The organism is Beggiatoa alba B18LD, assembly GCF_000245015.1.
Lineage (GTDB): Bacteria > Pseudomonadota > Gammaproteobacteria > Beggiatoales > Beggiatoaceae > Beggiatoa > Beggiatoa alba.
The window spans coordinates 1165284-1221229 of the sequence record NZ_JH600070.1 but is presented as its reverse complement, the minus strand read 5'-3'; the positions used below and the strand labels follow the sequence as shown (position 1 = coordinate 1221229).

Here is a 55946-nt window from a genome sequence, read left to right as displayed (position 1 = left end):
TAGTGAATCAGGTTAGACTTAACATGCTTTATTCATACAACTTTTATTCAATCAATTGACAAAGTGTGTCTATGTCAAAAAACGATGTTGTTATAGCAAGTTAATTCTTAATGCAGGGGTTGATGTGACAGAATTTACTTTGTGAAGCGTGTTTGCATGATACAAAGCGGTTTCATTTAATTAAATCAAGAGTTTGTATAATGTCCGATAATAATCTAATGATGAATATTGATGAGCGGGGGGTTGCCATTTTAACCATCAATCGCCCTGAGGTGCATAATGCGTTTGATGATGCATTAATTACCTATTTAACAGGGACATTAATGCAGTTAGAAGACAACCCTGATGTTCGTGTTATTGTCTTAAAAGCGAACGGTGAGCATTTTTCTACTGGTATGGATTTACGGTGGTTACAAAAAGTCATGAGTTATTCTAAAGAGGAGAATATACATGACGCGATGGCATTGGCAACTTTGATGAAAACGCTCAATCAGTTATCCATTCCAACTATTGCCATTGTACAAGGCGCAACTTATGGGGCAAGCGTTGGCTTAGTGGCATGTTGTGATATGGTGATTGCAAGCAAACAGGCTTTATTTGGATTATCTGAGGTTAAGCTAGGTTTAATTCCTGCCGTGATTTCACCCTATGTTATTGAGGCGATTGGTAAGCGTGCGGCTCGCCGTTATTTTTTAACAGGCGAAATTTTTGATGCACACGTTGCGCAACAATTAGGCTTAGTCAGTGAAGTTGTTTCTCCAGAAGAATTAGAAAATTATTGTAATACCCTTATTACGCATTTATTGCAAAATGGACCACAAGCCATTTCTGCCGCAAAAGAGCTGGTTCGTGCAGTTTCTCATGGTGTAATTGATGATGCCATGATTGCGCTAACGGCTGAATTAATCGCGATGATTCGCGTGTCAGATGAAGGACGGGAAGGAATTAGTGCCTTTTTAGAAAAACGTTCCCCTTATTGGAAAATAACAGAAAGGAAATCATGATTATGTTGAGATTTTTACCTTTTTATCTTGTTTTGTTTATTATTTGCAATGTGTTGTTATTTTTAAACATTGACCTTAAACAAAGTTTTATGACCATTACCTTAATGTCTAGTGCGGTATGGAGTCCTACGATTAGTGACGCGCTGGTGATGTTAGGGGTGTTTTTCTTATATATCGAGATTTTTAAAGCGACACGTAGCACAGATGCTTCTATCATTGAACACATGCTTTCTATGTTTGTCTTTGTCGCCTTTTTAGTCGAGTTTATCGTTTATAAAGCAGCGGGAAATTCTACTTTTTTGATTTTAACAATGATGTCTATGTTTGATGTGATTGCAGGCTTTACGATTAGCATTTCTACAGCCCGTCGTGATTTTTCCTAGTGAATATAGATTTATCACTTACGGCAGATGCGTATTGGATGCAATACGCATTACGCCTCGCTAGTTATGCGGCACATCAAGGCGAAGTGCCGATTGGTGCTGTGTTGGTTCAAGATAATCAATGTATTGCCCACGGTTGGAATCAACCGATTCAACGGCATGACCCAAGCGCACATGCTGAAATCGTTGCGTTACGCCATGCTGCTAATAAAGTAGAAAATTATCGTTTATTAAATACAACGTTATACGTAACACTAGAACCTTGCGTGATGTGTGCAGGAGCTATTTTACATGCACGGGTAAAACGGGTGGTCTTTGGCGCATATGATCCAAAAACAGGCGCGGCAGGCAGTCGTTTTGATGTATTGCGAGATACGAGACATAATCATCAAGTCGATTGTGTTGGGGGAGTTTTAGCAGAACAATGTGGTGACGTACTCAAAGCGTTTTTTCGTCAACGACGTTAAGAGCTAAACTTAATCTTGCTGAAAAACTCGTGTTTGCAGTTGATTTTCATCCGTATTTCAATCTAATGCTTCTTGGAAATACACAAAATGGAATTATTGATTAAACATGTATTAGATACCCTCGCAGGGCTTGGGCATAGTGAACGGGTTGCCTTATTTTCAGTACAAACCGCTGAAACGGGTATTTTAGCAGGCGGGTTTAATCGAGGAGAGTTCTTACCAACTGGTCAAATTATCCACTTTACCAACACCCCACTGGCTGAAATCTTAGAAACTCGCAAACCTGCAACATTCAACGGTATTTTGCTAGATGACATACTCCCCTTTCCCAGCTACAGCCATCAACAAACTGGCTTTACCTGCCTTTGTTTACCACTTATTAGTGAAGAAAGTGAAGGTGTTATCGGTATCGCAGTACTTGCCCAAGAAATAGGCATTACCCAACCTGATTATCAACTACAAATTTTAGGCATGTTACGCACCCTCATTGCTGCCGCGATGGAAAAAGCACGCTTATTCCAACTTGCGACAATGGATAGCCTAACAGGACTTTATACCCGCCGTTATTTTGATATTCGTTTACATGAAGAAATTGTCCGTTTACAACGGCATGGTGGCGATGTTTCACTGATTTTGCTGGATATAGACCATTTTAAACGCATTAATGATACCTACGGACATTTACACGGCGATTATATTTTACGGGGTGTTGCTGAATTACTGTTAAATACAACCCGTCGTGACATCGATATTGTCAGTCGTTATGGGGGGGAAGAATTCATTATCCTACTGCCTCACACAGGCATAGAAGGTGCTTATGTCGTTGCAGAACGCATTCGCCAAAATTGCCAAGATTATCCTTTTAAAACGCCAACAGAAGAAGCCTGTTTAATCACGCTTAGCGGTGGCATTGCAACGATGAATCAAGTGAACCTGCTAAATAGCGAAGAACTGATTCACCGCGCTGATTTAATGCTCTATGCTGCCAAAAACAGCGGGCGTAACCAAATGATGCAATACGGACTCACATCATCCCTCTAATTAACTCACTGTATCCACAATGCGCAGTATTTTCTTGCTGATTTGCCTCTGCCTAGTTTTTCTATTAACTGCCTGCGACACTCCCCCGCCACAAACGCTAATCCGTTTCGGTCTTGCACAAGCCCCCGTGACCCTAGACCCTCGTTTTGCAACGGATGCAACCAGTAGCCGCATCAACCGACTGCTCTATCATGCACTGATTGATTTCGATAGCCAATTCAAACCCATTCCTGATTTAGCCACATGGGAACAATTCAGCCCTACCCATTACCGATTTCACTTAGGCACACAAGGGCGCGTTTTTCACAACGGACAACGCCTAACTGCTGACGATGTAAAAGCCACTTATAACTATGTCTTGACTGCTGCCAATGCTTCCCCGCATCGTGGCTCGCTTGCATCTATTCAAGACATTCAAACACCAGACCCTGATACGGTTGATTTCATCCTCCACAAAGCAGATCCCCTTTTTACGGGACGGCTCGGTCTAGGCATTGTTCCCGCGTCCCTGATTGCACAACAACATCCCTTTAATAAACAGCCTATTGGTAGTGGAGAATTTCGTTTTTTAACATGGGCACAAAGTAGCGAATTACATTTAGAACGTATTTCTGATAAGCAACAAGTTGCCTTTTTAGAAGTTAAAAATCCCACTGTGCGTGTTTTAAAACTACGACGCGGTGAACTCGATATTCTGCAAGATGACCTCCCCCCCGAACTGATTCGCTGGCTACAACAACAATCAGACATTCAAGTCAATATGGCGCGTGGTACTAGCTTTGCCTATTTAGGTTTTAATCTGACTGACCCCAGCACCCGCCCCTTAGCAGTACGCCAAGCCATTGCCTACGCACTCAATCGAGAAGCGATTATTCACTACCTTTTTAACGATGCCGCCCGCCCTGCCAGCGCAATCCTTGACCCACAACACTGGGCAGGGAATCCGCAATTAGCCAGTTATGCCCATAATCCAACTAAAGCCCGTGAATTACTCACACAAGCAGGCTATAGCTTAGAAAACCCGTTACACCTGACTTATAAAACTTCAAATAATCCCTTTCGTGTGCGCATTGCAACTGTGATTCAACAACAACTTGCCGAAGTGGGGATTTTAGTCTCGATACAAACTTATGATTGGGGAACTTTTTACGGAGATATTAAATCAGGACGTTTTCAAATGTTTAGCCTATCGTGGGTTGGCATTAAAAACCCCGACATTTTCCGCTACGCCTTTCATTCAACCTCAATTCCGCCTAATGGTGCAAATCGTGGACGTTTAAACGATGCACAAATAGACCAACTGATTGAACAAGCTGAACAACAAGACACTTTAGACGCGCAAGCAGACTATTACCGCCAAGTCCAAGCTCGTTTATACGATGAATTGCCTTATGTACCTTTATGGTATGAAAACATTATTTTAGTCACACGCCCAACGATTCAACACTATACGACCCACGATGGCAGTTTTGATGAATTAATTCATGCGCGATTGCAGCACTAAATGCTAATAAAAAAGACCCGCTAGGTTTTAAAAACTTAGCAGACCTGAGTTCGGCGAATTTCTGTTAAAGAAACAACAGCTTGTCTGAATCAGAATTCACAGAATTTTCAGAATTAGCAGAACTAAAAAGCGTGATTCGCCTTAATTTCTTGGTTTAAGGGTTTTAAATTCTGTGAATTCTGAAAATCCTGATTCAGACAAATGCTTGTCTTTTTAAAAAATCTCGCCGAACTCAGGTTATGGTATGTTGTCCTTATGGTTTTATCATCTTGCATCCGCTCTCTCACTGTTGTCTGTGAAAAAACTGTTAAAATAGGCGGATGATTCAGGTGAGGGATAAATTTATATGACAGCAAAATTCAGTCTTAAAGGGGGACGTGTTCTTGACCCCGCAACACAGCTCGACCAAATCACCGATGTACATATTGCTGAGGGGAAAATTGTAGCAATTGGTGACGCACCCGCTTATTTTTCTGCGGATTGGGAGCTAGATGTTAGCCAACATTTAGTTTGCCCTGGTTTGGTAGATTTAAGCGTGCGATTGCGCGAACCCGGTGCGGAGCATAAAGGGACAATTATTAGTGAAACCCGTGCGGCTGCATGTAATGGGATTACAACATTATGTTGTCCACCTGATACAAATCCCGTCATTGATACGCCTGCGGTTGCTGAATTGTTGCAAAAACGTGCGGAGGAAGCTGGCATGGCAAAAGTATTGCCGTTAGCCGCTTTAACGCAGAGTTTAGCAGGGCAACATTTGGCAAGCATGGGGGATTTAAAAGAAGCGGGGTGTATTGGGGTTAGTAATGCATCATTACCCGTCGAAAATACAGAAGTATTACGTCATGCCATGGAATACGCAGCAACGCATGACATGACGATTTTTTTACAAGCTCAAGATGCATGGTTAGGACGTGCAGGATGTATGCACGAAGGTGCGTATAGTGTCCGTTTGGGGTTGGCAGGTATTCCTGAAGAAGCGGAAATTATTGATGTTGCACGCTGTTTATTATTAATTGAATTAACAGGGGTTAAAGCACATTTTTGTCGTTTAACCAGTGCGCGAGCGGTAGCGATGATTGCCGAAGCGCGGGAGCGTGGTTTAAGCGTTACCGCTGATGTGAGCGCACATCATTTATTTTTAACTGATTTGGATATTGGCGAATATAATAGCCAGTGTCATGTACATCCGCCTTTACGTTCTGAGCGCGATAAAATAGGCTTGCGTCAAGGCTTACTGAATGGTGCAATTCAAGCGATTTGTTCTGACCATCAACCCCATGAAGCTGATGCGAAATTATCACCATTTGTGTCAACAGCGGCAGGGATTTCCAGTTTAGACAGTTTATTGCCCCTATGTTTACAACTTGCCCGCGATTTAGAAGTCGATTATTTAACAATGCTGAATTGGGTGACGGTACAGCCTGCACGCATTTTAGGGATTACTGCGGGGACTTTAACAGTCAATCAACCTGCTGATATTTGTGTAATTAATCCTCAATTAGAATGGACTTTAACGCTTGATACGATGCACAGTATTGGGCGCAACTCACCCTTTTTGGGCTGGTCATTTTTAGGCAAAGTCGTACATACTGTGATTGATGGGCGGTTAGTCAGTAGTGTGAACTGATGTTTAACAGCGGTTAAACAGGATTTAAAACGGATAGTTGCAAGCTAATAACTATCCGTTTTTTATGGAAAAAATTACAATTTTTTATTGATGTAACTATTACGAATATATTCGTTAAAGAACTCACCTTTAGAAGACGCTCGCATTAAGTCGTCATAAACTCTTTTAGAAACTTTATAGTATTCGTAAAGGCTACCATCATGCAGTTCAACTTCTAAAATTTCGGTGTTGATATCATATCCAACGGAATGGATAGCAGAAGATTTAACAAGTTGGCGTTCCATTGAATAACCCCCCTTTTTGTGTTGTTGATTGAAGCATTGGAAAAATAATAAAGTACGCTTGATTATGACATTAATGATTTATTTTCTAAATTGTTAAGTCTATTTAAGGCCCTTAAGCGCAAACGATTGTTTGCATCCTAACCTTATTAGCCTTATCGTGTTTTGTCATACTTTTTCCCTACAATATTTAAGGGACTAAATAACATTTATGACTAATTACTTCCTGATATAAATAAGCAAAAACGGTAACATCGCTATTTATCAGCTTCTGAACGCATCACAACTTAACAGAGGATTGTATGAAAAATATCCATTTTATTGGTGGAGAAAAAGGCGGTGTGGGTAAATCCGTCGTTGCCAGACTGTTAGCACAGTATTGTATTGATAATGATTTATCGTTTATTGGGCACGATAGCGACCGCTCACATGGCACATTTAGCCGTTTTTATGCAGATTATGCCTCACCGATGAGCGTTGACGAATATTCTCAATTAGATGAATTGATTGAGGATATGTTAAATCAAGAAGATAGTCGTATTCTGGTTGATTTAGCCGCACAAACGATTCACCCATTATGCCGTTGGATAGAAGACAGTGAATTGTTGGAATTATGCAAAGAGCAGGAAATTAAGCTGACTTTTTGGCATGTGATGGATGGTAGCAAGGATTCTGTGATTTTATTGGAAGAGTTGTTGGACAAATTTGGCGATAGTGTCAATTATGTTGTGGTATTAAATCATGGACGTGGGCAACCCTTTGATATTTTTAATGCGTCTCCCATCAAACAGCGGATGTTAATGCTCGGCGCGACCTTGATGGAATTGCGGGCTTTACAAAGCAGCACCATGCAAAAAATTGACAAAGCCAATGCCAGTTTTTGGAATGCCATTCATTTAAAAGAAAATGGTTTAGGATTTGTCGAACAACGTCGTGTAAAAGTGTGGCTTGCGGATGCTTATCTGTCGTTTAAATCGATAGAGGTTTAGTGTTAAGTTGAGACGCGATAATTTCGCGTTTTAAACTTAATAAGTTCGGCGATTTTCTGTTAAAAAACAATGGCTTGTCTGAATCAGAATTCACAAAATTTTCAGAATTAGCAGAATTAAAAAGCATGATTCATCTTACTTTTTGGTTTAAGGGTTTTAAATTCCGCTAATTCTGTTAATTCTGAAAATCCTGATTCAGACAATGTTTTAATCTTGTCTGGTGAATCTTAATGAAAAACAAGAGAATAATCTCTGCCAGTCCGTCAAACCTTTTCGCGTGTTCCAACAGACCTGCTAGGTTTTGAAAACCTAGCAGGTCTTTTTTTGTCTGAATCAGAATTCACAGAATTTTCAGAATTAAAAAACGTGATTCGCGTTAATTTCTTGGTTTAAGGGGGTTTAAATTCTATTAATTCTGTTAATTCTGAAAATTCTGATTCAGACAATCTCTTGTCTTTTTAAAAGAATCTCGCCGTACTCAGGTTATTTTACCAATGTCTTTATTGTCTTTTCTACGTAACAATCTCCGCTAGTTTATTCTGTTCTTACCCAAGACACCGTATAATAAATGAATAATAAGACATCTACTGATGTCCATAGCAATCATGAATCCCGCAAAACACCAAAGGAATTCACACGCTACATTGCCGTTTTTCCGTATTAGTGACATAAAACAATCCTACATCCCTTTGTTTTTCTACTAATACAGAGCCTTATTTCCGCCTTTAGGCAAGGTTAGGAAATCGGGGATTAAGCCACTCAAAAGGTGTGTATCCCCCCTATCCCTCACCCTGTGTATTACATACCAGCGATGAGTTTATTTTATTATCCAAATAATTAAGGAAGGACTTGTTATGGCAGAGTACCACGACATAGACCCACAAGAAACACAAGAATGGTTAGATGCGTTAGAGGCTGTATTAGCGCGTGAAGGTTCTGAGCGCACGCACTTTTTACTCGAATCTTTAATCGAAAAAGCCCGCCGTTCTGGTACTTATTTACCTTTCAGTGCCAATACCGCATATGTCAATACCATTCCCCGCCATTTGGAGGAACACAGTCCGGGTGATGCAGCCCTAGAGTGGAATATCCGCTCTCTGATTCGCTGGAACGCCCTAGCAATGGTCGTTCGTGCTAATCGCAAAACAACAGAATTAGGCGGACATATCGCCAGCTTTGCATCTTCCGCGACTTTGTACGATGTTGGTTTTAATCATTTCTTTCACGCCCCATCCAGTCAACACGGTGGCGATTTAGTTTATATTCAAGGACACACCGCGCCCGGTGTTTATGCTCGCGCCTTTTTAGAAGGACGTTTAACTGAAGAAAATCTGGAAGCCTTCCGTCAAGAAATCACTTCCGAGCATGGTTTATCCTCTTATCCACACCCTTGGCTCATGCCTGATTTTTGGCAATTTCCCACTGTTTCTATGGGCTTAAGTCCCTTAATGGCGATTTATCAAGCCCGCTTTATGAAATACCTGCATGACCGTGGCTTAAGCAATAATGAAGGGCGCAAAGTCTGGGCATTCATGGGCGATGGCGAAATGGACGAGCCTGAATCTTTAGGCGCGATTTCTCTTGCAGGACGGGAAAAACTCGACAACCTCGTTTTTGTCGTCAATTGTAACTTACAACGCTTAGATGGCCCTGTACGCGGTAACGGCAAAATTATTCAAGAGTTAGAAGCAGATTTCCGTGGCTCAGGTTGGAACGTCATTAAAGTCATTTGGGGGTCTTATTGGGACCCACTTTTTGCAATGGACACCGATGGTTTACTCGTCAAATTGATGGAAGAAACCGTCGACGGCGAATATCAGAATTACAAAGCCAAAGGCGGTGCTTATACCCGCGAACATTTCTTCGGTAAGTATCCAAAACTCAAAGAAATGGTTGCTAATATGAGCGATGACGATATATGGCGACTCAATCGCGGTGGTCACGACCCGCACAAAGTCTATGCCGCTTATGCAGCCGCGACCAAACACACGGGACAACCCACCGTTATTCTTGCCAAAACCATTAAAGGCTACGGCATGGGCGGTGCAGGCGAAGCCCAAAATATCACCCACCAACAGAAAAAAATGGGTACGGAAGAGCTGAAAGAATTCCGTGACCGTTTCAATATTCCCATTCCTGACGACAAAATTGCTGACGCGCCGTTCTATCGCCCCGCCGAAGACAGTCCCGAAATGCAATACCTCAAAGCCCGACGCGAAGCCCTTGGCGGTTATCTCCCCGCCCGTCGACGCAACGCAACCCCGCTCGAAGTGCCAGAACTCAACGCCTTTGAAAGCGTCTTACAAGGCAGTGGCGAGCGCGAACAATCCACAACCATGGCATTTGTCCGCCTCCTTACCATCCTCACCCGCGATAAAAATCTGGGTAAATACATTGTGCCTATCGTCCCCGACGAATCGCGTACATTCGGCATGGAAGGCATGTTCCGCCAACTCGGCATTTACTCCTCCGAAGGGCAAAAATACAGCCCCCAAGATGCCGACCAAATCATGTTTTATCGAGAAGATAAACAAGGGCAAATTCTACAAGAAGGTATCAACGAAGCAGGCGCGTTCTCCTCATGGATAGCCGCAGGCACTGCCTACAGTAATCATGGCATCAACATGATACCCTTCTATATCTTCTACTCCATGTTCGGCTTCCAACGCATTGGCGACCTCGCATGGGCAGCGGGCGACATCCAAGCCCGTGGCTTCCTCATTGGCGGTACATCAGGACGCACCACCCTTGCAGGCGAAGGCTTACAACACCAAGACGGACACAGTCACCTGATGGCGGAAACCATCCCCAACTGCGTCACCTACGACCCTACTTATGGCTATGAACTCGCCGTTATCGTCCAAGACGGTTTACGGCGCATGTACAAAGACCAAGAAAACATTTTCTACTACATCACCACCTTAAACGAAAACTACCCACAACCTGCCATGCCTGCCAACCTCGACACCACTGGCATCCTCAAAGGCATGTACCTACTCAAAGAAAGCGACGTTAAGAAAAAAGGCACGAAAAAAGTCCAACTGCTCGGATGTGGCTCAATCCTGCGTGAAGTCATCGCAGGCGCAGAACTCCTCGCCCAAGACTTCGGCATACACGCTGATATCTGGAGCGTCCCCAGCGTCACCGAACTCCGTCGTGACGGCTTAGATGTACAACGCTGGAACAACCTCCACCCTGAACAAAAACCCAAACAAGCCTACATCAGCCAATGCCTAGAAGGACGTGCAGGCCCTGTTGTTATCGCCACCGACTACATGAAACTCTTCGGCGACCAACTCCGCCCCTTCATCAGCCAACCCTACTACGTACTAGGCACTGACGGCTTTGGACGTAGCGACCGACGCACCGCCCTCCGCGCCTTCTTCGAAGTCGACCGCTACTACGTCGCCATCACCGCCTTAAAAGGACTCGCCGACATGGGCGATATACCCGTCAGCAAGGTTACAGAAGCCATACAAAAATACGGCATCAACCCCGACAAACCCAACCCAACGACGGTATAACCCCAGACCCGCACTTGCTCCCAAACAACGGGAACAAGTGCCGTCCTACCACTTTTGAGGAAAAAAACATGGCACTTAAAGATATTCTAGTCCCCGATATCGGCGATTTTAAAGACGTACAAGTTATTGAAATACTCGTTAATATTGGCGATACCATCCACAAAGAACAATCCCTTATCACCCTAGAAAGCGACAAAGCGACGATGGAAGTCCCTGCTTCTGATAGCGGGGTTGTTAAAGAACTAAAAATCAAACTCGGCGACCGCGTCTCTGAAGGCTCTGCCGTCCTCATTATCGAAACCAATACAAGCGCAGAAACCCCCACCGCGACTGCAGAACCAGCTCCCGCCCCCATCGCCTCACAATCCGACATGCCCCGCCCGCCTGTCGTCAGCGTTCCCGCTGTTCCCGACATGCCCGTAGCACGCAGTGGCATCAGCGACCCCCGTCGCCCCCACGCCCTGCCCGCCACACCTGACAAACCCGTTACCCCCGTCAGCGTTCCCGACATTGACAAAAGTCACGCCAGCCCCTCCGTGCGCAAATTTGCCCGCGAACTCGGCGTTGATTTACACAAAGTACAAGGCAGTGGACGCGGTGGACGCATTCTGCACGAAGACATACAAGCCTTCGTCAAAGGCGTGATAAACCAACCACCAACCGTCATTGTGCAACAAACGACAGCCCCTGCAACTGCCCCCGCAACAGGCTCAGGCATCCCCGAAATCCCTGCGATTGACTTCAGCAAATTCGGCGAAATTGAAACCCGTCCACTCAGTCGTATCAAAAAAATTTCAGGGACAGCCCTACACCGCGCATGGCTCAACGTCCCACAAGTCACCCAATTTGACGATGCCGACATCACCAACTTAGAAGCCTTCCGTAAAAGCTTGGGTGCAGAAGGCGAAAAACGTGGGGTTAAAGTCACATTCCTTGCCTTCTTAATCAAGGCGTGCGTCAACGTGCTAAAAACCTACCCTGATTTCAATGCCTCCTTAGACCCCAGCAAAGAAAACCTAATACTCAAACACTACTATCACATTGGTGTAGCGGTTGATACGCCGAATGGTCTAGTTGTGCCCGTGGTGAAAAATGCAGATAGAAAGGGATTATTTGAAATTGCGGCAGATTTAAGCGAATTAAGCAAAAAAGCCCGTGATGGCAAACTCACCCCTAACGAAATGCAAGGCGCGACATTCACCATTTCCTCACTCGGTGGCATTGGTGGCACAGCATTCACACCGATTGTGAACGCGCCTGAAGTTGCAATTTTAGGCGTTTCCAAATCTGCCATGAAACCTGTTTATCAAAATGGCGAATTCATTGCCCGCTTAATGTTGCCCTTATCGTTATCGTATGACCATCGCGTCATAGACGGTGCAGCCGCCGCCCGCTTTACAACGACCTTATGTCATTTGTTAGCGGATGAAAGGAATTTGTTGCTGTAGTTTAGAAATTTGGTGGATATAATAAAAATATCCACCAAAAAACTGCTTTTTATTAAATATTAAAGTTATATGGCAAAATGCTTTATTGGTTTTAGTGCTATGATTTCTTTAATCTATCTTTTTTAAATTCTTTAATGTACGAGATTAAATAATGAACGCGCTGGAATTTGAGACTGAAATTCATGACGGAATTGTTAAAATTCCTACTCAATACACATCATGGCAAGAAAAAAGTGTGCGAGTTATTCTGTTAGAAGTTGAGAATAGACCAACATCATCTAAATCACTAAAGTTTGAAGCTTGCTCAATAAAAACAAAAAGCTATAGATTTAATAGAGAACAAGCTAATGAGCGATAAGGTATTTTTTGATACTAATCTGTTAATTTATCTATATTCAGTAGATGAACCAGAAAAGCAACAATTAGTGATTGAGCAAATACAAACGACAGAAAATCGTTGGATTAGTACCCAAGTACTAAATGAACTAAGCAACACGCTTTATAAGAAATTTAAATTAGAATGTGATGATATTAGTCATGTGCTTACTGAATTAGTAGATACTTTTCAGGTCGCAGTTGTTCAACCAACAACTATTATGCAAGCATTAGAAATGGTTAAACGTTATCATTATTCCTATTATGACAGTTTGATCATTGCAACCGCTTTAGAAAAAAGTTGTAACGCGCTTTACTCTGAAGATATGCAACATCAGCAAGTTATAGAGCAAACCTTAATAATTTTAAACCCTTTTAAGTTGCGATTTTAGACATATCTAAATTCGTAATAAAATCTGTTTACAAAATGATAAATCATTGCCCATTTATTTGACGGTATATCCATTACACGCTTTACAACGACCTTATGTCATTTGTTAGCCGATGAAAGGAATTTGTTGCTGTAGTTTATCAGGTTGGCTGGGTGCTGATTTGGTATCCAGCCAATTAATAAATATTTTAAGAGGATAGATATGATGGAAAATGACCTAAATTTTTATATAAAAGAATATTTAAATAGTTATATTGAATCAGATAACCCACAATTTGCTGTAATGCTTAATGGAAAATGGGGAAGTGGTAAAACATGGTTTATTGAAAAATATATTGAAGAAAAGAAAAAAGAAGAAAACAAAACAAATAAATATTTATACGTTAGTTTATACGGAATAAGTAAAATTTCTGAAATATCAGATATTTTTTTCAAAGAATTGCACCCGTTACTTGCATCAAAAACAGCAAAATTTGGAGGGGCTATTTTTCGGGGATTAATAAAGACTTCTATACAGCTTGATATTAGTGGCGATGACAAAAAAGATATGTCTATCAACTCAGAATTACCTAAAATTATTGAGTTTTTGGGCGATGTTAAAAACTATACGCTTATTTTTGATGATTTAGAACGGTGCAAAATTCAATTAGATGTTGTTTTAGGCTACATCAATAGCCTTGTTGAGCATCAAGGATGTAAAGCAATTATCATTGCAAATGAAGAAGAGATTAAGGCGGGGGCAGACGATAAAGTTCAACATGCTTATAAAAGAATAAAGGAAAAGTTAATCGGGCGTTCTTTTACCATAGAACCAATATTAGAAGATGCTATTAATACTTTTATATTAGAAATAAAAAAAGAAAAATTAAAAGATTTTTTTCAGAATCAAGCGAGAGAAGTTATTACAGAGGTATTTCGTCAATCAAAATACGATAATTTGAGATTGATTAAACAATCACTCTGGGAATTTGAACGATTATATGGAGATATTGAAACAACTGATAACCTCTTTTTAGAAAATACGTCCTTTCTAAAGAAATTATTATCTATCTATTTAGCACTCTCTTTTGAAATTAAACAAGGTTCTTTATCTATGGTCTTTTTTGAAAATTTAGAAAAGGTATTAATAAAAGAACTAGAGGAAGGAAGAACACTATTAGAAAAAAAATATCCATTTATATCTATTTATAATTTAATCTTTTCTGCAAGGGTTTGGAACGTATTTTTTACAAAAGGGTTTATTTCTAAAAAAGATATTTCTGAAACACTAGAGAAACAGAGTGAGTTTAGTGATTCTAAAACACCTGCATGGGTAAAATTATGGCATTTTTATGAGTTAACAGATGAGGAGTTTTCAATAATATTAGAGAAAGTTAAAAATGATTTAAAAAATAAAACTTACACAAAACCACAGGTAATTCTTCATATTTACTGTATTTTTTTAAGGCTACATAAAGGAGGTTTATACTCACAATCTTCAGAAAACGAGATTGTAAAGGAGTATAAGCATTATTTCTCTGAAGTAGAAATAACCCTTAAGGAAATCAGTGATTATGATGAATTTTCATGTGATAGTTGGGGGGGGCTTGGATATTGCTCAAGAGAAACTAAAGAGTTTTCAGAAATGTTTAATTATTTAAAAGAATAAATTAGTAAAGTTAGAGATAAAGAAGCTAAACAATATGCTCAAACATTGAATCCATTGGATATTATGAAGGAAAATACAGAGGAATTTATAAAAATATTATGCCCAATATCAAAACCTTATAATAAAAACTATAATATGCCAGTTCTTAAATATTTAAATGCAGAAAAGTTCTTAGAGACTTGGTTAAATTTAAAACCAGCGTTAAGAGAGCTAGTATCTAATGAACTAGTTGAAAGATATAAATATTTTGGAATGCGCTTTATAAAGGATGAACAAGTTTTTTTAAACAAACTTAAAAAAGAAATAGCTCAAGAAAAAGAACACAAAAAAGGAAAAGTAAGTTATTTACATTTAGATAATTTAGAGAAAAAAATTGAAGAGATATTTGCTAATAATGCCTCTCACCTCAATAACACTTAACTCCATCCCCTCACCAACACCTAACAAATTACAAAGCCCTCCCCATCCGCTATATATCATTAAATTTGTCGCTTTTGCGGTCTGTCAGTAAATTTTTTCAGATTGCAGAGATATACGCACCATAAAAAGATTAAATAGAATTGCATAAAAAAAAGTGCATCGATAGGACAATATTGTTGTTTACGGAGAGCCTTAGACTGAGCCTATTTATGTTCGATAACCTAAAGTTCGGCGAGAACCTACCGTTCTTATTTTATTTAGATTTATAATACACTGCGATATTACGCATCAATTTTGTATAAACCCCATGAATGAATGTATCATTGTGGTATTAATCATACAGTTCCCATAGTTAGCTATGACTGATTAGCTCTCTACAAAACAATGCATTTCCTACCTATAGATGTGCGATTGTGGTGCATTCCTAATAAAAAACACACAACTTGAATTTGTTGTATTAAATACTCACAGTGTTGTATTGACTACGCATATCAAAAGTATTACCTTCAATATCGTCAATGAAGTTTTTATTAACCTTTGTCTTTGTGAGGAATAATAGACATGTCCTTTAACAAACACTTACAAGTGAGTTGCGCTAGCGCACTTGTAGCACTTGCTCCTTTTGCAATGGCTGATGATACGGCGGATATGAAACGCCAAATTCAACAATTGCAACAACGTTTAGATACATTAGAATCAACTCCCAGCATGAGTATGGGTGCTAAACCTAAATACTCCTTACAATTATCAGGTCATGTTAATCGTGCCGTTATGTATGCTGATGATGGGATTGATTCCGATACATTCTTCGTTGATGGTGATACTGATGCTTCCCGTGTTGAAATTTTAGGTAAACACATGGTGAGCGATGATGTCACGATTGGGACTAATATCGAAGTTGAATATATTTCTAACAGCAGTTCTGAAGTTTATATCGACCAACCCAGTTCTTTAGGCGGTAAAGGCTTCAACGAGCGGACTTTAGAATTCTATGTCGAAAGTAATACTTTAGGTCGTTTAACCGTTGGTCAAGGTTCTATGGCGAGTGATGATAAAGCCGAATATGACTTGAACGACACCGCTTTAGCGGGTATGTATTCTTTCGGGGCTGACTTTGGGGCTGGTCTTTCTTTCCGTGATGCAGATACCAAAGCTTATATTGGCACTATTGCTGATGTGCATAGTAATTTTGACGGCTTAGATAAAGATGACCGCGTTCGTTACGATACACCCAGCTTTGGTGGCTTTACATTAAGCCTTGCTGCGGGTACTGCCGCTAAATGGGATGCAGGTATCGAATTCCAACGCGCTTTTGGTCCTGTTGAAGTTGTCATGGGCTTAGGTTACGGCAATGTTGGTGATTCCGAAGCCTATTTATATGAAGATGAAGACGGCAACGCCTACCAATTATACAAACACGTATATAGTGGTTCTCTGTCTGTTCTGCATAGCCCATCAGGTTTAAGCTTAACGATTGCTGGCGGTGGTTTAAGCAATGACAGCTTGACTGATACCATTAAAGATTTACCCAGCGATATTTCTGACACACTGGGCGATAGCCGTGAAGACACCGACCCTTTCAGTTGGTCTGCTAAGTTAGGTTATGCCATTGATGCAACAGGCGTTGGCAAAACCTCCTTCGGTATTTCTTATAACCGTACTGAAGACTACAGAACTTGCATGGGTTACGATGCCGTTGATAATATCGACGTTCTCTTAAGCTGCGGCGACAGATACACCAGCTATGGCTTTGGTTTCGTCCAAGCTATTGAAAAAGCTTCTACCGAAGTGTACTTCGGGGTACGTAATCATGAGCTCGAAACATCAGGATTCAATCCTGAAGATATCCTGACTGTTTACGGTGGTGCTCGTGTCAAGTTCTAATTTAGCCCGTGTTTAAGTTTAAACACGACTAAATGGGATAACGACCTAAAAAACCCCATCTGCTATGAGGCACATGGGGTTTTTTAATGAGCAAATTCCTGCATTCACCATTCCCTAAAAAACCTGTTACCATTTCCCCAATTTATTACTCATGGGGGTTACTATGCAAGTTGATTGGTTAATTGTAGGTGCAGGCTTTACAGGTGCAGTTTTAGCAGAACGCATTGCAAGTCAGCTAAAACAAAAAGTGTTAATTGTTGAACAACGTGATCACGTTGGCGGTAATGCTTATGACTATTACGATGAACAAGGCGTATTAGTGCACCAATATGGACCACATATTTTTCATACCAATGCAAAACATGTATGGGACTATCTCGGACAATTTACCCAATGGCGGAGTTATTATCATCATGTGCTTGGCGTGGTTGATGGCAAACAAGTCCCTGTTCCTTTTAATTTAAACTCTCTTTACGCGCTTTTTCCGCCCCACTACGCGGCAAAGTTAGAACAAGCCTTACTAAATGAATACGGCTTTAACGTCAAAGTGCCTATTTTAAAAATTCGAGAATCGGCAAATAATCCTGACTTAAAATTTTTAGCTGACTACATTTATCAAAACGTCTTCCACCACTACACCTTAAAACAGTGGAATCTTACCCCCGAAGAACTTGCGCCTTCCGTCACTGCCCGCGTGCCAATTTATATCAGCCGTGATGACCGCTATTTTCAAGATACGTATCAAGGGCTACCAAAACATGGTTATACAAATCTATTCCGTAACTTGCTAAACCATCCTAATATCAAAGTTTTATTAAACACCAATCAAGCAGAAATTGAAGGCGAAGTAAAATACAAACGCCTAATCTATACAGGTGCGATAGATGACTATTTCCAACACATCCACGGCGAACTGCCCTACCGTAGCTTACGGTTTAACTTTATTCATCATCCTGATGAACACTATCAAACGGTTGGAACAGTCAATTACCCCAATGAATACCACTACACCCGCGTGACCGAATTTAAACACCTGACAGGGCAACGCTGTTTCGGCACAACTTATATAGAAGAATATCCACAAGCCTATATACGGGGCGAAAATATTCCCTACTACCCAATCCCTAAAGACGAATATCGCCAACTTTATAAAAAATATGAAGAAGAAGCGCAAAAGCTTAACGGCAAAGTGCTTTTTGCGGGACGTTTAGCCGATTATCAATACTACAACATGGATCAAGCAGTTGCCCGCGCACTCAGCCTGTTTGAAAAAAACATTTGTACCGCCTAAACCTTGATATAAGTCGACTCTGACAATACCAAGCATTAGAAGGCGTGCTGAATGTACGCCTTCATCAGGGTAAAAAAAACTTATCAACATCATAACAAAAGACCACATATTGAGGACGGAAGACCCATGTCAGATTATTTTATTGCACCCTCTATTTTATCCGCTGACTTTGCACGTTTAGGGGAAGAAGTTAAAAACGTCTTAAGCGCAGGTGCAGACATTGTTCACTTTGACGTAATGGACAATCATTATGTTCCCAACCTCACGATAGGCCCGCTTGTTTGCGAAGCATTGCGAAAACATGGGATTACTGCCCCCATCGATGTTCATCTGATGGTTAAACCCGTTGACCGCATCATTCCCGACTTTGCCAAAGCAGGCGCGACCTATATCACTTTTCACCCCGAAGCCAGCGAACATATCGACCGCTCGTTACAACTTATCCGCGATTGTGGCTGTAAATCGGGTTTAGTCTTCAATCCTGCCACCCCTTTAGACTACTTACGCTATGTCCTCGATAAAGTTGACATGATACTACTCATGTCCGTTAACCCTGGATTTGGTGGACAATCCTTTATCCCCAGTACCCTTAACAAACTACGTGAAGCTAGAAAAATCATTGATGACAGTGGATTACCCATCCGTTTAGAAGTTGACGGCGGGGTAAAAATAGACAACATTCGCCAAATTGCGGAAGCAGGGGCAGACACCTTTGTCGCGGGTTCAGCCATTTTTAACACCCCCGACTACAACGCCACCCTTGCCAAATTCCGCGCCGAACTCGCACAGGTGAAAAAATGATGCAACGACCCGCACTCGTTTTATGCGACTTAGACGGCACACTGGTTGACAGTATGCCCGACCTCGCTAACGCCATTGATGCCATGATGGCAGAACTAGAACTCCCCCTCTGTGGTGAAGAAAAAGTCCGCCATTGGGTAGGCAATGGCGCAGAACGCCTTGTTAAACGCGCCCTAACTGACGACTTTCACGCCGAACCCGATGCCGAATTATTCGACAAAGCTTTTCCCCTCTTTGTCGCTGCTTATGCACAAAATAATGGCGAATTCAGCCGTTTATACGACGGCGTTCTTGAAGGACTAATCTGGCTACAACAACAAGACTTTCATCTTGGCTGTGTCACCAACAAACCCGAACAATTCACCATCCCCTTACTAGAACAACTCGACATTAAAGACTTTTTCCCGCTTATCATCAGTGGCGACACCCTACCCGCCAAAAAACCCGACCCCTTACCCCTACTACATGCGGCTAAATACTTCAATGTATTACCAACCGACAGCCTATTTATTGGCGACTCAATCAACGACGTAACCGCCGCCCGCGCAGCAGGATTTAAAGTGCTCTGTGTCAGCTATGGCTACAACCATGGGCAAGATATTCGCATGGCAAATCCTGACAAAATTGTAGATTCACTCACAGAACTGCCTCACTGCTTAAGTGTTTAATCTACCCTGCTTGTTAATAACGTTGTCCCCCCTCACACAAAACAGGCACAAACGACATGCAAACCATAACCCGCATCACCCTATTACTAGCAAGTACAATTAGCCTAACAACCACCTTTATATCAACAGCTTATGCAGGAGATTTATACGGCGCAATCGCCTATTCTCAAGCAGAACGAGTCTATGGATACTCCTACAACTACAACAGTCGGGGCGAAGCAGAAACCGTTGCACTACAAAACTGCCTTTCTCGTCTAAGCAACGATGGCAGTGAATGCAGCGTCGAACTGTGGTTTAAAAACAGCTATGGCGCGTTAGCCCAAGGCGATGATGGCTTTGGCACAGGTTACGGACAATACAAACAAGAAGCCCAACTCCAAGCCCTAGAAAAATGCCAACAATACACAACCAACTGCGACATTATTGAAACCATTGGCACTGATTAAAATCAATCAATTATCAATACATAAAAACACGGAAAGAAGATGTAACTGACTATACATCTTCTTTTTTTTGGCTCACAATATTAACGTTCACGTCAACAATATAAACAATTTAAAAATCTAACCTACTAATATAAAACACATTATCCAAAAAATACAACGCTTATAAAAACCACAAAACAATACCCCAAAGGAGCAACTTTATGACCCAACAAGACCCCATCGTCATTGTCGCCTATGCCCGCACCGCTATGGGCGGATTTCAAGGCATCTTCAACAATGTTCGCTCGTCCGAACTCGGCGGGACAGCCATTAAAGCCGCTGTTGCCCGCGCAAACTTAAACCCCGAAGACATACAAGAAGTGTTTATGGGTTGCGTTCTCCCCGCAGGTTTAGGACAAGCCCCCGCCCGTCAAGCCGCCCTACTCGCAGGATTACCCGTACAAACAGGATGCACAACCGTTAATAAAGTCTGCGGTTCAGGCATGAAAGCCACCATGCTCGCCCACGACCTACTGCTAGCAGGCTCACAAGACATCATCGTCGCAGGCGGGATGGAAAGCATGAGCAACGCCCCGTATTTACTGCCTAAAGCACGCGGTGGCTATCGCTTAGGACATGGACAAATCATCGACCATATGTTTTTTGACGGCTTAGAAGATGCCTATTTTGACAAAGGGCGACTAATGGGCACATTTGCCGAAGACTGCGCCACACAATACCAATTCACCCGCGAAGACCAAGACCGTTTTGCCATTGAATCACTACAACGCGCACAAAAAGCCATTGCCGAAGGCTGGTTTAAACAAGAAATAACTCCCTACGTCCTAACCGACAAAACAGGCGAAGTGCTACTGCAAGAAGACGAACAACCCAACAAAGCCCGTATTGATAAAATTCCCCAATTAAAACCTGCTTTTAAAAAAGACGGTACAGTTACGCCCGCCAATTCCAGCTCGATTTCTGACGGTGCGGCGGCATTAGTCCTGATGCGACGTTCTCAAGCAGAAAAACGGGGCTTAAAACCACTCGCCGTGATTCATGGACACACAACACACGCCCAAGCCCCGCATTTATTCACAACCGCGCCAATAGGGGCAATCAATCACCTGTTAGCAAAAATAGGTTGGACGACAACCGACGTTGATTTATATGAAATTAATGAAGCGTTTGCCGTTGTAACGATGGCAGCAATGCAGACGTTAAAATTGCCAGCGGAAAAAGTGAATATACACGGCGGAGCTTGCGCCTTAGGTCATCCAATTGGCGCATCAGGGGCGCGGATTTTGGTCACATTGTTAGCAGCATTAGAACAATACGGATTAAAAAAAGGCGTTGCATCCTTGTGTATCGGTGGCGGAGAAGCAACCGCGATGGCAGTGGAACGGCTGTAAAAAAGCTGAATATGGTGAATAAATGAGACGAATAGCACCATTTTAAGTGGTGTTATTCGCTGTAAATTCGTTCTTTTAAAAATGCAATATTTTCTAAAACAGATTGTTTATATTGTTCAATAAAATCATTTTGATAAAATGCCTTATTAATATGTGTAGCAATATCATCTAATTTTTGCGCCATTCCTTTAGTTAATTGTTCAAATATATTTTTTATGGTTGATGGATGAATATCACAGTCGCTACATAAATCTTTAAAATCTAAGCTGTTTAATTCCTCATAAATATAACTGTCTCCTATTGCCATTGCTAAATTCTGGTCGTATTCCCCTTGATACAACCCTATATTAATCAAGTCATAAAATGGGGTTGTTTCCATACCTGATTGATTGATAAAAAAAGAAATATTTTTTCCGTGTGCATCTGTATTTTTAATGATGAGATTAAAAACAAGCCATCGAATAATATTCTGTTTTGCAATAAAAGGGATTTTACAACCTTCAGAAATTGCAAATAATTTTTTAAAAGATACACCATCTCTAATATTCGCTACATCTCTACCGTGTCCTAAAGACCATTCATATTTATGCGAAGAAAGAACCCCTAAAGCTTGGCAAGCATCAATAATATGTAGTCGTTCTACTTTTTCATCTTTAATGCGCCTATCAAACCGTTGAACAGAAAGAACAGCTTCTCCCTCAAAATCTAAAATTTCTACAGTCGCAACATTTAAACCACAAGACTTAGCTAACTTCATACTAAAATATTCATTTAAAATCAGTGTGGAATGTGGTTTTGCGAATTTTAAAATATGGGTTGACGCAAGATTACCCTCTCCAAAACCAAATTTGCCGTTTAATTCTACAATCGGTAATTTTTGTTGTACGCCTGCAATACTAAGGCGTGGCTTGCCGTCCCATATCATTAAACTTTGAGATTCTCTCATTTTGATTCTGTTTTGCAATATGTCGGGAGTTATTTCTATAAAACAAGTTTTTTCAGTTTGACAATCATCTGTTACAAACTTAAACGCGCCCGTTGGTTCTTTACCAATCGTTTTAAGTAAGGTAAATGGGCGATGTTTAGACACACCTACAAATTGAGATAGTTCTGTTAGTGCGTTGCCTTCTGGTAACAGGTTTTCTATAAACGCTTTTACAGGATTACCAGCACTTATTTTTTTTAAAGGAATTATTGGCGATAGTGGAAACCCTTGTTTATTCCATTCATCGGTATAACTCACGGTAAAATTATCTGTATCAGTCTCATATTGCAATGTACCTATTTGATTTTGTTGATAGCAAATAATAAGCTCAATCATCTAAAAGACCTTCAAACTTAAGTTTTATGCCTAAACCTTGTAAAACATGTAAGGCGTTTTCTAACGTTGAACCGTTGCTATTTTCTAAACTATTAATTGTTTTTATATTAAGGTTAGAAATTGCTGCTAATTCAATTTGTTTAAGACCTAATCTTGTCCGTTGTGCCCGCACGATTTCGCCGATTGTTTGTGCGGTTACTTTTTCACAAGGTATGGGAAAAGGAGTGACTTTGATTTTTTTAACCATGTTAATCCTAAAAATTGTATATTTTAGGAAATATAGTATTTTTCCAGCAAAGAAACAATATAATTGTACTTTTTCGGAATTTATCTTTAATTAAAGGTTAGAAATAAATGGATAGAAAAGAGCTTGAACAAAAATTACGGGATTTAAACGACCCTTGGAAATGTGCAGCATTTGCGGCAAAGATGGCTTTGTTGGCATTGCCTGTATTAGCGATAGAGGCTGATAAAAAAGGGTTTTTATGGTTTTGGAAAAAGTCTGAACGGCAAAAATATTTATTAGCCATATTACGTGCTGAACAATTAGGATGGTGTGCGACTTATTTGGAAAGTAAGGAGATTGCCCGTGCTGTTGCCACTGACCATGCTGTTGCAATCCATGCTCTAAATGCTGTAATCAATGCCCCCTCCCTTACTACTCATGCCTCAGCAGTAGGGGCAGTAGCAGCAGTAGCAGAGGTAGCTACCACCACTATTATAGCTGCTGGTATTGCTACCATAGCCCCCGACACTAGTGGTAATGTTATCACTTTCGACACTAATGAAAATAGTGCTGCCTTCAGTGCTTGTCTTGTAGCCATCAATATTGATGCTGTCTATGTCGCCTATTCCATTGCCCATATTATCGCCATTTTTATAGAGTTTTTAGAGAAAGGTAAAAAAACTATACTATTAGAACAACCATCTAAAATCATTTCCCCCAAATTACACACGCATTTTATCCAAGGTTTGAAAGAACTCGGTCATGGTTTTGATACTTATTGGTTAAATTGGTATCAAGACCGTTTAGCAGGTAAACCGCTGAATCCTAAAACGCTGGCTAAACAAGTTTTACTTAGTCCCGAATATGAGGCTCTTTCTCCAGCCGAAATTAATGCACGGTTACTATCTCAATGGGAAAATCCTGAGCAAGAAACCTTAAATCGTGTTCGTGTGATTTTTTTAGGCTATGGCGAAGCGGGAAAAACTTCATTAATCCGTGCTTTATTTAATGAGCCTGTCATTGAAAATAAAGAAGCAATGACCGCAGGAATTGATATTCGTGAGTGGGATGTGCCTAATGCAAAAATAAAAGCCCATTTTTGGGATTTTGGTGGGCAAGTGATGGCGCACGCAACGCATCAATTTTTTCTCCGTTCGCGCTGTTTATATGTGTCACTCCTCAATGCACGCACGGATATTAATGCGAATCAACAAGTAGAATATTGGTTAGAACATGTCAAAGCCTTTGGCGGCGACTCAAAAGTCATGTTGGTGGGTAATAAATCTGATTTAACACAAGTTAATTTAGATATGCACCGTTTAAATGAAAAATATCCGCAACGGCTTGTTAATTTTTACCCGTTAAGTTGTACGCAATACCAAGATGCTGGAAAGCATCAACGTTATTTTGAGATTTTTAAAACGGAATTGATTGAACAACTGCAAGCGATGGAAATTTATCAAACCCGTTTTACAGCAGCAGAATTTAATATTTTACAAATTTTAAGAACAAAATCTGTTACCTCAGCATTTTTAAGTAAAACAGATTACACAACACTGTGTAATCAAGAAGGGATTCAAACAACAGCGGATTTTAACCAAGACAGTTTATTAAAACTCTTTGATGCTTTAGGCGTTATTATTCATTTTCCCAAGATTACCCGTTTAAATGACTATGTCTTAAATCCACGTTGGCTAACTTATGGGGTTTATACCTTAATTTATGGTAAAACCGCCCATTTAACAGAACAACAAGCGCACGCAATTTTAACGACTCAAAAAGTGGTTGACCATGAAGGCAATGAATTAACGTATTCTTGCGAGCGTTATTGGGTGATTTTGGAAGCGATGAAAGAGTTTGAATTGTGCTATGAATTACCGCAAAAACCTCATAATTATGTCATTCCCGATTTATTACCTTCTGACCAACCCCAAAATTTACAATTTGACCGCGCCACTGCTTTTCGTTTCGATTTTGATTTTGAAGGTTTTTTGCCAAGACATCTCACGGCAAATTTTATCGTGCGACAACATCATGAAATTGTGGATAATCTGGTGTGGCAAAATGGGGTACGTTTAAAATCGCAAAGTTACCAAGCACAAGCGTTAGCAATGGCAGATTATCATGGGCGACGTTGGTCGTTATGGGTTTCAGGGAAAGATACAGTACGATATTTTAGTAAGTTATATGATGATGTTAAAATTATTCTGGCAAGAATGACCTTAACTTATAGCGAGTGGGTTTGGTTGCCAAATGCAAAGAATGAAGTTGATTCAACAGGTAACATGTCCCGCGCAGGCTTTAAGGGTTTATTAGCCTTAGAGCGTGCTAGAGGAAAACTTTATATATGTGAATATGGTCAATATCCATTAAGCGAGGTTTTAAAGTTTATGACAGATGAGAAACGGGCGGAACAACAAGGCGGTGTTAATATCGAGATTAATACAGGAGGAGGAGATTTTAGTATGGGAGGCGATATTGTTGGGCGTGATAAACATCATAATATTGAGCAAGCAAATAATAGTGAAAATGCTCAGTTATTAAGATTGTTACAGAAATTACTGACTCAATTACAACAAGTGAAAAGTACAGAAGAAACTGAAGCCGCCAAGAGTTTTGCACAACAAGCAATTACTGAGGTACAAAAGGAAAAACCTAATTTTTTCCAGTTAAAAGTTACAACCAAGGGGTTAATTGAAGCTGCAAAAGCCGTTGCTTTAATTTATCCCATTGTTATGCCGATTATTGAACAAATTGAAGCACTAATAACAAAAAAATAATAATTTTAACCTCATTCCAATGCTTAAGCGTGGAAGCAATAAAACTTAACTAACCTTAGCTCTACGAGTTTTCTAGAATAAAACAGAGACCTACTAGGTTTTAAAAACCTAGCAGGTCTTTTTTTGTCTGAATCAGAATTCACAGAATTTTCAGAATTAGCAGAATTAAAAAGCATGATTCGCATTAACTTCTTGGTTTAAGGGGTTTAAATCCTGTTAATTCTGAAAATTCTGATTCAGACAAGCTGTTATCTTTTTAACAGAAACTCGCAGAACTCAGGTAACTTAAGGAAAGACCGCCCCATCATTCATGCCGTGATTGGTATCAATATCATACTGCTTATTCTCGGCAATATTTTCATCAACAATATCATGCGCTAGGGCATTGGCAGCTTCTTCTAAATCGGCACAAGTTTCATAACTGTCCATGTTTAATAACGCCTCTTCAATTTCATTCGCGGCTTTTATCCCATAATCACGATGACCATTTTCATGGTCAATTAAGGCTTTATAATAACGTTTCCAACGGTTTTGAGCGTCTTGATTGGCAATCGTATCTTTTGCCAGTTTTGGCAAGGTGAACTTGACATCTACGGTTGTTGTCACTCGATTAATCGTACATTCATCGGGTTTTTTATCCCAGAAAAATCGCCATTTGACTGACCATTTTGTATAAGCATCATAATTTCCTTGACGTTTTTCATTGAGGTCTTTGCGTATGGCTTTTGCATCTTTACCGTCCACAATGTAGTAGTAAGTTTCTGTATTAATATCAGGACGTGCTTCGGCAAATTGGGCAACAAGGAGCAGACTTAATGCAAAAAGGGGCGTTATGTTCATGTTGGGACGCATCACAAGGCAAGTTAGAAAGTGAATATTAAATAGTGTAGCGGTTTCATCTGCTATGGATGAATAACCCTATGTGTTATTTTGTTGACTAAATTTCTCGGTATATTATTTTTCGCCGTAACTATTTCATGGGCGAGTGTGAGATAATTTTAATTTTAGGGATTGACGGTATTTTCATATAAATCATGCAACAACAAGATTGGTGGCAAGAAACCTTTCCAACAGGGCGTAAAACCCTGCAAATCATAGATGCTAATGGTCACCCCGTAACCTTATCTTATGGGGAAAAAGGACAAGGACAACCGCTTGTCTGTCTCAATGGATGGGGATGTTGGAGTTATAGTTGGCATCAGAATATTGATGCATTATCAGAACATTTTCGTGTCATTTGTTTCGATGGCAAAGGTTACGGTTTTTCGGATAAACCATTGTTACAAGACAGGTCTGGTTATCAAGTTAAAGAAGTCATTCGTGTGATAGAAGCCTTGTGTGATGAGCCTGTTTTTTTAGTGGGTGAATCACTTGGCGGATTAATTGCGCTTGCGGTCGCACAGGAACGTTCTGATTTAGTATCGCAATTATGTGTTATCGATGCGGCAATTTTTCCGCGTCAGATGCCTAACTTAGGGATGCGGATGATGGTAAAAATTCCGCTCAGTTGGGTACGATTTTTTGATTATTCGGGTTTAGCGCGTTATTGTGAACCTTTATTGCGTATTTTATATCATCAAGGACAGCGAGAAATTTATTATAACCGTCGGACTTTGAAAGAAGAAAATGTACATTGGGTGTTATACCCTTATTTAGCCTTTCAGGGAGCGTTAACCCGTTTAACGGCTGATTCTAAGCAAGCGACGGAAGAAATTATTAAACTCATTCGATTTAATGATGGTGTTATTGCAGAAGTTCAAGAAAATCTTGAAGAAATCAAATGCCCAACTTTAGTTTTATGGGGAGAAAAAGACCATTGGTTTCCGCCGAGTGATGCAGAGCGTTTAAAAGCGAGTTTGCCAAACGCTGTTTTAAAAGTGATTCCTAATTGTGGTCATCATGCAATTAGTGATTGTCCTGAACAAGTGAATCAGGCATTAATTCAATTTTGGTTGCAGTTGGGTAGGCAGGGAATGCAGTAGTTAAATGGAATTAGCTTTTTAACAATAGGCTGGATTGGATACCACCATATTAAATTAAGCGGTGTTATCCATACCGTTTATTTAATGAGGTTTAGCACTTCAGATTGATTAATAGGATAAATATGCGCATAAAAATTAAGAATATTGGTATTTTATGACAAGCTGAGTTTATGCTTGGTGATATGACTATTTTATGCGGAAAAAATAATAGGTAGTGCTAAAGAAGCAGTGATTTGTTGTAATTGTTAATGAAAAAAATAGTAGCTCCGATGTGATTTTCTATCTTATTGGAAAAAGATAAGATTTTTCTCACTAAATGACTAATACGCTGTCTTAATCGCTCAATATGATTGGTCAGTCCCGTCTCCTTCCCTACCGCTTTATGCCGTTTATTCGGAAGAACTTTCTGAAGGCAATTCCGACAACTTCTTGTGAGTCTCTATCCAACGCTAACCATATCCACACTTTCTGGTGACGTTGCCCAACCAATGACCACATCTCATCACATTCTAAGCACAACCGTCCTTTTTTTTAACCGCCCCCAGTACTGCGAGATTTATAAAATAAAACAGGGGTCTGCTAGGTTTTCAAAACCTAGCAGGTCTTTTTTTGTCTGAATCAGAATTCACAGAATTTTCAGAATTAGCAGAATTAAAAATCATGATTCGCATTAATTTCTTGGTTTAAGGGTTTTAAATCCTGTGAATCCTGAAAATCCTGATTCAGACAAGTTATTGTCTTTTTAAAAGAAGCTCGCAAAACTTAGGTTGAATTTAATAAAAGACATTATAAAAATGGCGAAAAATCCTGCTTTTGTATGCCTAGCTTTATCATTCGAGAACGTAATGTATTTGGATGAATATCTAATAAAGCCGCTGCTCCTTTTTCGCCCGCGATAATACCGCGAGTGACGTTTAGCGCGTGCAAGATATGTCGCCGTTCGGCTTCTGCGAGGGTCAATACATCAGTTGTGATACTGCTATCGGTTAAAACAGGCACGGGCGTGAGTAAAAAATCTTCACTGCTTAAAATGGCGGATTGCGCCACAATCACCGCTCGTTCTAATGCATTTTGTAACTCACGAATATTGCCATGCCAATAGGCATTTTGTAAGGTTATCAATGCTTCATCAGTGATTGTGCGGATGTGTTTTCCGAATCGTTTTGCTGCTTTTTCTAAAAAATAGCGGGTGAGGGCGGGAATATCATCACGGCGGTCACGCAATGGGGGGAGATAAATCGGAAAGACCATTAAGCGATAAAATAAGTCTTGGCGAAATGCGGTGGTACGGACTAATTGGCTTAAATCTCGATTTGTCGCTGCAATGATGCGCACATTAACGGTTATCGTGTGACTACTGCCAACCCGCTCAAATTCTTGTTCTTGTAACACCCGCAAAAGTTTTACCTGTGTTTCTAGCGGTAATTCAGCAACTTCATCTAAAAACAATGTGCCCCCGTCTGCTAATTCAAAGCGTCCTATGCGTTGTTGTAACGCGCCTGTAAACGCGCCTTTTTCGTGTCCAAATAATTCACTGTCGACAAGGCTATGTGCAATTGCGGCACAGTTGACTTTAATTAAGGGTTTATTTTTGCGGGGGCTGCGGTTGTGAATCGCGCGGGCAATCAGTTCTTTTCCTGTGCCACTTTCGCCCTGAATTAAGACGCAGGCATCTGTTGGTGCGACTTGTGACACTTGGCGGAGCACTTTTTGTAATGGTTGGCTATTGCCAATAATTTCTTCGAAATTGTGTTCGGTTTTTATCTCTTCTTGTAAATATCGATTTTCTGCTTGTAGTTGTTCTTTTAAGCGTTGTACTTCTGCAAGGGTTTGATGTAGCTTTAATTCTGCACGGCGACGTTCAGTAATATCTTGAAAAACAACAACTGCACCGATGACTTTATCGCCGTCATAAACGGGGGTGCTGGTATAATCAACAGGAAAACAAGACCCATCTTTGCGCCAAAATACTTCATTATCGGCATGGTGAACAAGCCCGTCACGAATTGCCATATAAATGGGGCAGTCTTGGCGTGGGTAATGAGAGCCATCGGCACGGCTGTGGTGGTGGTAGTCGTGAATAGGTTTGTTAATTATTTCGTGTAATGACCAACCAATCATTTTTAATGCAGCAGGATTAATAAACGTGGTGTTTCCGTCTATGTCTAATCCAAAAATGCCTTCGCCTGCGGCAAGCAAAATATTGTCATGTTGAAGTTGTTTAAGGCGATGATTAGACATGATAAACAGAGTATTGAGCCTGAGTTTTAGCAGTGAGCTAACATTATAGCGGTTTTCTGCGAACAAGCATTTAATGGGGGGATGTGTTGGCGTTTCAAAGGTGGCGGTTCATCGTGGTGTGAGTTAGGCAAAGCAGGAAAATGGGCTATCAATTTTCAGCACAAAGGTAGATTTATTTATGCAACACAGTACAAATTTTGATGTTGTTATCGTTGGGAGTGGGATTGTTGGCTCTACATTAGCGTGTGCGTTGTTACAGGCGGGTTTAAAAGTCGCGTTAGTCGAGGCGAATCCACAAACAGTGATTGATACCCAATCTCTTGATTTACGAACATTTGCGATTACTCGAGCTTCTGAACGGATTTTTCAGCAATTGGGCGTGTGGTCGGCTATGCAGGCGTTGCGGGTGAGTCCGTTTCAATCGATGTATGTGTGGGATGCAAACGGGACGGGTGAAATTCATTTCGATTGTACGCAGTTAGTTGAACCCGTTTTAGGGCATATTGTGGAGCAGTCGGTGATGCGAGCCGCACTACATGCGCAATTAAATCAGTATCCATCGTTATTAACGTGGTTTCGTCCCGCAAAAGTTGTGCAATTGTTACAGATTGGGCAGGCAATGGAGGTAACATTAGATACCGCAAGCGTTTTACGAACAGCATTATTGGTCAGTGCAGAGGGAGCAAATGCGTCGATTCGTTCATTAGCAGGAATTCCATATCAATTACAAGATTATGGACAACAAGCGATTGTCGCCAATATTCGTACAGAATTATCGCATCAGCATACTGCGTGGCAACGGTTTTTAACGGATGGGGTATTAGCCTTTTTACCATTAAAGGATGAACACAGTTGTTCTATTGTGTATAGCGTACCTACGCCAACCGCACGCGATTTAATGGCATTGTCTGAAAGCGATTTTTTAAATCATTTATCCGTAACTTTTGCATATCGCTTAGGTGAGGTTATTGCCTGTAGCGAGCGTTTAGCCTTTCCTTTACAACGTCGCCATGCACAACATTATGTGCAAACGCGCCTTGCATTAGTTGGTGATGCTGCGCACACGATTCATCCGCTGGCAGGACAAGGGGTGAATTTAGGTTTATTAGATGCAGCAAGCCTTGCTGAATTAGTAATACAAGCTTATCGTCAGGGGGAAGATGTCGGGCAAATTAGCTTATTGCGCCGTTATGAACGTTGGCGTAAAGGGGATAATCTTGCCATGATGTTGGCAATGGATGGTTTTAAACAGTTATTTAATACACAACATCGCCCTTTGCAATGGTTACGCAGTCAAGGTTTAAATCTTACAAATCAATTACCGCCTTTAAAAATGCTGTTTATGCGTCAAGCAATGGGATTAACAGGCGATTTACCGCAATTAGCAAGAGTTAATACAGTGATTTAATTGACAACAGATTATTTGCCTAGTTTGCATTTGGCAAACGGGTGATTTAAAGATAACAAACTGTCTGGATTCTGATTCAGATAAATAATGCTATTGATTTTTTAATAGGAATAAAAAGATTGGAAATTGTTAGTTTGCTCGCACTCGGTGCAGTTGCTGGGGTTTTAGCAGGATTATTGGGCGTAGGTGGAGGCGTGGTTATCGTGCCAGGGCTGCTTTGGATTTTTCATTCACATCCAGAACTCCCACAAGCCTATTTAATGCACATTGCTGTTGGCACTTCCTTAGCCACAATTGTGATTACTTCCCTATCTTCCATTTACGCCCATCATAAACGGGGGGCGGTTATTTGGGCTATCGTCTTACGTTTAACCCCCAGTATCATCATTGGTGCATTAATTGGCGCGTGGATTGCCGATGGCTTATCTAGCGATACCTTAAAGAAAATTTTTGCCATTTTCTTACTATTCGTCTCGATTCAAATTGGGTTTGGTGCGCGTCCTGCACCATCACATCAATTGCCCAGTTGGGGGGGGAGCAGTTTAGTTGGGGGGATTATCGGCATTGTCTCTGCCCTTGTGGGTATCGGTGGCGGGTCGCTGACTGTCCCATTTTTAGTCTGGTGTAATGTCAACATTCGAAATGCCGTGGCAAGCTCATCCGCTTGTGGCTTTCCGATTGCGGTTTCAGGCGCAATTGGCTTTATATGGACAGGTTGGCACGTAGAAGGTTTGCCAGAATGGAGTTTAGGCTATATTTATCTGCCTGTTTTTATTACTATTGCTATTATCAGCATGTTATTCGCACCGTTAGGGGCAAAACTTGCGCATACTGTCCCCATGCGAGCCTTACAAATCTTCTTTGCTGCTTTTTTGGCAGTGATGTCTATTAAATTACTGTTGAGTTAAGCCCATTAAGCGGGGGCGTAAACATAAAAAACGGTGCGAATCCGTTTTAAGTCTTAAAGTGACTGCTTGAATTCGCACCCGCTGATTTAGCGTGCCGCTAATCCCTCATTTAATACCGTGATTTCAATACGGCGATTTTTTTGTCGTCCGCCCAGTGTTTGATTATCTGCAATGGGTGATTTTTCCCCATAACCTTTTGCAATAATCCGTTTAGAAGCAACACCACGAGAAATAAACGCATATTTCACCGCATCCGCACGGCGTTGTGACAATCCTAAGTTGTAATCATGACTGCCCGTGCTGTCGGTGTAACCTTCAATTAAAATATTACGGGTTGGGTTTTGGTGAAGAAAACTTGCAATTTTATCAATGCTTGCGCTGGATGCTGTTAATAACTCCGCCTTACCTGTTTCAAATAAACTATCGTTCAGCGTAATTAATAAACCTTTACTAACTTGTTGAGAGCGAACACTGTCTAAAATCGCTTTATTCAATGCATCAGTGCGAGCTCTTTCTGCATCTAACGCCGTTGCAGCTAAATTATTATCATCAGAACCATCCACTTGTTCAGGTACACTAGAACAGGCAACCAGAACGCTCGATAATAAGCATAAAACCAGCCCCTTTTTAAAAAAATCTAAAACTATCAACATATTTTTATAAAGTCCACTTAGTTCTATTAACATAAGCCTCTGAGTAACCCCGCTGCGTATCGTGATAATCCATACCGTTATGGTACTTTCACAACTAATTTTTTATCGACGAATTGATAAAAAATCTGTTTTGTTTCTTTGCCTAAGGAAAAATCGCGGACAATTTGTCCATCTTCTACTGTAAAATTATCATGTCCTTGATATTGCGCTTGTTCTTCTGCGGATAAGACAGGTAAAGTTTGCTCAGGATTAAAATGCGTTCCGACTAACTCCAATAAACGAATGCTCCCTTCTGCCTTTTCTCCTGCATTTTGCATTTGCAAAATGACTTCAGGATTACCATCACCATCAATATCTGTGACCCATGCATTTTGCAAACGTGGACTTGAGCCTTTTAACTGCGTAAAAGGCTTATCTTCATTCTTAACTTGGATTTCCCATTGATGTGTATCACATCCTGTCCCTTGAATTGTAAACTCAAGCGTTTCATACACATGGATTTGTTGAAATGCGCAGTTATCCGTTGCCATGCTGGATGCAGGCAAAATAAGAGCAGGCAAACAACGTAAAAAATAACGTGCTAGCTTATACACAATACCCTCCTGTATATGGATAGTGACAAGAAAAGAAGTAGGTATTTTAAACCAGTAAAAGATATTGGTGTTAATCTATGCTATTTTGTGAAATGGAGAGAAAATAGCAGACAGTTGAGCGCGGAAAAATAAAGGAATTTTAAATAGATACGTTATAAATAGCTAAAGTGTTTAGCAAAATAATCATAATTTTTCAAAGAAAAATTTTAATTGTCTCATTTTCAGGATTCACAAGATTAACAAGACAATTTAGCACCCAAACATGAATTCTACCCAATCTTGCTAATCTGATAAATCCGACACCTGACACCACAAGCCATTAAAATCTGAGAATTACCATAAATGTTGTCGTCCTGCGATGCCTTGCCCACCATGTGCCCATGCAAACGACATATCTTCATACTGTAAGCCGCCGACAGCAAAAACGGGAATTTTGGCAGACTCCGTACAAGTGAAAAAATTAAACCAGCCGAGGGAATTTTCTGGTTCTGGAGCGCGAATTGCGCCTAACGTTAAGAAATCAACGCCGATAGATTGCGCGTGTTGAATATCGGCAAGGGTATGACAGGAACTTGCCACCCACAACGGTTTTTTTAACGGGCGTTCTTTCAGATTCAATAAAGCGGTTTGAGATAAATGCACCCCATGCGCACCGACTGACAATACAATTTGCGGTGTGCGATGCAATAACACCTGTACTTTTGTAGGCTCGCACAAGGTCAAGATTTTTTCCGCACAGGCGCAATACTCATAATCATTTAATGACCCCGCGCGAAATTGCAATAACTGCAAACCGTTATCGATTTGCTTTTCTAACTGATAAAAAAACTGCGGGTCATTTTGCTTTAATGGTTCTGTACTAATAATGTATATTGCGGGCAATAACACCGCGTTAATAATGGGATAATTAGCGGCAGGAAAAGTACGCAGGCGTAATAAATGCGGGGCACACCATTCGACCGATTGTCCTTCCCGTCCCCACGCTGTCCCGCTGAATTGTTCAACTGACCACACATCTAATAAAACTTCACGATAAGTATAGGTGTGACGAATACGAATTAAGGGGCGAGCGCGTTGAATAGTGATATCGACCTCTTCTTGAAATTCACGCACAAGCGTTTGTTCTGGTTCTTCGCCCTGCTCACGCTTTCCACCTGGAAACTCCCATAAATCCCCTTGTTCTTTAGTTACATGACGACGCGCTAGTAAAATATCGCCTTGCGCGTTTCGCACAACGCCCGCAACGACATGTAATGGTGTTAAATTCGCCATTCTTGGGCTACTCCACTTCATTTTTATCTTTATTTATTAATATTAATTGGTTAGCAACCGAGCTTTGTATAAAGCCGATGTTCTTAGGGTTTTATATACAGTTGCTGATTTCTCCAGTTTACCTGAATTATGGGGAAATTAAGGGAATCTGCCAATAAAACTTGAGAAAACCTGTTATAAGCCCAGTTCTACAAGTTTATTTTAACCCCTGTATTGAGAAAAAGAATTTAAATAAGAAATGGTTGAAAAGCATCTTGAAAATCTTGAGTTATCAACCCGTTTAGGATAAAGATAAGACATCAAAGAAGGCTTATTGACCTTTCAAGCGTAGGCAATAAGCTCCGCAATAACATTGCGCATAAATCCTAAGACACTGCGATGTCTGGGTATGTTCAATCTGAATGAACGATTTAAGCTGACTAATAACGGTTTCTATTAAGGAATATTTTTTAGCATCATTACTTTGAGTTTTCTAAGAGGCTTTTAATGCTTTAGAAATATAGCCCTTGTCGCCATATATAATAAACGTACTATAAAACGATGCGAAGGACTGGCAGTCCTAGATTTAAATCACTTTATGGTACGGTTACTATATTTAACACTTCCTCGTCTTGTTCAGGTGCAACTAGGCTTAGGTACTCTAAAACCTCGTCGATACGGTCAACAGGGATTCTAACGTTTTTCTTGGCGGTGGCGTACATGATATGAACACTCTAAAAAGAGTTATTACTCTTTGATAACGCTTATATTTTAACACTTTAGAGGGTGCGGCACAAGGAAAAAATGTAATTATATTAATGTTTTTCAAGACCTTACATTTTTATAAATGGGTTTTTGGGGTTTAGTATTTTATCTTCCGTCTTTATCACTGTAATAGGTGACTTTTTCTTGCTTTTCCCTTCAGCCATACGCACACGTTCAAGCTATAGCGAGAGAGCATGATTTTTCTTGATACGGGTCGCGCTTGTGTCACTAACCTTTCAGAACGAATCAGGGTAGGGGGTAGAAAAATCTTGCTGTCTTGATATAGCCCCTCAGCGATTTAATGAGCTACTGCTCTTTTTAGAGTGGGAATGTCGATTGGGGTTTTCACTCGTTTAACCGTTTCTAGGCTCACTGTAACGATTTTTTGCACTAAACGGATTATGTATTGTTCGTCGTCTAGTCTGTTCGGGTCGTTGGTAATATCACTGCGCTTGTCAGTGCTGATTTGGTACTGGTCTATTATCCAATCTAATGCACTGCGGTTGCCGAGTCGGTATTCTAAAGCCTCTGCTGGGACTTAACAGCGGAGGGAGTACAGACGAGAAAATTAAATAAGGCTTTGTTTTAACTTTTTCGGGAGTCTGCACAAAGCCTTAACCTACAAAACAAAAAGATATCTTATTAATTCCTTCTGTTTTAATTAATTAGGGTTTTTTCTGAGATAACACTGTACCAGCTAGGCTTTTAGTGTTCTGACTATACTTCGGACTTGCAAGTACCTTTGCTGCAGTTTCAGCCACTTCTGAGCTGGTTGTCTTGTTACTATTAAATTGAGATAGTGCCGATCCAGCAAGTTCTTTAGCTATTTTAGATGCATTATCATCCTTCATGGTATTGATGATTAACTGCTTCTGTTTATTACTTGTCTTTTTAGACATAATAATCTCCTTGATTAAAAAGTTATATTAATAATATTAATGCTATTAGATATTTCCATTTTATCAAGTTATTTAAGTATATTTTTTTTAAAAACACTTATTGTCTATAAATAATTTATATGCGATTTACTATTGAATTATATGTATAATATAAAAATAGCTGGTTGACAAATTTTTATTTTTGCATATAGTATCCCTAGCATGTTCGAGCTAGGGATAAGGAAGTGTCATTGGTAGTGCATGTTAAATTTCTTTTTAAATTTACTTAAAGGTATTAATAAACTATGAATACTGAGTTATTAGAATCTTCATTGAATAAGCTGTATCAATCTATTTGTGATTCGTTATATGAGATAAATGATTGTTTGCAATCTGCTTGCTTAGCATCTAAAGAATTAGCGGCTTATCCAAAAGCTTATATGCGTGGTACGAATATAAGTGCATATCTTATTAATATGTTTCTAAAGTTAGAAAAGGAATATAGTTTTTTATCGTGCTCTGGCAAAGGGTCTAATCAGATGATTCACTTAGAGGGGATTCCTTGCCGTTCCTTTGTGAATGAAGAAAAATTATTAACTTTTCTTTCTAAAAAGAAAAAAGATTTTTACACTAAAGAACTATTTGCTATAGATGAACACATTATTGTTCAAGGTTATTTTATCTTTGATTATCAAAATTATGAGCTTGGTCAAAGCTTTTACTTTATTGGTCGTAATATTAACAGTCAAAAGATTTATGAATGGCGTCCTAAGAACCATGGTGTACTTTGCTCTGTTTCGAATACTGAACCAGCTCCAGTTTCACTTCCTTCGCTGGTTGATGGAGTTACACTTAAGGATGACAATATGGATGATGATGGGAAAATTATTTCTGCCTCTAGAAAATAGTTATATGTAACTTTTTACTATTTGGTTAGATAAAGAAGATTCCTTCTGATGAAAAAGAGGGAATCTTTTTTACTCGATTGTTCCTCTATGATTTTTAAGAGGAAGGTGCAAGAATTAGGAGTGATAACATGAGTGGCGAATTCAATTGCACTGAGTTTCGATTAATACGTAGCCTTCAGGAGCTTAGCTTGGAGGATATTGCCAATAAGGTTGGTAAGACAAAACAATACATAAGCAATATAGAAAATGGAAGAGCTATACCGACTGATGCCTTACTAAGTGACTTAGCCTCTGTTTTGGGGGTTACTATAGACTTTCTAACCTCTCCATCAAAGGGAATGCTTACAGAAACACAGATTCATTTTCGTAAGAAGACGACCACACCAAAATATCTGAAAGAATTTGCTTCTAGCTGTGGAGTATTAACTAATCGTTTAGTTATGTTGTTAGATAGCAAGGTGAGATTTCCAAAGGTAAATATACCTGAGTTATCAGCATTATCCCCAGATTTAAACGTTCAAATTCATGATTTATTTGATAAATCATACACTCGGCAAAGTCACCTTAGTAATGCGGATATAGATAATATTGCTGATAAATGTCGAGATACTTGGGGTATCGGTATGGGTCCCATTAGTAATATGACAAGGTTAGCGGAACATATTGGTGTTATCGTTACTGTTATCAAATTTCCAGAAGACTCAGATAAATTAGATGCTTTGTCGTTTTACAATTCTAAACGCCCTATTATTGTTCGCAATGATGCAAAAGATAATATTTGCAGACAACGTTTTGATATTGCGCATGAGTTAGGGCATTTAGTCCTTCATCAAGGTGTCGAAACAGGAGATAGTCTTACTGAAGGACAAGCAAATTATTTTGCAGGCGCATTACTTTTACCTAGAAGTATAATGCTTAGCTTTTTTCCGAGAGTTCAACAGTTTGACTCAAAAATGAACTGGAAAAAAATTGAAGATTTTAAAAAAATCTGGCGAGTAAGTCAGTTAGCGATTTTTTATCGTGCCCATAATTTAGGTTTGCTTAGTGATTCTCAGTTTAAAAGTGCAGTTATAACGTTAAAAACGAATGGGCAAGCAATTAAAGAACATTGGGATGATGAGCTTCGTAATGAAAATGAAGAGTCTCCTGAATTGTTAAAAGCGGCTTTTAATGTTTTGGCGACTACAAAAAAAGCAATTTATGCGGAAGAAATTGCGGAAGAGCTGAAAATTAGAGACGTGGGACTTTTGACAAAATTCATTAAAGAAGATTTGTTAATTAGAAAACCAGAAAAAATAAAGTTATCTATAGTACGAACTTCTTTATAAGGTATATTAAAGGTTTTGTTTTACTTTAGTTTTACACTAATGTTAGAACAAAACCTTTAATTTTTTTATGTAGCCGTCTCTAGTAGCTAATATAGCTTGTTTTTATGAGCTATATCTGGATTTATTGCAGGAATAAACAGATTTAAAGCAGAGTTATCAGTTTTTTCTTGCTAAAAAAGAAATATCTTTAGTCAGTAAAATCAAACTTAATTCGTTACTGCTTAATGGTTCAAAACCGTACTGACTATAAAATGATTTCGCTGTATCGTTTTTAGCATCTACAACGACACCAAATAATCCAACCTCTTGCGATATTTTTAAACATCGTTCTAACGCATTGATTAACAAAAATGCGCCTAAGTCTTTTCCTTGTTCCCGATAATCCACTGCTAAACGTGTTAGGTAAGCAATTGGGATTGCATGTTTTATCCCTGCTTTTGCAGTGTTTGGTAGTTGCTCAGGCATAATAGAACCTGTGCTTAAGCTGTAAAATCCAGCAATATGTTCTGGTGTATCGATATGACAGGCAACATAACTTTTATTTAAGTTACGGTTAGCATGTTGAAGGGCATATTTTTGTAAATATTCTGTTAATGCAGGTTCATGACAATCAAAGTCTTTTTTATGATGCTTTTTTGATAATGCTTTGATTATCCAAGTCATCCTATGATATCCCTGTAGCGTTTTGTTGTCGCCAATAGTTTTGCATTGGGAGCTGGTGGCATATCCATTTTATCCAGTAGTGCATTCCATTCTTTTTGGGGCAAAGTTAATACAGGGTTTACCTCAAAGTGATGCAAGCCTGAATTAATGAGTAAATGCAAACTCTCTTCTATCGTCTGTTTTATCGATAATCCTGTGAATTTTACGGCTTGCTCTAATAGCACATCGTCAATTTCAATATTCATCTTTTTACCTTTTCGTTAAATCGCTTTTCGTCTTCAATAACTGTATAAATTTTTTGCTTTTGGCTATCGTCGAGGCTTTCTATCATTTCGACTATGGCTTGGGTTTTCTTTGGCTCTTGTCCATCTTCGTACATTTCACCTTTACCAGTTAAAAACCAGACATTTTCGTATAAAGCTTAGTTACTACGTCGCTAGGTATAGCCCTTTCTGCGCTTTCATAGTTTTGCAACATGCGCAAATTTAATTCTAATAACTCAGCAAAGTCTTTTTGAGTCATACTCTTAAATTCGTGTATTGCTTTTAGTCTGTTATTCATAGCCTTATTCTTCAAATTTTCGTTAAAACGCTTTGATAGATAGGTCAATTATTCATGCTCTATAACTGTAAGCGTAAGCAATTACACTCACACTCAATTATACGTAGGAAATCCCCTATGAACAAAGTAACGATGATAGAAGAACTGTGGGGGGAGTTCGGCACGATGGAAGAAGCAGCGCAATACTTTCAAACATCGCGCGAAATTCTTTACCAAAGTTTAAACGGAAAATGACAACCCCCTGTTTTTTCAACAAAATACCCGACACAATCCCCTTCAAAAACGGACTCCTACGCATAACCGACAAAAAACTCTTCAAACACGACAAAAAATACTACACCACGTGGATAATCCCCTACGACTACAGCCCACAAGCCACTTGTAAGCCTATCATTGACTGGCTATCGTTCTGCGTTGGCGGTAATGAGGACCAGCTCCAACTACTTCGCGCTTATATGAATGCAATCGTTACCTCTCGCGTAGAACTACAACGCTATCTTGAAATCATCGGCGTAGGCGGTAGCGGTAAAGGTACATTTATCAGACTCTGCGAGTTACTTGTTGGTGAACAAAATACCCACTCAACAGAACTTAAACTCCTAGAAAAAGGACAATTCGAGACTGCCTGCCTTTACGGTAAAAAGCTGATAACAATAACTGACTCCCAAAACTTCGCGGGCGATGTTAGCGTTCTCAAGGCAATAACAGGACAAGACACCCTCCGCTACGAACGAAAAGGCATACAAGCAACAGCGGGCTTTAAAGCAACAGGACTAGTCGTTATAGCCGCTAATGAGGCGATAAGCTCCAAAGACTACACCAGCGGAATAGCCCGCCGTCGTATCACCGTTTACTTCAATCAGCTTATCAACTCGAAAGAACGTCGAGACCTCACAAAAGAATTTCAACCCTACATTGTGGGCTTAATTAACTGGGTCTTAGCCCTAAGCCCTGAGCAAGTCGCCTCTTATGTCAGAGACACACACGACAACGTTCACAGCCTCCACGACGTAGAACGTGAAAACCTCATCAATACGAATCCAATAGCCGCATGGTTAGAAGAACGGGTCGTTTATGATCTGCATTTCTCTACGCCTGTCGGTGTCAGTCGCTCAGACAATGGGCAAATTATCAATGCTGACAAATGGCTATACCCTTCTTATGTTCAATACTGCCAAGACGTTGGCAATAAACCCCTAGCCCTCAATCGCTGGGTCCCGCTCCTCGTTGAACTGTGCAACACACAACTAGGCTTAAATTTGATGTTAAACGCTGGCGTGACATGAATGCTAGTTACATCGACTGCCTAAGCATTCGTCGAGAAGCAGAACGGACACCCTCCCCTATCGATATGAAATACCCTAAGCCGTTCTAATTGTTGCGTGAAAACAACAGTAAAAAAACGCGAAAAATGGGACACACACAAATTTAGAAAAAGTGCAAAAGTCCACCATTTTAACCAAATCAATAACTTGATTCACCATTGACCCACCATAGTCCACCATATTAACCAAGCCAATAACTTAGCTACTAATACCCCTGTGTTATTCTAGGTTATTAAGATAAAAAAGAGAGATAACTTATTGAAATGGTTAATATGGTGAACTATGGTGGGTCAATGTTAGGTTAAGTTATTGAAATGGTTAATATGGTGAACTTTTGGCAAAAATCGCTACAACTCACGCAGAAAAAAATGAAATGGACTGTATCCTTTTTACAACAGCCCTACAAGGCTACCTGAACGAAACAAAAAACCGTGTTTCACATCCGATAAACGTATCGAGAAGCAAACATTTGATTGCCTACTTTCAAGGCTTCACCGTTCAAGATATTAAACGTTCACACGTCCGCCAATACGTCAGACAACGCAAACAAGCGGGCGTAACAGCCCACACCATCAACGGCGAATTGCGCCTAATCAGTGGCGTAATAAACCAACTCAACTATGACCATGATGAAAATTTGCCGAATCCCACACTAGGCAACCGCGAAAAGAAACCGAGGGGGCGTAAAAGATGGGCAACCGTAGCGGAAGCAAAACACCTCATACAAGCGGCTAGCGAATCAAAGAACCCGCTGTTATTACCATTCATACAACTAGCCTTAGCAACGGGTATGAGAAAGGGCGAAATTCTTAACCTTCGCTGGGCGCAAATAGACTGGGAAAGCCAAACCATCTATTTAAACCAAACCAAAAACGGCGACCCTGCGTCGATACCCTTAAATCAATACGCCCTCCACGCATTAAACACCCTCAAAAAATACCGGGTTCGCAGTAGTACATGGGTATTCAGTCACCCCAATGGAGAACGGCTACAAAACATCAAAAACAGCTTTGCGACGGCGTGCAAGAAAGCCAAGATTGAAGGCTTAACCATACACGACTTAAGAAGAACGGTCGGGAGCTGGTTAATTAACTCAGGCGAGAGGCTCGAAATTGTGCAGGAAGTGCTTAGACACAAAGATATTGGAACAACGCGAGAATACTACGCACATCTGGAAAAAAGCAAGGCGCGAGAAGCACTTGAAAAACTCGACAATACAAAAATCTATATATTAGAGGACGTTAATATTAGAAAACGCTAACATAGTGAGGTAAGCTATTGATTTTAAAGTGGTCGGAGTGAAAGGATTCGAACCTTCGACCCTTACTTCCCGAAAAAAAGGCTATTTCATAAAAACAAGAGGTTATGCTATTTTAGATAAGAAAACATCATAAAATAAAGACAAGTTAATATATAAAGACATGTAAAAAAATACATTATGCAATAGATTGAAAACACTAAAAAAACCTAGTCAACTTTAACAAATTGGCTAGGTTTTTTTAGTTTATAACTGCTAATACGCTTATTTAATCGTGCCTTCAATAAGTTAGCCCTTGCATTAAAATTAAATTCATGTAATCATTAGTTATCTGTTCAAGCCTATAAAGTCAAAAGAAAAAATGTTTTTTACTAGGCTTGTGCAGGGGGTCAATTCAGGGTAATGGGAATATTGGGGAATATTCTTTATATTTAAGGTCTTATAATGAGTTCGGATTTTAATCTTTTATCCGTTTTAATACCGTTTCTTGCGCTGGTTTTGGTATTTATTACGATTGTCTCGGCGTTGGTTGATTGCTTGCGTCATGAATTTACAGGCTTTAATAAAATCATTTGGATACTGGTTATTATTTTGCTTCCGATTTTTGGGGGTATGTTGTACTTCTTTATCGGTAGTAGAATACATAAAATTGATGCGAGTGGTGGGCGGTCTTCGGGGTCTTCTGCGGTTACGGGGTCAATTGGCTATGTGCTGTTTTTCATCACATTGATTTATAGTTATTTAGTGATTTCTGGGAAAGATAAAGAATTACAAATAGTTAAATCTAATTTAGTTTCAATAGAAAATACTTTGAGTCAATCACAAGAATATACTCGCCAATTTTCAGCGGAAAATTTACGGTTAAAGCAAGAACTTAACCAGCTTAAAAGCACGTCAAATACATCTGTTCCGCGCTCTCAATCAACTTCGAGAACGTCTCAACCTAAGCCTAAACCAATACAAACACAGACAAGAGAAATTCAAACATCAGAAGCGGATGGCTTGTTACAGTGTACAAAGAACGGTCGAATTTATTATTATCTGGAAGGTGGAACAAATCCTTGTAACTAATAAAAACAATAATTTATAAAAGCCTGTATTCTTAATAGAGTACGGGCTTTTTTTATGTCTATTTAGGGAAGGGGGGCGGGTAAGTGCTTTGCACCCCGCCCCCCCTCTAGTAATACGGGGGGAAAGTTTAAAACGACAAAAAAAACTAATTTAAAAAATCTCTTATCGTCCTTTCATCCTTTCATAGTTCTAAAACTTACCCCCCAATTGCAAACTAATACAACCTGTTATAACTTAAAAAAGGGATTACATTAACAGGGGTTTATCAATGTCTGGCGATTTTGGGGCGCAAGTAGATTATTTAAGCCTGTCTTTTGATGCAGACAATTTGGGTGGTGTTCATGCATCAGGCTTTTTAGAATTTATTTTAGATGCGCTCCGATTGGCTGGCGTTGCTTTCATAGCAGATAAGCGTCCAGCGGGTATTTATGGCTATGAACGTTCTTACATACTCAATCGTGTTGTTTTGGGCGGGGTTTCTAGTTCAGGCTTAATAGCTTATACAGATTCGACTTCTAGTAAGAAAAATAAGGGGTTTTACCTCTCCTTATCGGGTCTTGCGTGTTTAGGGTTAGACGTAAAAGCTTTTATAAAACAGATTCAAGTGTTTGAGCCTCATATCACCCGTATTGATTTAGCGGTCGATTATCTGGATGGTTTAGTTAATTACGATTATGTGAAACAAGCCTATTTTAGCGGGTTGTTTAACTCTGGAGGTCGTGAACCTCGTCACAATGTGATAGAGCCTAAAGTACACGGTGAAAAAGTGGGCGGTTATACCCTGTATGTGGGTAAACGCGGTGGGGCTAAGTTCTGCCGTGCGTATGAGAAAAACTATCAGTTGTTAGATGAAGCGGTCGATAATCCATTTCCGCATTGGTTTCGGTTGGAAATTGAAGCCCGTTCTGTCGATTGTGATATTCCGCTGGCTCTGTTTGATGATTACAACGCTTTCCTACTGGGTTTCTATCCGCGTTTGTTCAGTCAATTGCCTACCCCTTCCCATGTTGTCCCGTCTGACGTTTCGGGCGTTCCTCTGAAACTCTCATTTGATTCTCCTCAAACTCAAGTCAATCTTGCACATTTAAAACATTATGCCCGTCAATCTTACGGTGGGCTTCTCAATGTGATGAAACATCATTTAAAACTGACTGATGAGGAAATTGTAAAGTCATTGCTTCCTAGTGATAAGCGTGTCCCTCGTCGTCTTCAACTTCCTATCGAGGCTTAATTATGGCGTTAGAACGTTATTTAGTGTTGTCTGTATCTGTTGGTAAAGTCGACGGTAATGCTTATGCAAGCGTTTTAGTATTGGCTCAGGATGCGGGCCCGCAAAAAGAAGGGAAATCAGGACATGCGCCTATTAAGGTTTCTTGTGAATACACAACAGGGCTTGTGCTTGATGCGCAAAAAGTTCTGCCGTGTGTGTGTGATATTGAGCTAGTTACTATTGCAGGGGCTGGCGGTAAAGCGTCCGCTTTTGCTCAGGCAATTACACCCCTTAAGGAAACCGTTGGACAACTAGGCGATTTTTTAAAGTTGGCGATGTCTCCCCCTGTGAAGGCTTCGGCTATTCCTTCCGCTGTTCCTCCCCCCATTCCTAAAGTCGCTTAGGTGACATGAGAACGCTTTTATTGTTTAGCTTTCTAGTGTTTAGCGTGCCTGTGTTTGCCTGTTCATATCTCCGTAATGGTTTGACTGATGAACAGGTAACAGCGGGCTTGTTTGCCGTTTGTGTTAATCGGTTCGGTAATCAAGCTTATTGTGTGTCTTATTCAATGGAACATCGCAATACGGAGGGCTGTATCGATGCCTTGTCTGCGCCGTATGGTTTTGTGGCGTATGCCTCTGTGTTTGGGGAGTTGGTAGAACCGATTGAACCAACGATAGAAGAGCGGGTTTATCCGTTTATTTATTTGTTTGTGATGGTGCTGTGTGGGGGTGTTCTGTTGTTAGGAACACCGTTTTTAATTGCTCGGTCAGGTGTCAGGGGTTAATTGTGGATATTGCGCAAGCAAATGAGCTTATTGTTGAAATTTTTAAGTTGTTCGCGCTTGTTTTTACAATTCTCTGTTGTGCGCTGGCGATTCGTTAAGGAGTTTATAAATGTGCAAATTTTAAAGCCTGTTATGGGTTTATTGTTATTTCTTTCTTCATGGTCTGTTAGTGCTACGCCTTTTTATTTGGTTGTTGATGATGTTGTCGACCAGATTGCTGAGGGGGCTTTTCCTGTTTTGGCGATTGGTTTGGCTTCATTAACGATTCTTGCCATTGTGGCAATGATTCGTTGGGCGCGTGGTGCTATGTAACTTTAGGAGTTTTTTATGTTGACCGTTATTAATTCTGCAAAAACGGGGTTTAAGGATTCCTTACTTGTTGGGGTTTCCTTGTTGTTGTTTTCAGGGGTAGCAAGTGCGGCCCCAATTACGATGGATGTATCTGAGGTTGTCGACCAGATTAAAGCGGCTGCTGTTCCGATTTTATCGGTTGGGGTGGCTGCTTTAACAGTGCTTGCCATTGTGGCTATGGTTCGCTGGGCTCGTGGTGCTATGTAGTTAATAGGTTAGATTGCCGTTATGTACAGATTTCTTTTGATATTAAGTTTTTTATCTTGGGCGGTTTGTGCTAACGCGCAATCTAATTTCGAGCGGTGTGCTGAGTCTGTTGGCAATGCATACCCTTATGGGATGTGTGACTCTATTTTTACGCAAAATGATGGGTTGGATGGGTCTTTAGAGTGGGCGTATCTTTGTCGGGAGGAGTTCGAGAATACTGGCAATTTTATGGTGAGTTTTCGGACAAAACTGTATCGGGTTTCTAAGGATAATATCGAGTTTTTAGAGTATTTAGGAGTAACTCGCTCAGGCGATATTATTAGAAGTATGATTCTTGCCTTTTATAGTTCGCAGGTTGTCCCACGATTTGCGACTTTATGGGGTGATTTTGCTTTTTCATATTGTCGGCAAAGTGAAGCAGATTCTTGTGTTTATGAAGCTCATTCTTGTCATGCACAAGGACATTTTCCTGCTCGAGCTTGTGAATACGATGCGAATAGCACGCAGTTTGTTGGGCGTTCTATCGAGGTTTTTTCTGCTGGTTGTACGCAGTCGTGCGAGTGGGACGAATCGCCCATGTATATTAAGAACGGAACGGCTTTTTATGGTTGGTGTAAGGTGGATTATGAGGGGGTTAGAACGTGTCATTATACTGACCCGCTTTGTGAGGAACTTCTTGATAGTGATGGCGATGGTACAAGCGACACCAGCGACGATGATGATGATGGTGATGGTATCCCCGATGATGATGACCATTCTGACGATACAGGTAACGACGACGACGATGATGATGATGATGATACTGGAACAGGTGCAGATTGTAAGGAAGATGAGCGGATTAAGGGCAATGTAAAGTTTTGTCCAAATGAGTTCAAAATGGCGTATGACGAGTTTCGGATTATGCGTTGTGGGGCTTTAGAGGGGAATTGTAAGGGCAAAGATTCAACTGCGGTTATTTGTCATTATCAGGGCTTGGGGTGTAATGGCGGTTCTTATATTGTGTCGTCTGATTCTTTAAATGGGGATTTTGTAAAGGATAAAGATGAACAATCAGAAGTGACTATGGAGCGTTTTTATAGACCTGAAGGGCGTTATTTCGAAGTCGAGAATCGGTGTGAAGCGGATGAATATTGTATGAGTCCGTTAACGTCTGCTAAGACGGCTACTGAACCTAAAGATTGTGATTATGAGAATGCTCCGCAAACGGTTGTCGCGGGTTGTCCTGTCCTTGAGTCTTCGGGGTCTCCTGCCCCTCATGCCACTGAGAAAATTTGTAGTAATGGTTGCCCATATATCAATATGGGTGATGGTTATACGGCTTTCGGCTGTACTTATCGTTTAACGTCTAATGATTCTGGTGATGATGATGACGGGGGCTGTGGTTCTGAAGGGTCTAGCACTTTATCGGGTTTGCCTTGTGGGGTGGATGGGAAACCGCCTTGTAAGGTCTCTGATTCGATAACGCATCAAACGTTAGCCGATATTAAATCGATTCTTGATGATTTGGGTGAGGATATTGATGAATCCATTTCTTTTAATCTTAAGAAATCTACTGACGACATCACCGATTCTGTTGAGGAACATGCCATTAATACGGCAAATGAGCTACAGAACCAAACACGGGCGATTGTCGAGGCTATTGGGCGTATTCCTGTCACCTCGATAGATGATGAGGAGATTGTGCGCACAATTCAGGCATTGGAGAAAACTTATAAGGATTCTTTAGACCCTGACGATTTTGAACCGTCTAGCGATATGGAAGAGTTTAAAATCGGTGATAGTAAACGGTTTTTTACACAAATTAATGTTTCTCAATTGTTGAATATTCCCGCGTTCTCTGCGGGGTCGTGTCCTTTAACTGAATCCGTGAAAATTGATTTTTTAGGGGCGGGTGATATCGAGTTTGATTTTTCTATGCTGTGCATCATTCTCTACATCGCCAAAATTCTCATTTATGTTTCTACTCTTATGAAAGTTCAGGCGATTGTGTTTAAATCATGAGTGAATTATTAACCGTCGTTTTTAATAAAATATTTTCGCTCACGTTCTGGGCGGGGTTGGTTGAATATACCGTATTTCGGGTTTTTATGACGTTAGGCTTGAGTGTAGCAACCTATAACGGAATTGAGGTATTTACTGATGAATTGTTTGATTTAATCGTGAATGCTTTGCATCAATTGGATGGCGGGGAGGCTAATGTTTTGCTGGTGAGTTTAGTGGCGGTCTTGGATTATTTAGGCATTTTTGATGCGTTTGCGCTGATTTTTTCCGCCCACGTTGCAATGTCCGCTTATCGTTGGTCTATTGTTCGTCAACAGTCTGCATAATGACCGTTCATCTTATAGCCGCTTTACCGGGAACAGGAAAAACTAATTATGTCGTAGGGTCGTTGATTCCTGAGTTGTTAAAAACGGATAAGAATAGACCTATTTTTTTATTAAACTTTAATTTGTTGCCCGCGTTCTTTGAACTTTATCATGAGGTTCAATTATTAACCGTTCCTACGCATAATGAACATGCGCAATTAGATGCCGTTGCTTATCAAAATAAATTTTTTCCTGTCGTTAAAGATGATACTCATCAATATCCACATGTTCGGGCGTGGCTTCCTGATGGGGCTATTTTAATCATTGATGAAGCACAACATTTTTTCCCGTCTGAACGTAATTATCGACTTCCACCTTGTGATTTCCTGCGGTATTTACAAACTCATCGCCATTTTGGACATGACTTTTATTTTATTTCTCAATCTGGGCAATTATTAGATACACATATTCGTAAACAGTGCGGCGCGTATTTGCGTTTAATCCGTCCCTTTGGACAACGCTATTTTAGGCTTGAACGTTATAGTCAATATTTACCTGATGACCGTTTAAAGTCGACAAGTCGTGAATCTAAAAAGCGCGTTCCTTTCGTTAAGCAGGCTTTTAAGCTGTATCAATCCACTGTACAGGATACGATTAAGCCTAGAGTGCCTTTTAAGTTGGTATTGCTCTTATTTTCTATTGTCTTTGTGGCGGTGCTGATGTGGTTTACTCTCTCTGTTTTATCTGGCTCTGGCGGTAAAGACGTTAAGAAAGAACCTGAAAAAATTAAACCTGCGTCTGAACTCCCGCAAAAAATTCCTATTCTGTCCCCTTATGTCCTCGTTGGGGGTGCGCGTTTTGGGAATAGATACGTTTATCTTTTTGCGGAATCGGTGACTTGTTTACAGCGTAAAGAAACTTATTTGCTTGAACGGGGTGTTAAAATCCAGCCTATTGATTCCCGTTCTGTGCGCTTAGATGGGCGTTTACATAGTCTGACTTATTGCGTTTCGCCTGTTCAGCCTTCGGGGTTTAAAAAAACTAATGATAAAGATGAGCCTAAGATTTAAATGCAAGATGACGATTTAGACGTTTTAATTCATAACGTAAAAGTGATTTATGTCCCTGACTTTAAAACAACCGTGTACGCCTCGTTTTTAGGCTTCTTAATCGGGCTTTTAGTCGGGTTTATTGGGTGGGGGTAAGCTGGTAGATTCAGTATTAATCAGCTTTTCCAGTTCAGCCAATAAAGCCCGTGCGTGTTGCCAGCGGGGTGAGGTTGGGTGAGCCTTTTCCTTAAACGACGTTATCAACGTTTTCACCTGCTCGAGTTTTTCCTGCACGGTTTCCAGTTCTTCGCGGTTTTCCGCTAGTTCCGTTTTTAATTCCTCTACCGCCTGCGGTGTCGGGTTCTCCACGACATTTAATTGTCCCGTCGGTTCGGTAGGGGTGATTTCCTCATTTTTGATTAAGGTCAATTGAACAGGTGCGCGGTTGCGTTCCTTTCCAACACGTTCAGCAATCATATTTAGCACTTCCTCCGCTTGTTCAGGTGCAACTAGGCTTAGGTACTCTAAAACCTCGTCGATACGGTCAACAGGGATTCTAACGTTTTTCTTGGCGGTAGCGTGCATGATATGAACCTCTAAAAAGTGTTATTACTCTTTGATAACGCTTATATTTTAACACTTTAGAGGGTGTAACACAAGGAAAAAATGCAATTATCTTAATGTTTTTCAAGACCTTATGTTGTTATAAATGGGGTTTTTGGGTTTAGTATTTTATCTTCCGTCTTTGTAACGTGAGTGTTCTTTTATCTTGTCTTTTTACTGTCAGCCTTACGTGCGCGGTCGAGCTATAGCATGACAGCATGATTTTTCTTGATACGGGTCGCGCTTGTGTTACTGACCTTTCAGAACGAGTCAGAGTAGGGGGTAGAAAAATCTTGCTGTCTTGATATAGCCCTCTGCGATTTGGTGAATCGCTTCGCACTTAACCCACTTGATTAAATTTAAGCCTTAATAAACTCCTCAACAGTTAAACCAGCAACACGGATTAACCCACGTAATGTCCCCCGAGCAACTTCAGGATGATTAGGAACAACTAATAAAGCAGGGTGTCCTACCTTATTCATCATGATATGGCTACCTGTTTGTCGTCTGATAACCCATCCTAACCGCTGAAATTTACGAATAACTTCTAAAGCACTCAATGCAGGAACAGGGGGCATTAGGCTACCTCAACTTGGCAAACTTTACGCTGGCTATGCATATTCAATTCTTGTTTAACTTCAAGATATAACTTAATTGCATCCTTAATATTGTTTAAAGCCTCCTCTTGAGTTTTCCCTTGGCTAAAACAACCCAACAGCTCAAGGCATTCAGCAACCCATACACCATCTTCATCTGGTTCAAGAATGACTGTATAAAACATAAAATTATCCTCTTTTAAATAAAAATTAAGCGGTTTTCATTGTGCCTATTAACTGATTTAACTGATTTACTCGTTTTTCCATTTCGTTAAATCGCTTTTCATCCTCAATAACAGCGTAAATTTTTTGCTTTTGGCTGTCGTTTAGGCTTTCTATCATTTCGATTATGGCTTGGGTTTTCTTTGGTGTTTGTATTTCTTCATACATTTCACCATGACCTTTTAACAACCAGTTTAAATTGACGTTATAAACTTCATTTAGACACTTTATAAAATTAAAAGATGGCTCTTGTCTTCCTCGCTCAATATCATTTAAATAGCCCCTACTGATGTTTAGACTATCCGCAAACTTTTGTTGTGAAAGGTTTAAACTGTTTCTAAATAGTTTTATTCTCTCGTTTGAAGTCATTTACTTCAGAACCTCTTGACTATGACGTTATTAACTTCTAAACTATGTTCACGATGTAAGCGTAATGATTACACTTACACGGGAATATATAACTAAATTAGGTATTTATTTAGATACCGTCTATGTAAGTGTAATGATTACACTAACACACTAATTTAGTTATGAAACAAATCGTTATAAAAAAGTAGGACTGTAAGTGTAATGATTACACTTACACCTAAATTATACGAAGTAAAACCCAAATGGACAAAACGACGATATTGGAACAACTGCGCGATAGTTTTGGCACGATAGAAGAAGCGGCAAAACACTTTCGCACATCACGGGTCTTGCTTTATCAAAGCATAGACGGGAAGGGAGCGCGAGCGGTTCGGGTAGCACTGGCTAAACACTTCAAAGTTTACCCTTCTGACATTTGGCAAGATGGAACATTTACAAGGGTTATTGATGACTACGAAATGACGGAGAAAATGCAATGAACTTGCCATTAACAACAGGGGTTTTAGTACCTGAACCTAACACGGTTTTAACCGTTGCTGAAATGGCTTTATATCTTGACTTACTTTTAACAGAAAAGGCGATAGAGGCGTTAATTGATAAGGGTTATTTAGTTGAAGATAGTGAAGGTCGTTTGATACCTGTGGAGAAAATGAGATGAGGCGTAAAAAGAAAATCCCTCAAGCAATGAACAGATTACTTGAGGGACGCATAAAAAACATGTTTCTAAAACTAGCAGGGTGATTATAGATGATTTCAGCAGACTTAGCCAAATACAGCCTATTGGTGGGGATATGTTCAGCAACGGCGAGCGTTCTTTTAAATACGGCGTATGCAATTAGTTTAAGCGTGAACGTCTTCACTTTGTTAGTTTTTCTTATCATGTGGATAAGTTTTGACTTAGCAAAGTTTGGTGCAACCAGTGTGATGGTGGCGTTCTGGCAATCGGGTTCGGTAGGGTTGGCAATCATTACGGCGTTGCTGATACCTGTTTTAATCGGCTTCAGTTTATTCAGTGGTCAAGGCTTATTAAGTAAGGCATTTGATACGCAGGAGACTGAGCGACTACAAGCAAGTGATGCTTATTTAAGCGCAAAAGAAGCGCAAAGACTGGCACAAGAAAAAGCGTCGAGTCTGGCAATTGATGAAAGTAGTGTTGAACGGGCAAAACAGCGATTAACGGAACTGAATCAGCAAATACAGGGAATTGTAGCGAGTAATGCGGGTTATATGAGTTATAACGACGGGGTTTGTACGGCTAAAACGGACAATAAAGGGGTTCAATTTAAAAGTAGGACTGATTCGGCATGTAGTTTAATCATGCCACTGTATGAGGCGTTAAAAGAACAGCAAGCCGTTATAAACCAGTATCAGCAGTATCAAGGGGCGTTGAGCTATGTCCAAAGTTTAAAAGCAGAACCGTTACCGCTTGCGAATCACTCCACCGTTGACCCGTCAATAATGAGTTTAAGCCAAGTAACAGGGGTAGATGTACAAACGGCTAAAGCATGGATGTTTCACATAGCCGCTTTAATTCTGGAATTGGTGCAGATTGTATTTTTTACGGCGTATGGAACGTTTAAGGGAGGAAAGCAATTTGAACTGAACGACATGATAAGCGCGGTTAAGCAGTACAAACAGTTTCAGCAGATAGCCCATGACTTAGAGCCAATGACTAAGCAGTCAATGACTAAAGGCAATGACTTAGAGCCAATGACTAGCCCGTCAATGACTAAAGGCAATGATAAAAAAATGGTCGGTGGTGTTTATCAATGTGAAGAATGTGGCACGGATTACAAGGCACGTACCGTGTGGCAAAAGAAGTGCCCGAGTTGTTCAGCACAAACTAAGCGCAATGTATTGGCTAGAAAGTCAATGCCTAAGAAAACCGCTTGAGAGATTGAACCATGAATGAAATCGCTCAGATAGAGGACGTAAAACGGTTAAAACAACTACTTAACTTAGACGATAGGCAACTTATAGAATCTGGTTTAGTCACACTGTCAGCAACAGGCAATGATTCATTAAAAACGATTGAATTATTAGTTGCTAGGCGTTGTATGGCAGTAGATAGCAATGGATATGCATACCTAACACAACTAGGGATTGATTTAGAACAAGCATTAACGAGTATCCAACTCAAGAGAGACAATCATGAAAGAACCGACACCAAGTAGAGCCTACCGCTTAACCCAAATACTCAACCTAGACGAAACAGAACTCTGTGAACGTGGATTACTCTTTGTTCAGAAAAGTGGTTTATATCCAACACCAAAAGGACAACAAGTGCTAGACGAAATCGAGCCACTGGTAAACAAACATAAAGACGCTTCAGTCTTTACAGGCTTAGAACTTAACCTTGTAGATAATGATGTGGCGTTCTAAAAGAAAAACCCTAAGCAATGTAACCATCATCACTTAGGGCAAGATTTTAGAGCAAATGAAACCGCGTTAAGTTTAGCCACGAGACGCGGTTTTTTATTACCTATAACACTAGGAAAGTGTCATGAACAATTATATACCAAAGTACCTGAAAGAACGCGCCCAATGGGTAAATTGGCGTTATGAAGAACGTCCGAATGGCAAATTAAGTAAAGTACCGTTTATGCCTAATGGACAACCTGCCAAGACAAACAACGCTAACACCTTAAGCCCTTATGAAACCGTTCAAAACGCTCAAGGCTTTAATGGTATTGGCTTCGTCCTTCGTGAAGGCGATAACCTCGTTTGTATCGATTTAGACCACGTGATACAACCTGATGGCACGATAGAACCATGGGCTAAAGACATCCTAGACCTGTTTAAAACGACCTATATCGAAAAGTCGCCTTCTGGTGAAGGCTTGCACATTTGGTGCTTTGGCAAGGCGATACGGTGCGGTAAAGGCACAACAGAAAAACGTATCGAGATATACGACTACACCAGCCCGCGCTATCTAACCGTTACGGGTGACATCTATCAGCATTGTCCTACTGATATAACTCAGGCTCAGGCACAACTTGATGAACTGCATGAAAAATACTTTAAACCCAAAAATGACAACATCCCCGCTTTAACTCCCCCAACGTCCGCTACAGAACAAGGGAAAAGTGCGCGCGATTTAAATATCGACATATTTACCCTCACCAAAAACGACGTTAAATTTAACGCCTTGTTTAACGGTGATTTCTCAGGCTACCCTAGCCACTCAGAAGCTGATTTCGCCCTGTGCCTCAAACTCGCTTTTTACACCCAAAACAACGCCGCTGAAATCGACCGACTATTCAGACAATCGGGGCTTTTCCGTCCAGATTGGGATAAGAAACACGGACAAACCACTTACGGACAACGCACGATACAAAACGCTTTAGCTAAATCAGTGAACAAGCTAGAGCTAAAGGAAAATAACACAGGTGTGTTGGGTCAATCTCCGACCGTTCCCGATAATTCTCCGACCGTTCCCAATAATTCCCCGACCGTTCCCGATGAACAAGCCCAACAAGACAAATCCGTCATAAAAACCCGTAAGACTCTCCCGCCTCAATCCATCTTAGGCAATCTACTCGCAAAACGAATTAACAACCTGATATTTGATGCTGTTGTCGAGGAATGGATGATATACGACGATAACCACTGGCAAAAAATTCATGCCTTGCGCGCGGAAGATATTATCGACAAATACATCCATGAAGTTGTCGGCAATGTTGGCTACAGCGCGGGCTACGTCTCAGGCGTGACCAAGTTTCTCAAGGTAAAAAAAGCTGTCTTTGAATTCAACAAAGTACCCGACACAATCCCTTTTAAAAATGGACTCCTGCGGATAACTGATAAAAAACTGTTTAAACACGACAAAAAATATTACACCACGTGGATAATTCCCTACGACTACACCCCACAAGCGACTTGTAAGCCTATCATCGACTGGCTATCGTTCTGCGTTGGCGGTAATGAGGACCAGCTCCAACTACTCCGCGCTTATATGAATGCAATCGTTACCTCTCGCGTAGAACTACAACGCTATCTTGAAATTATCGGCGTAGGCGGTAGCGGTAAAGGTACATTTATCAGACTCTGCGAGTTACTTGTTGGTGAACAAAACACCCACTCAACAGAACTTAAACTCCTAGAAAAAGGACAATTCGAAACTGCCTGCCTTTACGGTAAAAAGCTGATAACAATAACCGACTCCCAAAACTTCGCGGGCGATGTTAGCGTTCTCAAGGCAATAACAGGACAAGACACCCTCCGCTACGAACGAAAAGGCATACAAGCAACAGCGGGCTTTAAAGCAACAGGACTAGTCGTTATAGCCGCTAATGAGGCGATAAGCTCCAAAGACTACACCAGCGGAATAGCCCGCCGTCGTATCACCGTTTACTTCAATCAGCTTATCAACTCGAAAGAACGTCGAGACCTCACAAAAGAATTTCAACCCTACATTGTGGGCTTAATTAACTGGGTCTTAGCCCTAAGCCCTGAGCAAGTCGCCTCTTATGTCAGAGACACACACGACAACGTTCACAGCCTCCACGACGTAGAACGTGAAAACCTCATCAATACGAAT

59 protein-coding genes and 2 pseudogenes are annotated in these 55946 nt (G+C 40.4%); 42 read left to right on the top strand and 19 right to left on the bottom strand.

Annotated features, from left to right (window positions below):
• The first annotated feature begins 200 nt into the window (after window positions 1-200).
• The 6 genes from BEGALDRAFT_RS04910 to BEGALDRAFT_RS04885 all read left to right on the top strand — a co-directional run bounded on the left by BEGALDRAFT_RS04910 (window position 201) and on the right by BEGALDRAFT_RS04885 (window position 6029).
• The gene (locus BEGALDRAFT_RS04910) at window positions 201-1004 is read left to right on the top strand and encodes an enoyl-CoA hydratase/isomerase family protein (RefSeq protein ID WP_002684260.1); all 804 of its coding nucleotides are present in this window, start codon (window positions 201-203) and stop codon (window positions 1002-1004) included.
• A 2-nt stretch (window positions 1005-1006) separates the two neighbouring features.
• Entirely contained in the window at window positions 1007-1387 is a 381-nt protein-coding gene (locus BEGALDRAFT_RS04905) for a hypothetical protein (protein WP_002684258.1), read from the top strand.
• A complete protein-coding gene (tadA, locus tag BEGALDRAFT_RS04900; RefSeq protein WP_002684253.1) occupies window positions 1387-1854 on the top strand; it encodes a tRNA adenosine(34) deaminase TadA in 468 nt (155 codons plus the stop codon). Before BEGALDRAFT_RS04905 ends, tadA begins: the two co-directional genes overlap by 1 nt.
• A gap of 87 nt (window positions 1855-1941) precedes the next feature.
• Window positions 1942-2895 (top strand): sensor domain-containing diguanylate cyclase, encoded by a 954-nt coding sequence (locus BEGALDRAFT_RS04895; RefSeq protein WP_002684252.1) that lies wholly within the window; start codon window positions 1942-1944, stop codon window positions 2893-2895.
• A 19-nt stretch (window positions 2896-2914) separates the two neighbouring features.
• Window positions 2915-4399, top strand: coding sequence for an ABC transporter substrate-binding protein (locus tag BEGALDRAFT_RS04890; RefSeq protein WP_002684251.1), 1485 nt, complete (start codon window positions 2915-2917; stop codon window positions 4397-4399).
• A gap of 346 nt (window positions 4400-4745) precedes the next feature.
• Window positions 4746-6029: a dihydroorotase gene (locus BEGALDRAFT_RS04885; protein ID WP_002684249.1), complete on the top strand. Its 1284-nt coding sequence runs from the start codon at window positions 4746-4748 to the stop codon at window positions 6027-6029.
• A gap of 74 nt (window positions 6030-6103) precedes the next feature.
• Here BEGALDRAFT_RS04885 and BEGALDRAFT_RS04880 read toward each other — a convergent pair whose 3' ends face one another.
• Window positions 6104-6313 carry a KTSC domain-containing protein gene (locus tag BEGALDRAFT_RS04880; protein ID WP_002684248.1) on the bottom strand — a complete coding sequence of 70 codons (210 nt, stop codon included), beginning with the start codon at window positions 6311-6313 and terminating at the stop codon, window positions 6104-6106.
• A 299-nt stretch (window positions 6314-6612) separates the two neighbouring features.
• On the opposite strand from BEGALDRAFT_RS04880, the gene BEGALDRAFT_RS04875 reads away from it, so the two are divergent.
• The 13 genes from BEGALDRAFT_RS04875 (at window position 6613) to BEGALDRAFT_RS04815 (ending at window position 21586) form a co-directional block, all read left to right on the top strand.
• On the top strand, window positions 6613-7299 hold the full coding sequence (locus tag BEGALDRAFT_RS04875) for a P-loop NTPase family protein (protein WP_002684247.1): 687 nt from the start codon (window positions 6613-6615) through the stop codon (window positions 7297-7299).
• 854 nt (window positions 7300-8153) lie between these two features.
• Window positions 8154-10823 carry a pyruvate dehydrogenase (acetyl-transferring), homodimeric type gene (aceE, locus tag BEGALDRAFT_RS04870; protein WP_002684246.1) on the top strand — a complete coding sequence of 890 codons (2670 nt, stop codon included), beginning with the start codon at window positions 8154-8156 and terminating at the stop codon, window positions 10821-10823.
• Between the two features lie 68 nt (window positions 10824-10891).
• Entirely contained in the window at window positions 10892-12271 is a 1380-nt protein-coding gene (gene aceF, locus BEGALDRAFT_RS04865) for a dihydrolipoyllysine-residue acetyltransferase (RefSeq protein WP_002684245.1), read from the top strand.
• 151 nt (window positions 12272-12422) lie between these two features.
• On the top strand, window positions 12423-12629 hold the full coding sequence (locus BEGALDRAFT_RS04860; RefSeq protein WP_002684244.1) for a hypothetical protein: 207 nt from the start codon (window positions 12423-12425) through the stop codon (window positions 12627-12629).
• Entirely contained in the window at window positions 12619-13038 is a 420-nt protein-coding gene (locus BEGALDRAFT_RS04855; RefSeq protein WP_002684243.1) for a PIN domain-containing protein, read from the top strand. Before BEGALDRAFT_RS04860 ends, BEGALDRAFT_RS04855 begins: the two co-directional genes overlap by 11 nt.
• Window positions 13039-13239: 201 nt before the next feature.
• The gene (locus tag BEGALDRAFT_RS04850) at window positions 13240-14685 is read left to right on the top strand and encodes a KAP family P-loop domain protein (protein ID WP_002684241.1); all 1446 of its coding nucleotides are present in this window, start codon (window positions 13240-13242) and stop codon (window positions 14683-14685) included.
• A gap of 63 nt (window positions 14686-14748) precedes the next feature.
• The gene (locus tag BEGALDRAFT_RS04845) at window positions 14749-15105 is read left to right on the top strand and encodes a hypothetical protein (protein WP_040294871.1); all 357 of its coding nucleotides are present in this window, start codon (window positions 14749-14751) and stop codon (window positions 15103-15105) included.
• Window positions 15106-15666: 561 nt separating this feature from the next.
• Window positions 15667-16989, top strand: a complete 1323-nt coding sequence (locus BEGALDRAFT_RS04840; protein ID WP_002684236.1) for a hypothetical protein — start codon at window positions 15667-15669, stop codon at window positions 16987-16989.
• A 163-nt stretch (window positions 16990-17152) separates the two neighbouring features.
• On the top strand, window positions 17153-18280 hold the full coding sequence (gene glf / locus BEGALDRAFT_RS04835) for a UDP-galactopyranose mutase (protein ID WP_040294870.1): 1128 nt from the start codon (window positions 17153-17155) through the stop codon (window positions 18278-18280).
• A 126-nt stretch (window positions 18281-18406) separates the two neighbouring features.
• Window positions 18407-19081, top strand: coding sequence for a ribulose-phosphate 3-epimerase (gene rpe / locus BEGALDRAFT_RS04830; RefSeq protein ID WP_002684226.1), 675 nt, complete (start codon window positions 18407-18409; stop codon window positions 19079-19081).
• Window positions 19078-19749 (top strand): phosphoglycolate phosphatase, encoded by a 672-nt coding sequence (locus tag BEGALDRAFT_RS04825; RefSeq protein WP_002684225.1) that lies wholly within the window; start codon window positions 19078-19080, stop codon window positions 19747-19749. Before rpe ends, BEGALDRAFT_RS04825 begins: the two co-directional genes overlap by 4 nt.
• A gap of 56 nt (window positions 19750-19805) precedes the next feature.
• Window positions 19806-20195 carry a DUF4189 domain-containing protein gene (locus tag BEGALDRAFT_RS04820; protein ID WP_002684224.1) on the top strand — a complete coding sequence of 130 codons (390 nt, stop codon included), beginning with the start codon at window positions 19806-19808 and terminating at the stop codon, window positions 20193-20195.
• A 200-nt stretch (window positions 20196-20395) separates the two neighbouring features.
• Entirely contained in the window at window positions 20396-21586 is a 1191-nt protein-coding gene (locus BEGALDRAFT_RS04815; RefSeq protein WP_002684223.1) for an acetyl-CoA C-acyltransferase, read from the top strand.
• A gap of 52 nt (window positions 21587-21638) precedes the next feature.
• On the opposite strand, the gene BEGALDRAFT_RS04810 is transcribed toward BEGALDRAFT_RS04815, so the two are convergent.
• Together BEGALDRAFT_RS04810 and BEGALDRAFT_RS04805 are read right to left on the bottom strand one after the other, a co-directional pair.
• Complete coding sequence (locus BEGALDRAFT_RS04810) at window positions 21639-22907, bottom strand: HipA domain-containing protein (protein WP_002684222.1); 1269 nt, start codon at window positions 22905-22907, stop codon at window positions 21639-21641.
• Window positions 22900-23154, bottom strand: a complete 255-nt coding sequence (locus BEGALDRAFT_RS04805; protein WP_002684221.1) for a helix-turn-helix domain-containing protein — start codon at window positions 23152-23154, stop codon at window positions 22900-22902. Before BEGALDRAFT_RS04805 ends, BEGALDRAFT_RS04810 begins: the two co-directional genes overlap by 8 nt.
• A gap of 107 nt (window positions 23155-23261) precedes the next feature.
• On the opposite strand from BEGALDRAFT_RS04805, the gene BEGALDRAFT_RS04800 reads away from it, so the two are divergent.
• Window positions 23262-25913 carry a COR domain-containing protein gene (locus tag BEGALDRAFT_RS04800; protein ID WP_002684219.1) on the top strand — a complete coding sequence of 884 codons (2652 nt, stop codon included), beginning with the start codon at window positions 23262-23264 and terminating at the stop codon, window positions 25911-25913.
• Window positions 25914-26198: 285 nt separating this feature from the next.
• On the opposite strand, the gene BEGALDRAFT_RS17925 is transcribed toward BEGALDRAFT_RS04800, so the two are convergent.
• Complete coding sequence (locus BEGALDRAFT_RS17925; protein ID WP_002684217.1) at window positions 26199-26753, bottom strand: DUF922 domain-containing Zn-dependent protease; 555 nt, start codon at window positions 26751-26753, stop codon at window positions 26199-26201.
• 194 nt (window positions 26754-26947) lie between these two features.
• Here BEGALDRAFT_RS17925 and BEGALDRAFT_RS04790 point away from each other — a divergent pair, with 194 nt between their 5' ends.
• On the top strand, window positions 26948-27895 hold the full coding sequence (locus tag BEGALDRAFT_RS04790; protein ID WP_002684215.1) for an alpha/beta fold hydrolase: 948 nt from the start codon (window positions 26948-26950) through the stop codon (window positions 27893-27895).
• Window positions 27896-28112: 217 nt separating this feature from the next.
• On the opposite strand, the pseudogene BEGALDRAFT_RS19490 reads toward BEGALDRAFT_RS04790, so the two are convergent.
• Together BEGALDRAFT_RS19490 and BEGALDRAFT_RS04785 are read right to left on the bottom strand one after the other, a co-directional pair.
• Window positions 28113-28426 (bottom strand): annotated as a pseudogene (locus BEGALDRAFT_RS19490) (IS1 family transposase); the annotation flags it as partial.
• Window positions 28427-28681: 255 nt separating this feature from the next.
• Window positions 28682-30136, bottom strand: a complete 1455-nt coding sequence (locus tag BEGALDRAFT_RS04785; protein ID WP_002684214.1) for a sigma-54 interaction domain-containing protein — start codon at window positions 30134-30136, stop codon at window positions 28682-28684.
• Between the two features lie 178 nt (window positions 30137-30314).
• On the opposite strand from BEGALDRAFT_RS04785, the gene BEGALDRAFT_RS04780 reads away from it, so the two are divergent.
• On the top strand, window positions 30315-31544 hold the full coding sequence (locus BEGALDRAFT_RS04780) for a UbiH/UbiF/VisC/COQ6 family ubiquinone biosynthesis hydroxylase (protein ID WP_002684213.1): 1230 nt from the start codon (window positions 30315-30317) through the stop codon (window positions 31542-31544).
• A gap of 119 nt (window positions 31545-31663) precedes the next feature.
• A complete protein-coding gene (locus BEGALDRAFT_RS04775) occupies window positions 31664-32452 on the top strand; it encodes a sulfite exporter TauE/SafE family protein (RefSeq protein WP_002684212.1) in 789 nt (262 codons plus the stop codon).
• Between the two features lie 86 nt (window positions 32453-32538).
• Here BEGALDRAFT_RS04775 and BEGALDRAFT_RS04770 read toward each other — a convergent pair whose 3' ends face one another.
• The 6 genes and pseudogenes from BEGALDRAFT_RS04770 to BEGALDRAFT_RS04755 form a co-directional block, all read right to left on the bottom strand.
• Window positions 32539-33138, bottom strand: coding sequence for an OmpA family protein (locus BEGALDRAFT_RS04770; RefSeq protein ID WP_050978408.1), 600 nt, complete (start codon window positions 33136-33138; stop codon window positions 32539-32541).
• Window positions 33139-33182: 44 nt separating this feature from the next.
• On the bottom strand, window positions 33183-33698 hold the full coding sequence (locus BEGALDRAFT_RS04765) for a hypothetical protein (protein WP_002684206.1): 516 nt from the start codon (window positions 33696-33698) through the stop codon (window positions 33183-33185).
• 333 nt (window positions 33699-34031) lie between these two features.
• Window positions 34032-34970 (bottom strand): Nudix family hydrolase, encoded by a 939-nt coding sequence (locus BEGALDRAFT_RS04760; RefSeq protein WP_002684204.1) that lies wholly within the window; start codon window positions 34968-34970, stop codon window positions 34032-34034.
• Window positions 34971-35545: 575 nt separating this feature from the next.
• Window positions 35546-35671, bottom strand: coding sequence for a hypothetical protein (locus BEGALDRAFT_RS19595; protein ID WP_002684202.1), 126 nt, complete (start codon window positions 35669-35671; stop codon window positions 35546-35548).
• Window positions 35672-36012: 341 nt separating this feature from the next.
• Window positions 36013-36240, bottom strand: a pseudogene (locus BEGALDRAFT_RS19485) (type ISP restriction/modification enzyme); the annotation flags it as partial.
• A gap of 139 nt (window positions 36241-36379) precedes the next feature.
• Complete coding sequence (locus BEGALDRAFT_RS04755; RefSeq protein WP_002684201.1) at window positions 36380-36613, bottom strand: hypothetical protein; 234 nt, start codon at window positions 36611-36613, stop codon at window positions 36380-36382.
• Between the two features lie 284 nt (window positions 36614-36897).
• On the opposite strand from BEGALDRAFT_RS04755, the gene BEGALDRAFT_RS04750 reads away from it, so the two are divergent.
• Together BEGALDRAFT_RS04750 and BEGALDRAFT_RS04745 are read left to right on the top strand one after the other, a co-directional pair.
• A complete protein-coding gene (locus BEGALDRAFT_RS04750) occupies window positions 36898-37500 on the top strand; it encodes a hypothetical protein (RefSeq protein ID WP_002684199.1) in 603 nt (200 codons plus the stop codon).
• Window positions 37501-37628: 128 nt separating this feature from the next.
• Window positions 37629-38828: an XRE family transcriptional regulator gene (locus tag BEGALDRAFT_RS04745; RefSeq protein ID WP_002684197.1), complete on the top strand. Its 1200-nt coding sequence runs from the start codon at window positions 37629-37631 to the stop codon at window positions 38826-38828.
• Between the two features lie 156 nt (window positions 38829-38984).
• Here the strand turns inward: BEGALDRAFT_RS04745 and BEGALDRAFT_RS04740 are convergent, their stop codons facing one another.
• The 3 genes from BEGALDRAFT_RS04740 to BEGALDRAFT_RS19125 are packed head-to-tail and all read right to left on the bottom strand — an operon-like array spanning window position 38985 to window position 39870.
• Window positions 38985-39491, bottom strand: coding sequence for a GNAT family N-acetyltransferase (locus BEGALDRAFT_RS04740; RefSeq protein ID WP_002684195.1), 507 nt, complete (start codon window positions 39489-39491; stop codon window positions 38985-38987).
• Window positions 39488-39736, bottom strand: coding sequence for a type II toxin -antitoxin system TacA 1-like antitoxin (locus BEGALDRAFT_RS04735; protein WP_002684193.1), 249 nt, complete (start codon window positions 39734-39736; stop codon window positions 39488-39490). Before BEGALDRAFT_RS04735 ends, BEGALDRAFT_RS04740 begins: the two co-directional genes overlap by 4 nt.
• Window positions 39733-39870 (bottom strand): hypothetical protein, encoded by a 138-nt coding sequence (locus BEGALDRAFT_RS19125; RefSeq protein WP_002684191.1) that lies wholly within the window; start codon window positions 39868-39870, stop codon window positions 39733-39735. Before BEGALDRAFT_RS19125 ends, BEGALDRAFT_RS04735 begins: the two co-directional genes overlap by 4 nt.
• Before the next feature lie 412 nt (window positions 39871-40282).
• On the opposite strand from BEGALDRAFT_RS19125, the gene BEGALDRAFT_RS04730 reads away from it, so the two are divergent.
• The 11 genes from BEGALDRAFT_RS04730 to BEGALDRAFT_RS04680 all read left to right on the top strand — a co-directional run bounded on the left by BEGALDRAFT_RS04730 (window position 40283) and on the right by BEGALDRAFT_RS04680 (window position 49637).
• Window positions 40283-41338, top strand: a complete 1056-nt coding sequence (locus BEGALDRAFT_RS04730; protein WP_002684189.1) for a DNA primase family protein — start codon at window positions 40283-40285, stop codon at window positions 41336-41338.
• A gap of 373 nt (window positions 41339-41711) precedes the next feature.
• On the top strand, window positions 41712-42638 hold the full coding sequence (locus tag BEGALDRAFT_RS04725; protein ID WP_050978407.1) for a tyrosine-type recombinase/integrase: 927 nt from the start codon (window positions 41712-41714) through the stop codon (window positions 42636-42638).
• A 441-nt stretch (window positions 42639-43079) separates the two neighbouring features.
• On the top strand, window positions 43080-43706 hold the full coding sequence (locus BEGALDRAFT_RS18680) for a PLDc N-terminal domain-containing protein (RefSeq protein WP_040294868.1): 627 nt from the start codon (window positions 43080-43082) through the stop codon (window positions 43704-43706).
• Window positions 43707-43974: 268 nt separating this feature from the next.
• Window positions 43975-44937, top strand: a complete 963-nt coding sequence (locus BEGALDRAFT_RS17915) for a replication initiation factor domain-containing protein (protein ID WP_002684187.1) — start codon at window positions 43975-43977, stop codon at window positions 44935-44937.
• A 2-nt stretch (window positions 44938-44939) separates the two neighbouring features.
• Entirely contained in the window at window positions 44940-45320 is a 381-nt protein-coding gene (locus BEGALDRAFT_RS04710; RefSeq protein ID WP_002684186.1) for a hypothetical protein, read from the top strand.
• A gap of 5 nt (window positions 45321-45325) precedes the next feature.
• Entirely contained in the window at window positions 45326-45703 is a 378-nt protein-coding gene (locus tag BEGALDRAFT_RS04705) for a hypothetical protein (RefSeq protein ID WP_002684185.1), read from the top strand.
• 111 nt (window positions 45704-45814) lie between these two features.
• The gene (locus BEGALDRAFT_RS04700) at window positions 45815-46015 is read left to right on the top strand and encodes a major capsid protein (RefSeq protein WP_002684182.1); all 201 of its coding nucleotides are present in this window, start codon (window positions 45815-45817) and stop codon (window positions 46013-46015) included.
• 15 nt (window positions 46016-46030) lie between these two features.
• Window positions 46031-46261: a major capsid protein gene (locus BEGALDRAFT_RS04695; protein WP_002684180.1), complete on the top strand. Its 231-nt coding sequence runs from the start codon at window positions 46031-46033 to the stop codon at window positions 46259-46261.
• 21 nt (window positions 46262-46282) lie between these two features.
• Window positions 46283-48262, top strand: a complete 1980-nt coding sequence (locus BEGALDRAFT_RS19120) for a hypothetical protein (RefSeq protein WP_002684178.1) — start codon at window positions 46283-46285, stop codon at window positions 48260-48262.
• Entirely contained in the window at window positions 48259-48588 is a 330-nt protein-coding gene (locus BEGALDRAFT_RS04685; protein ID WP_002684176.1) for a DUF2523 family protein, read from the top strand. Before BEGALDRAFT_RS19120 ends, BEGALDRAFT_RS04685 begins: the two co-directional genes overlap by 4 nt.
• Window positions 48588-49637, top strand: a complete 1050-nt coding sequence (locus BEGALDRAFT_RS04680; protein ID WP_002684174.1) for a zonular occludens toxin domain-containing protein — start codon at window positions 48588-48590, stop codon at window positions 49635-49637. The genes BEGALDRAFT_RS04685 and BEGALDRAFT_RS04680 overlap by 1 nt, the downstream gene beginning before the upstream one ends.
• Before the next feature lie 108 nt (window positions 49638-49745).
• On the opposite strand, the gene BEGALDRAFT_RS04675 is transcribed toward BEGALDRAFT_RS04680, so the two are convergent.
• From BEGALDRAFT_RS04675 to BEGALDRAFT_RS04660, 4 genes are all read right to left on the bottom strand, one after another.
• Window positions 49746-50201 carry a hypothetical protein gene (locus tag BEGALDRAFT_RS04675; RefSeq protein WP_002684165.1) on the bottom strand — a complete coding sequence of 152 codons (456 nt, stop codon included), beginning with the start codon at window positions 50199-50201 and terminating at the stop codon, window positions 49746-49748.
• Window positions 50202-50578: 377 nt separating this feature from the next.
• Complete coding sequence (locus BEGALDRAFT_RS04670) at window positions 50579-50797, bottom strand: type II toxin-antitoxin system HicA family toxin (RefSeq protein WP_002684162.1); 219 nt, start codon at window positions 50795-50797, stop codon at window positions 50579-50581.
• Window positions 50797-51000: a type II toxin-antitoxin system HicB family antitoxin gene (locus BEGALDRAFT_RS04665; protein ID WP_002684160.1), complete on the bottom strand. Its 204-nt coding sequence runs from the start codon at window positions 50998-51000 to the stop codon at window positions 50797-50799. The genes BEGALDRAFT_RS04670 and BEGALDRAFT_RS04665 overlap by 1 nt, the downstream gene beginning before the upstream one ends.
• A 25-nt stretch (window positions 51001-51025) precedes the next feature.
• Window positions 51026-51406 carry a helix-turn-helix domain-containing protein gene (locus tag BEGALDRAFT_RS04660; RefSeq protein ID WP_002684158.1) on the bottom strand — a complete coding sequence of 127 codons (381 nt, stop codon included), beginning with the start codon at window positions 51404-51406 and terminating at the stop codon, window positions 51026-51028.
• 242 nt (window positions 51407-51648) lie between these two features.
• On the opposite strand from BEGALDRAFT_RS04660, the gene BEGALDRAFT_RS04655 reads away from it, so the two are divergent.
• The 6 genes from BEGALDRAFT_RS04655 to BEGALDRAFT_RS17910 form a co-directional block, all read left to right on the top strand.
• Window positions 51649-51885, top strand: a complete 237-nt coding sequence (locus BEGALDRAFT_RS04655; protein ID WP_002684150.1) for a hypothetical protein — start codon at window positions 51649-51651, stop codon at window positions 51883-51885.
• Window positions 51882-52064 carry a hypothetical protein gene (locus tag BEGALDRAFT_RS04650; RefSeq protein ID WP_002684144.1) on the top strand — a complete coding sequence of 61 codons (183 nt, stop codon included), beginning with the start codon at window positions 51882-51884 and terminating at the stop codon, window positions 52062-52064. Before BEGALDRAFT_RS04655 ends, BEGALDRAFT_RS04650 begins: the two co-directional genes overlap by 4 nt.
• A gap of 89 nt (window positions 52065-52153) precedes the next feature.
• Entirely contained in the window at window positions 52154-53299 is a 1146-nt protein-coding gene (locus tag BEGALDRAFT_RS04645) for a zinc ribbon domain-containing protein (RefSeq protein WP_002684142.1), read from the top strand.
• A gap of 11 nt (window positions 53300-53310) precedes the next feature.
• A complete protein-coding gene (locus BEGALDRAFT_RS04640) occupies window positions 53311-53580 on the top strand; it encodes a hypothetical protein (RefSeq protein ID WP_002684141.1) in 270 nt (89 codons plus the stop codon).
• On the top strand, window positions 53558-53788 hold the full coding sequence (locus BEGALDRAFT_RS04635) for a hypothetical protein (protein ID WP_002684140.1): 231 nt from the start codon (window positions 53558-53560) through the stop codon (window positions 53786-53788). The genes BEGALDRAFT_RS04640 and BEGALDRAFT_RS04635 overlap by 23 nt, the downstream gene beginning before the upstream one ends.
• Before the next feature lie 121 nt (window positions 53789-53909).
• Window positions 53910-55946, top strand: a 2037-nt coding sequence (locus tag BEGALDRAFT_RS17910; RefSeq protein ID WP_002684130.1) for a phage NrS-1 polymerase family protein, incomplete at its 3' end; no start/stop codon positions are given.

What these genes read in the sequence shown, in the direction of transcription:
- BEGALDRAFT_RS04910 (WP_002684260.1), top strand. Translation starts at nt 201, where the DNA reads ATGTCCGATAATAATCTAATGATGAATATTGATGAGCGGGGGGTTGCC.
- BEGALDRAFT_RS04905 (WP_002684258.1), top strand. Translation starts at nt 1,007, where the DNA reads ATGTTGAGATTTTTACCTTTTTATCTTGTTTTGTTTATTATTTGCAAT.
- BEGALDRAFT_RS04895 (WP_002684252.1), top strand. Translation starts at nt 1,942, where the DNA reads ATGGAATTATTGATTAAACATGTATTAGATACCCTCGCAGGGCTTGGG.
- BEGALDRAFT_RS04890 (WP_002684251.1), top strand. Translation starts at nt 2,915, where the DNA reads ATGCGCAGTATTTTCTTGCTGATTTGCCTCTGCCTAGTTTTTCTATTA.
- BEGALDRAFT_RS04885 (WP_002684249.1), top strand. Translation starts at nt 4,746, where the DNA reads ATGACAGCAAAATTCAGTCTTAAAGGGGGACGTGTTCTTGACCCCGCA.
- BEGALDRAFT_RS04880 (WP_002684248.1), bottom strand. Translation starts at nt 6,313, where the DNA reads ATGGAACGCCAACTTGTTAAATCTTCTGCTATCCATTCCGTTGGATAT.
- BEGALDRAFT_RS04875 (WP_002684247.1), top strand. Translation starts at nt 6,613, where the DNA reads ATGAAAAATATCCATTTTATTGGTGGAGAAAAAGGCGGTGTGGGTAAA.
- aceE (WP_002684246.1), top strand. Translation starts at nt 8,154, where the DNA reads ATGGCAGAGTACCACGACATAGACCCACAAGAAACACAAGAATGGTTA.
- aceF (WP_002684245.1), top strand. Translation starts at nt 10,892, where the DNA reads ATGGCACTTAAAGATATTCTAGTCCCCGATATCGGCGATTTTAAAGAC.
- BEGALDRAFT_RS04860 (WP_002684244.1), top strand. Translation starts at nt 12,423, where the DNA reads ATGAACGCGCTGGAATTTGAGACTGAAATTCATGACGGAATTGTTAAA.
- BEGALDRAFT_RS04855 (WP_002684243.1), top strand. Translation starts at nt 12,619, where the DNA reads ATGAGCGATAAGGTATTTTTTGATACTAATCTGTTAATTTATCTATAT.
- BEGALDRAFT_RS04850 (WP_002684241.1), top strand. Translation starts at nt 13,240, where the DNA reads ATGATGGAAAATGACCTAAATTTTTATATAAAAGAATATTTAAATAGT.
- BEGALDRAFT_RS04845 (WP_040294871.1), top strand. Translation starts at nt 14,749, where the DNA reads ATGAAGGAAAATACAGAGGAATTTATAAAAATATTATGCCCAATATCA.
- BEGALDRAFT_RS04840 (WP_002684236.1), top strand. Translation starts at nt 15,667, where the DNA reads ATGTCCTTTAACAAACACTTACAAGTGAGTTGCGCTAGCGCACTTGTA.
- glf (WP_040294870.1), top strand. Translation starts at nt 17,153, where the DNA reads ATGCAAGTTGATTGGTTAATTGTAGGTGCAGGCTTTACAGGTGCAGTT.
- rpe (WP_002684226.1), top strand. Translation starts at nt 18,407, where the DNA reads ATGTCAGATTATTTTATTGCACCCTCTATTTTATCCGCTGACTTTGCA.
- BEGALDRAFT_RS04825 (WP_002684225.1), top strand. Translation starts at nt 19,078, where the DNA reads ATGATGCAACGACCCGCACTCGTTTTATGCGACTTAGACGGCACACTG.
- BEGALDRAFT_RS04820 (WP_002684224.1), top strand. Translation starts at nt 19,806, where the DNA reads ATGCAAACCATAACCCGCATCACCCTATTACTAGCAAGTACAATTAGC.
- BEGALDRAFT_RS04815 (WP_002684223.1), top strand. Translation starts at nt 20,396, where the DNA reads ATGACCCAACAAGACCCCATCGTCATTGTCGCCTATGCCCGCACCGCT.
- BEGALDRAFT_RS04810 (WP_002684222.1), bottom strand. Translation starts at nt 22,907, where the DNA reads ATGATTGAGCTTATTATTTGCTATCAACAAAATCAAATAGGTACATTG.
- BEGALDRAFT_RS04805 (WP_002684221.1), bottom strand. Translation starts at nt 23,154, where the DNA reads ATGGTTAAAAAAATCAAAGTCACTCCTTTTCCCATACCTTGTGAAAAA.
- BEGALDRAFT_RS04800 (WP_002684219.1), top strand. Translation starts at nt 23,262, where the DNA reads ATGGATAGAAAAGAGCTTGAACAAAAATTACGGGATTTAAACGACCCT.
- BEGALDRAFT_RS17925 (WP_002684217.1), bottom strand. Translation starts at nt 26,753, where the DNA reads ATGAACATAACGCCCCTTTTTGCATTAAGTCTGCTCCTTGTTGCCCAA.
- BEGALDRAFT_RS04790 (WP_002684215.1), top strand. Translation starts at nt 26,948, where the DNA reads ATGCAACAACAAGATTGGTGGCAAGAAACCTTTCCAACAGGGCGTAAA.
- BEGALDRAFT_RS04785 (WP_002684214.1), bottom strand. Translation starts at nt 30,136, where the DNA reads ATGTCTAATCATCGCCTTAAACAACTTCAACATGACAATATTTTGCTT.
- BEGALDRAFT_RS04780 (WP_002684213.1), top strand. Translation starts at nt 30,315, where the DNA reads ATGCAACACAGTACAAATTTTGATGTTGTTATCGTTGGGAGTGGGATT.
- BEGALDRAFT_RS04770 (WP_050978408.1), bottom strand. Translation starts at nt 33,138, where the DNA reads ATGTTAATAGAACTAAGTGGACTTTATAAAAATATGTTGATAGTTTTA.
- BEGALDRAFT_RS04760 (WP_002684204.1), bottom strand. Translation starts at nt 34,970, where the DNA reads ATGGCGAATTTAACACCATTACATGTCGTTGCGGGCGTTGTGCGAAAC.
- BEGALDRAFT_RS19595 (WP_002684202.1), bottom strand. Translation starts at nt 35,671, where the DNA reads ATGTACGCCACCGCCAAGAAAAACGTTAGAATCCCTGTTGACCGTATC.
- BEGALDRAFT_RS04755 (WP_002684201.1), bottom strand. Translation starts at nt 36,613, where the DNA reads ATGTCTAAAAAGACAAGTAATAAACAGAAGCAGTTAATCATCAATACC.
- BEGALDRAFT_RS04750 (WP_002684199.1), top strand. Translation starts at nt 36,898, where the DNA reads ATGAATACTGAGTTATTAGAATCTTCATTGAATAAGCTGTATCAATCT.
- BEGALDRAFT_RS04745 (WP_002684197.1), top strand. Translation starts at nt 37,629, where the DNA reads ATGAGTGGCGAATTCAATTGCACTGAGTTTCGATTAATACGTAGCCTT.
- BEGALDRAFT_RS04740 (WP_002684195.1), bottom strand. Translation starts at nt 39,491, where the DNA reads ATGACTTGGATAATCAAAGCATTATCAAAAAAGCATCATAAAAAAGAC.
- BEGALDRAFT_RS04735 (WP_002684193.1), bottom strand. Translation starts at nt 39,736, where the DNA reads ATGAATATTGAAATTGACGATGTGCTATTAGAGCAAGCCGTAAAATTC.
- BEGALDRAFT_RS19125 (WP_002684191.1), bottom strand. Translation starts at nt 39,870, where the DNA reads ATGTACGAAGATGGACAAGAGCCAAAGAAAACCCAAGCCATAGTCGAA.
- BEGALDRAFT_RS04730 (WP_002684189.1), top strand. Translation starts at nt 40,283, where the DNA reads ATGACAACCCCCTGTTTTTTCAACAAAATACCCGACACAATCCCCTTC.
- BEGALDRAFT_RS18680 (WP_040294868.1), top strand. Translation starts at nt 43,080, where the DNA reads ATGAGTTCGGATTTTAATCTTTTATCCGTTTTAATACCGTTTCTTGCG.
- BEGALDRAFT_RS17915 (WP_002684187.1), top strand. Translation starts at nt 43,975, where the DNA reads ATGTCTGGCGATTTTGGGGCGCAAGTAGATTATTTAAGCCTGTCTTTT.
- BEGALDRAFT_RS04710 (WP_002684186.1), top strand. Translation starts at nt 44,940, where the DNA reads ATGGCGTTAGAACGTTATTTAGTGTTGTCTGTATCTGTTGGTAAAGTC.
- BEGALDRAFT_RS04705 (WP_002684185.1), top strand. Translation starts at nt 45,326, where the DNA reads ATGAGAACGCTTTTATTGTTTAGCTTTCTAGTGTTTAGCGTGCCTGTG.
- BEGALDRAFT_RS04695 (WP_002684180.1), top strand. Translation starts at nt 46,031, where the DNA reads ATGTTGACCGTTATTAATTCTGCAAAAACGGGGTTTAAGGATTCCTTA.
- BEGALDRAFT_RS19120 (WP_002684178.1), top strand. Translation starts at nt 46,283, where the DNA reads ATGTACAGATTTCTTTTGATATTAAGTTTTTTATCTTGGGCGGTTTGT.
- BEGALDRAFT_RS04685 (WP_002684176.1), top strand. Translation starts at nt 48,259, where the DNA reads ATGAGTGAATTATTAACCGTCGTTTTTAATAAAATATTTTCGCTCACG.
- BEGALDRAFT_RS04680 (WP_002684174.1), top strand. Translation starts at nt 48,588, where the DNA reads ATGACCGTTCATCTTATAGCCGCTTTACCGGGAACAGGAAAAACTAAT.
- BEGALDRAFT_RS04675 (WP_002684165.1), bottom strand. Translation starts at nt 50,201, where the DNA reads ATGCACGCTACCGCCAAGAAAAACGTTAGAATCCCTGTTGACCGTATC.
- BEGALDRAFT_RS04670 (WP_002684162.1), bottom strand. Translation starts at nt 50,797, where the DNA reads ATGCCCCCTGTTCCTGCATTGAGTGCTTTAGAAGTTATTCGTAAATTT.
- BEGALDRAFT_RS04665 (WP_002684160.1), bottom strand. Translation starts at nt 51,000, where the DNA reads ATGTTTTATACAGTCATTCTTGAACCAGATGAAGATGGTGTATGGGTT.
- BEGALDRAFT_RS04660 (WP_002684158.1), bottom strand. Translation starts at nt 51,406, where the DNA reads ATGACTTCAAACGAGAGAATAAAACTATTTAGAAACAGTTTAAACCTT.
- BEGALDRAFT_RS04655 (WP_002684150.1), top strand. Translation starts at nt 51,649, where the DNA reads ATGGACAAAACGACGATATTGGAACAACTGCGCGATAGTTTTGGCACG.
- BEGALDRAFT_RS04650 (WP_002684144.1), top strand. Translation starts at nt 51,882, where the DNA reads ATGAACTTGCCATTAACAACAGGGGTTTTAGTACCTGAACCTAACACG.
- BEGALDRAFT_RS04645 (WP_002684142.1), top strand. Translation starts at nt 52,154, where the DNA reads ATGATTTCAGCAGACTTAGCCAAATACAGCCTATTGGTGGGGATATGT.
- BEGALDRAFT_RS04640 (WP_002684141.1), top strand. Translation starts at nt 53,311, where the DNA reads ATGAATGAAATCGCTCAGATAGAGGACGTAAAACGGTTAAAACAACTA.
- BEGALDRAFT_RS04635 (WP_002684140.1), top strand. Translation starts at nt 53,558, where the DNA reads ATGAAAGAACCGACACCAAGTAGAGCCTACCGCTTAACCCAAATACTC.